This window comes from Halomonas kalidii (assembly GCF_030010475.1).
Classification (GTDB): domain Bacteria; phylum Pseudomonadota; class Gammaproteobacteria; order Pseudomonadales; family Halomonadaceae; genus Halomonas; species Halomonas heilongjiangensis.
The window spans coordinates 1-55,789 of the sequence record NZ_JASCQN010000002.1 but is presented as its reverse complement, the minus strand read 5'-3'; the positions used below and the strand labels follow the sequence as shown (position 1 = coordinate 55,789).

The window sequence follows — 55,789 nt, the reverse complement described above, 5'->3', positions numbered from 1 at the left end:
GACGACGCCTGGGAAGCCGCCATCCTTGGCCGTGCCCATACGCTGGCCAAGGTGATGGAGGTGAACGGTCCCGACGAGTTGCTGGACATCTGGGATGCCCGCCACAAGGACTTTCACACCGCCATCGTCGGCGGCTGCAATTCCCCCCATCTGCTGCAGGTACGCGAGACCCTGTTCAACCAGGTGGAGCGCTATCGGCATCTCTGGCTGCGCGAGACGGTCTTCTCCGACGAGGCCCTGGAGCGCAAGCGCCAGGAACACGCAGCACTGGTGGATGTCATCCTGGCCCGCGACGCCGATCGCGCCACCGTGATGATGCGCGAGCACCTGATGACCCCCGTCCCCATCATCACCGAAGTGATGCTCAGCCGAGGCCTGGCCTGAGCCGCCGGTTGACGCCACTCGTCCGCGAACGACCTCGATTGTCATACCCACGTCATCGCCGGGTATGAAACTGCTCCACAGGCAACGCCGAGGCAATCGGCGGTGTTAAACTCAGAACGACACCCGGTGCGCCATCGAGACGCGGCGCCTGCCGAAGGCCAGCCCCCGGAGGAACGACCCATGCCTCACCTGCTGCGATTTTCCCGTGATCTCGAGGCCCGCCTCGAACGCCTCAGCCAGCAGACCGGGCTGAGCAAGGCCGAACTGATCGAGCGCTGTGTCAGCGACGGCGTGGCGTCTCTCGAGACGCAGCTGCTGCTGGAGAGCGTCGGCACTGCCCGTCCCGAGCGCTCCATCGATCAGCTGTTGCGCGAGAGCGGCCTCGGTGCCTGAGCCCGCGCATCACACGACTCACGCGAAGACGGCGCGAAAGCGCCGGTAGTCGGCCAGCGCGCGTTCGCGGGCCACCGGCGCCAGGCGAACCTCCTGGCCCGGCAGGCACTGGGCCAGGCGGCTGGCGGCCAGTGGCGTCAACGCCCCCAGCCGCGGGTAGCCGCCGATGGTCTGGCGATCGTTGAGCAGCACGATGGGCTGGCCGTCGGGCGGCACCTGGACCGCCCCCAGGCCGATGCCCTCGGAGATCAGCGACTCGATGCGGCACTGGAGACGCGGACCGGTCAGGCGTACCCCCATGCGATCGGCGCGATCATCCACTCGCCAGACGGCATTGAAGGCATCGAACAGGCTGCGGCCGGTGAAGTCGCCGATCTGCGCGCCGGGCAGCAGCGCCAGCCGTGCGGCTTGCCGATAGTCGGGGCGCTCGGTCGTCGGTGCCGACCGCACGTCACCCCCTCGACCGCCGCCCTCCCCGACCCGCAGCAGGTCGCCCTCGGCCAGCGTGTGTCCCAGGCCATCATGTCCCCCCAGGCCCTCGCGCACCACGCCGGCCACACTACCCAGCACCGGCTCGGCCGAGAAGCCACCGGCCACCGCCAGATAGGCGCGCAGGCCATTGACCGGCTGCGTGAAGGTCAGGACCTGCCCCTCACGGATCGCCACCGACTGCCAGCCCGGTAGCGTTTCGCCGTCGAGGGTCGCCCCGAGGTCTGCCCCGGCGACCGCCAGTGTCAGCTCGCGCTCGGCGACCAGCTCGATCCCCCCGAAGGTGATCTCCAGCGCCGTGGTGCCCCAGGGGTTGCCGGCCAGGCGGTTGGCCCAGGCCCAGCCGTGCAGGTCGGCCGGCCCGCCCTGGGTCACCCCCAGGTGACGCACGCCGAAGCGGCCGGCATCCTGCAGCAGCGCCAGGGGGCCACTACGCCTGACGCGGAAGCCGGGAACGGCTCGCTGACTCATCGCCCGGCCTCCTCGCCCATCGGCGTCGTATCGCCCCCCTGGCCCTCGAAGGTCGCCCGGTCGACGGGCACGAAACGCACCCGGTCCCCCAGGCGCAACAGGCTGAAGCCCTCGCGCTCGCGGTCGAAGAGCCGGGCCGAGGTACGGCCGATCAGGTTCCAGCCGCCGGGCGTGACCGCCGGGTAGGCCGCGGTCTGCCGCCCCGCCACCGCCACGCTGCCCAGCGGCACCCGCTGGCGCGGCGTGTCGAGCCGCGGACACTCGAGCCGCTCGTCGAGCAGCCCCATGAAGGCGAAGCCGGGGGCGAAGCCCAGGGCGAAGACCCGGTAGAGCGGCTCGCTATGGCAGCCGATCACCTCCGCTACCGACATGCCGGCGCGCTCGGCCAGCCGGCCAAGCTCCGGTCCGACGCTCGAGTCGTACCAGGTGGGGAGTTCGCGGATCTCGCCGTCCATGGTGTCGGCATCCGGGGTGAGCCCGGCGAGCACCGCCTCGAGGCGACGGCGGGCCAGCTCGGGGTCGAGCCGGAGCGGATCGAAGACCACCAGCAGCGTGGTGTAAGACGGCACCAGATCGACCAGCGCCTCGCCGAAGGCCGCCTCGCAGTCCCGGCTCAGGGCGGTGAGCCAGGGCAGGTTGGCCTCGTCGATGGTCGCGAACAGCCGCACCATCCAGGCATCCAGGCCGGCGGCCTCGAGGCGAGGCAACCCCGCGGTGACCCGTCCGGTCATGACGCCTGCTCGAGCCGGTCCAGGGCTTCGCGGATCGCCTTCACCGCGGCGATCGACTCGGGATTGTCGCCATGCACGCAGAGGGTATCCGCCACCAGCACCAGCTCGCTGCCGTCGCTGGTCGTGATCGGCGACCCGGCAGCGATGCGCCGGGCCTGGTCGACGATCACCGCCGGGTCGTGGTGCACCGCCGCCGGCAAGCGGCGCGACACCAGCCGCCCCTCGCCGTCGTAGGCACGGTCGGCGAAGGCCTCGAACCACAGCGTCACGCCATGCTGCTCGGCCAGCTCGCGCATCGCCGTGGTGTCGCGGGTGGCCATCGCCATCAGCGGCAGCCGGGCGTCATAGGCAAGTATCGCCCTCATCACCGCCGTGAGGATCCCGGGGTCACGGGCCATGTCGTTGTAGAGCGCCCCGTGGGGCTTGACGTAGCCCACCTCGAGCCCCTCGGCCCGGGCGATGCCGGCCAGCGCCCCGAGCTGGTAGAGCACCAGGTTCTCGATCTCGTCGGCGGAGCAGGCCAGGGAGCGGCGTCCGAAGCCGACCAGGTCCGGGTAGGCCGGGTGCGCCCCCACGGTGACGTCGTGCTCCCTGGCCAGGCGAACCGTACGGCGCATCACGTCCGGATCGGAGGCGTGGAAGCCGCAGGCGACGTTGGCGAGATCCACGTGAGGCATCACCTCGTGGTCGAGTCCCATCACCCAGGAGCCGAAGCTCTCTCCCATGTCGGCGTTGAGCAGCAGTCGTGGCATGGCGATCTCCCGATGATTCATGCGTCGGCCGAATCTGTAAAAACGATTTGTCGATAATTTGACAATACATCATAAACATTTAGGATGGAAAACGTTGATGTAACGTTCACCCTGCATGCGTGCCCGAACGAAAAGGCCACTATGCTCAGGATGGACCCGAGCTGGCGGTGCCGCGAGGGCATTGCCTCTCATCAGCCGACAACAAGACCTCTTGAAGGAGACTCCATCATGACTGCCAGGACACCGCTGCTGGCCGGCCTGACCTCGGCCGCCGCCCTGGGCCTCGGCCTGACCACCCTGAGCGTCTCGGCCCAGGCCGCCACCGAATGGGACATGCCCACGCCCTACGGCGACCGCACCTTTCATACCGTGAACATCCGCGAGTTCGCCGACGACGTGCGAGAACGTACCGACGGCGAGCTCGATATCACCGTGCACGCCAACGGTTCGCTGATCGGGCACGCCGAGATCAAGAACTCGGTGCGCCGCGGCATCGTGCCCATCGGCGAGCTGATCATGTCGAGGCTGGCCAACGAGAACCCGATCTACGAGGTCGACTCGGTGCCCTACCTGGCCGCCAACTACGAGGAGGCCTGGGCGCTGTGGGAGGCCTCCCGCGAGATCATCGCCGAGGAACTCGCCCAGCAGGGGCTGCGCATCCTCTTCGCGGTACCCTGGCCGCCCCAGGGGATCTACACCCAGCAGGCCGTGGCAGGGCCGGATGACCTACGCAACCTCAACATGCGCGCCTACAACACCGCCAGCGAGCGGTTGGCCCAGCTGGTCGGTGCCGTACCCACCCAGGTCGAGGTCCCCGACATTCCCACCGCCTTCAGCACCGGCCGCGTCGATGCCATGGTCACCTCCCCGGCCACCGGCGCCGACACCAAGGCCTGGGACTACCTGAGCCACTTCAACCATGCCCAGCTGTGGATTCCCAAGAACATGGTGATCGTCAGCGAGCAGGCCTTCTCCCGCCTCGACGAGGCCACCCGGGAGACGGTGCTCGAGGCCGCCGCGGCCGCCGAGGAGCGCGGCTGGGAAATGAGCCGCCAGGAGACCGACGACGCCATCGCGGTACTGGAGGAGAACGGCATCGAGGTCAGCGAGCCGACCCCCGAACTCGCCGAGGCGCTCGCCGAGATCGGCGCGACCATGACCGAGGAGTGGGCCGAGAGCGCCGGTGACCAGGGAGCCGCGATCCTCGAGGCCTACGAGGCCGCGCGTCCCTGACCCGTCCCGACCGCCCCGGTGCCCGCCACCGGGGTGTTCTACAGCCCCTCGCACAGGGTAATCCGTCATGCGTTATCGCCTCCGTCCGCTCTACGACCTGGGCGGCTACCTGGCCGCCGCCTGCCTCTGCCTGATCTGCGCGCTGATTACCGCCCAGATCCTGGGGCGAATCATCGATCGCCTCGCCACCCAGGTGGGCGGCGATCGCATCGGCCTGGCGATTCCCGGCCTCTCGGAGATCTCAGGTTTCCTGCTGGTCGGCGCCACCTTCCTCGGGCTGGCCTACACCTTCGTCCACGGCGGCCATATCCGCGTGACCCTGCTGATCGGCCGGCTCCCGCCCGCCGCCCGGGTCTTCTTCGAGGCGTTCTGCCTGACCGTGGCGCTGGCACTCTGCCTCTACCTCGCCTGGAACCTCTACTGGCTGCTCGAGGACAGCATCGCCTTCAACGAGACCTCCTATGGCCTGCTGAGCATTCCGCTGTGGATTCCCCAGACGGCGATGCTCGCCGGCGTGGTGCTGTTCTGCCTGGCGCTGCTCGAGACCTGGCTCGCCACGCTGCATGCCGCCGTGACCCGGCCATCCGCCTTCACCATCGACGACAGCGGCCACGAGTGAGCCCCGGAGACCGACCATGCTCCTGATGATGACGATCCTCTTCGCGGTCCTGCTGCTGCTGCTCGGCAGCGGTGTCTGGGTGGCCTTCTCGCTGCTCGGGCTCGGCTGGCTGGGCCTCTCCCAGTTCACCTCGATCCCCACCGGCGACGTCATGGCCACGAACATCTGGGGCTCCAGCTACAGCTGGGAGCTCACCGCCCTGCCGATGTTCATCTGGATGGGCGAGATCCTCTTCCGCTCGAAACTCGCCGACGACATGTTCACCGGCCTGTCGCCCTGGATGCAGCGCATCCCCGGGCGACTGTTGCACACCAATGTGGTGGGCTGCGGGCTGTTCGCCGCGGTTTCCGGCTCCTCGGCGGCGACCTGCGCCACCATGGGCAGGATGACCATCCCCGAGCTCACCCGCCGCGGCTATGACGAACGCCTGGTCATCGGCACCCTGGCCGGCTCGGCCACGCTGGGGCTGCTGATCCCGCCCTCGATCATCCTGATCGTCTTCGGGGTGGCCACCGACCAGTCCATCGCCCGCCTGTTCGTGGCCGGCATCTTGCCCGGCCTGCTGCTGATCTCGCTGTTCGCCGCCTACCTGATGCTCTGGGCCTGGCGCTTTCCCGACCGCGTGCCACCCGCCGAAGCCGGCCTGCCGCTGAGCGAGAAGTTGCGCCGGGCGCGCCGGCTGATTCCCATGCTGGGCCTGATCATCGGGGTGATCGGCTCGATCTATACCGGCCTGGCCTCGCCCACCGAGGCTGCCGCCGTGGGCGTGGTGCTCTCGCTGCTGCTGGCCAAGGTCCAGGGCACCATGGGCCGCCTGGTATTCCGCGATGCCCTGCTCGGCGCGGTGCGGACCTCCTGCATGATCGCCTTCATCCTCGCCGGGGCGAGCTTCCTCACCGCCGCCATGGGCTTCACCGGCCTGCCACGGGAACTCGCGGCCTGGATCGCCACCCTGGGGCTCTCGCCGTGGATGCTGCTCGCGGCGCTCACGCTGTTCTTCGTGCTGCTGGGCTGCTTCCTCGACGGTATCTCGGTGGTGGTGCTGACCACCTCGATCATGCTGCCCATGGTGGAAGCCGCCGGCATCGACCTGATCTGGTTCGGCATCTACCTGGTGATCGTGGTCGAGATGTCGCAGATCACCCCGCCGGTGGGCTTCAACCTCTTCGTGCTGCAGGGCATGACCGGGCGCAACATCCTCAGCATCGCCTGGGCGGCCATGCCGTTCTTCTTCCTGATGATGCTCGGCGTGGTGCTGATCAGCCTCTTCCCCGGCATCGTCACCTGGCTACCGGAGGCCATGGGCAACCGGTGATGCGCAAGGAGTCCCAGATGACCAACCAGTACACGCCACGCGGGCCCATCGTCTCCTCGGAGCACCTGTCGCGCAGTGCCCAGGAGCTCTCGGAGTTCGAGTTCGGCCTGATCATCGCCGGCCACGCCTTCAACCGCTGGATGGTGCGCTGCATGACCGCCACCGGCTATCCCGAGCTCGGCTCGCTGGACGTGCTGGTGTTACACAGCGTCAATCATCGCGAGCGCGCCAAGCGCCAGGCCGACATCTGCCTGGTGCTCAACGTGGAGGACACCCATACGGTCACCTATGCGCTGAAGAAGCTCGGCCGCCTGGGCCTGGTGACCGGCGAGAAGCAGGGCAAGGAGACCTTCTTCCGCACCACCGCCCAGGGCCGCGAGGCGTGCGGCCGCTATGCCGAGATCCGTGAGGCCTGCCTGATCGACTCGCTCTCCTCCATGGGCATCGAGCGCGAGGAGATGAGCCGCCTGGCCGGGATGCTGCGCGCCCTGTCCGGGCTCTACGATCAGGCCGCTCGGTCCGCTGCGTCGCTGTGACTCAGGGCTCCCGGCCCGGGCCCGCCGCCGCCTCGGCCAGCACCGCGCGGGGGTCGCGGGGATAGAAGCGCTCCGGCTGATGCTCCACATGGGGGAAGAAGCGGGTGTCCTTGTAGGGCATCTTCATGAAGCCCGACACGCCGAGCCCCTCGATCAGGCCCACCGCGGCGAGGATGTCCTCGAGGCGGCGCCGGAACTCCGCCTCCCGGGAGGGATCGAGCAGCCGGTAATAGCTGTGGATCTTGAGGTGCTCGGGTAGCGCCTCGAAGATGATCATGCCGGTGTGATGGATGTCGTTGAGCGCCTCCAGCGAGGTGATGATCGCCTCGGGCAGCACCAGAAACTCCTCGGGATCGGGGCCGTCCTCGAAGTAACTGTGCAGCCGGCTGCGATCCTCGAGCTCGGGTACCGCGCTGACCTCGTAGGCCAGGCGCATCCCCGGTTCGATCGCGAAGGGACGCTCCGGCCCCTCGCGGTCCAGGTGCAGGGTGTCGCGGGCGTTGAACAGGCAGCTCTTGAAGATGCCCTGGCGGTAGATCGCCCGCGCCAGGTGCACCATGTTGTTCACCGCGGCGACGAAGGCCGGTTTGAGCGACGGGTCGTGGAGGTTGAGCGAGGTGTCGATATAGACGCCGTCGACCTCCCAGCGCACCGCCAGCCCACCCACCACCGGGTAGCGACCCAGCCGACTCACCGCGGCGAGAAAGGCCTTCTCGGTCTCGCCCATGCCCTGCATGAAGTTCTTGTAGTAGCGATCGAGCTGGACGTCGTTGACGTCGTTGAGCGTCTCGCGCCCACCCTCCTCGCGCAGGAACTCCTTGCGCGAGCTGTAGACCACGGTGTCGATCTCGCGGCTGGCCGGTCGCCCCCACACCGGGACCAGCGCGGTCGGCGGTGGCTCGGGCAGGTCGAGCATCACCAGCCGCGCGAGCCTGGGCATCTCGCGGATGAAGTGATCGCCGGCCTTCATGCGCACCCGCGGGTCCGGATCGAGCAAGCCATCGAGCATGCGGGCGAACTCCATGGGCAACCCCAGGGAGGTCGCGGGAATGGCCCGGTGGCCGAAGCGACAGGACTGCGCCGAGGCCAGGGCATAGAGGGTGCCGGCGGCCCCCTGCTCGTCGAAGCGCGGCGACGACAGGGCGCCGTTCAACTGCTCCTCGCCGATGAAATAGACGTCGCCCAGGCGGGCGTTGGTCTGCTGCAGGTTGTCCGACATCAGCTCCATGACGTTGGCCGCCACGAACTGCTGGTTGGCGTCGAGCTGGGCGAACACCGAGGAGCCCCAGTCGATCAGGGCGATGCTCTCGGTGGCGGCATCGAACACCAGGTTCGAGGGCTTGATGTCGCCATGCACCACCGGCTTGCCCGCCGGGCCCGACTCACGCCTGAGCCCGCGCAGGATATCCGCCAGCTGGTCGGCGATACGCACCACCAGACGCGGCGACAGGCGCCCTTCGCGCAGCGAGACCTCCTCGAGATTGAGGCCCGGGGCGCGCTGCATCACCAGGATCGACTGGTGGCGCACACGCTGGTAGGCGATCAGCTTCGGCACCCGAGGGTGGACGACCTGCTCCAGCATGAACGCCTCCTCCTCGAGGCGGTCCTGCAGGTGCTGGGGCAGGTTGACCCGGGTGAACTTGAACACGTACTCATCGCCCAGGGCCGTCACCCCGGCGAAGACGAAGCCATACGCGCCCTTGCCGATCAGCTCGATGTCCCGGTAGCCCAGCTGCTCGAGCTGGGCCTGACACAGCGCCACCCACTCCTTGAGCTTGCGGGCGTCGTCGTGGCTGAGCAGGTAGATCGACTGCTCTTCCGGGATATAGAACTGCTGCAGTGGCGCATGGGACATGTCGCTTCACCCCAGATGCAACAGCATCGTCTCCGGCGCTTCCAGGTATCCCTTCCAGGCGTTGCAGAACCGCGCGATGGTGCCGCCGTCGATGATGCGATGGTCGCCGGCCCAGGTGACCGTCATGATCGCCCGCCGGGTCACCTCGCCGTGGGCGTCGAAGCGTGGCAGCCACTGGCTCTTGCCGATGGCGACGATGGCCACCTCGGGCGCATTGATGATCGGCGCGGCGTAGGTGCCGCCCAGGGCACCGATGTTGGAGATGCTGATGGTCCCCCCCTTGAGGTCGGCCTGGGCCACCTTGCCTTCGCGGGCATCGCCGGTCAGGCGCTGGATCTCGCGGGCCACTTCGAGCAGGGTGCGCCGCTCCACGTCCTTGACGTTGGGTACGATCAACCCCGAGCGGCTGTCCACCGCCATGCCGATATTGACTGCAGGCAGGTAGTGGATCTCGCTGGCGTCGTCGTTCAGCCGCGCATTGAGGATGGGCTCCTCGCGCACCGCCAGCGCCATGGCCTTCATGAAGAAGGGCATCAGCGTCAGGCGCGTGTCTGCCGCTTCGGCCGCGGGCTTGAGTCGCTCGCGCAGCGCCAGCAGCTCGGTGACGTCGATCTCCTCGCCATACTGGAAATGGGGAATGGTCGTGGCCGCCTCGACCATGCGCCGCGCCATCACCGCGCGGACGCCGCGCAGCGGCTCGACACGGACCTCGCCGGCAACCGACGCCTCGCGGCCGCCCGGCGCGGTGACCTGCTGGCCGGGCTCGGCCGTCGCGTGCCCGCCCGGCGCGGGGACGCCCTCATCGAGCACGCGCAATACGTCCTCCTTGAGCACCCGACCGTCCTTGCCCGATCCCGGTACGGTTTCCAGCGCCAGGCCGTGCTCGCGCAGCAGGCGACGCACCGCGGGGCTGGCGGGAATGCGGCCATGGGGCCCGCGCCCGCCGGTGGCGACCGGTGGGGCAGACGCCGTCGGCGCGACACGCTCCGTCGGACGCCCGGTCGTCGCTGCCGGCCTGGCATCGGCCTCCCCGGCCTCCTCTGCCTGCGCCGGCACATAAGCGAACAGCGGCGCATGCACCTTGGCGATCTCGCCCTTGGGCACATGCAGCCGGCTGATGGTGCCCGCCTCGGGGGCGGTGATCTCCACCATGGCCTTGTCGGTCATCACATCGACCAGCGGCTGGTCCTCCTCGATGGCGTCGCCCTCGGCGACCCGCCACTCGACCACCTCGCACTCGACGATGCCCTCGCCGATATCGGGGAGGATGAAGTCCCTGGCGGCGGCCACCGCGGCAGACGACGGTTCCGCCCCGGCAGGCGCCGGCTTGCCCACGGCAGCGGTCTGCCGCTCGTCCCGGGGTGCCGCGGCTTCCGCCTCGCCTTCGCTCTCGTAGGCAAACAACGGCTCGTGCACCTTGGCGATCTCGCCCTTGGCTACGTAGAGCCGGGTGATCCGCCCCGCCTCCGGGGCGGTGATCTCCACCAGCGCCTTGTCGGTCATCACCTCGACCACAGGCTGGTCCTCCTCGATGGCGTCGCCCTCGGCGACCCGCCACTCGACCACTTCGCATTCCACGATACCTTCGCCGATATCGGGCAGCATGAAGTCACTCATCTCGCACTCTCCTGTCCTGGCTCTCGCCTGTCCGGATATCGGTCGTCAGTAGGCCAGGGTGGCCTTGATCGCCTCGAAGATCTTCAGATGATCCGGCATGTACTCCTTCTCCAGGGTCAGCGGGAAGGGGGTATCGAGGCCGGTCACCCGGGCAATCGGCGACTCCAGGTACAGGAAGCAGCGCTCCTGGATGGTGGCGGCGACCTCCCCCGCGAAGCCGCCAGTCAACGGCGCCTCGTGGGTGATCACCAGGCGGCCGGTCTTGAGCACCGACTCGACCACGGTGCCCTCGTCCCAGGGCAGGATGGAGCGCAGGTCGATCACCTCGCAGGAGATGCCCTCCTTCTCGGCGAGCTCGACGGCGCGGTCGATCACTTCCAGCTGGGCGCCCCAGCCGAGCACGGTGACATCGGCGCCCTCCTTGGTCACCTCGGCCTCGCCGATGGGCAACTGGTAGTCCTCCTCGGGTACCTCGCCGGTGGAGGCGCGGTAGAGCCGCTTGGGCTCGAAGAACAGTACCGGGTCGGGATCGCGGATCGCCGAGAGCAGCAGCCCCTTGGCCTGGTAGGGATTGCGCGGCACCACGATCTTGAGACCGGGTGTGTGGGCGAAGTAGGCCTCCGGCGACTGGGAGTGATAGTGGCCGCCGGAGATCCCGCCGCCATAGGGGGCACGGATGGTCAGGCCACCGACATTGAACAGGTCACCGGAGCGGTAGCGGAACTTGGCCGTCTCGTTGACGATCTGGTCGAAGGCCGGAAAGATGTAGTCGGCGAACTGGATCTCGGCCACCGGCACCGAGCCCTGGGCGGCGAGGCCGTTGGCAAAGCCGATGATGCCCTGCTCGACCAGCGGCGTATTGAAGCAGCGCGCGCGGCCGTACTTCTCCTGCAGATGACTGGTGGCACGGAAGACCCCGCCGAAGAAACCCACGTCCTCGCCGAAGCAGATCACCTTCTCGTCCTCGGCCATGGCGATGTCCAGGGCGTTGTTGATGGCCTGCAGCATGTTCATCTTCGGCATCTCATTCCCCTCCCTTCACGGCGGCGTCATCGCCGGCGACCACGTCGGGATCGAGTGACCGCGCGCCCCTCGGATAGGCGTCAGGGTACTTGCGGATATGGGTCTTCAGATGGTCGAGCTGACGCTGCAGCGCCGGGGTGACGTCCGCATAGACGTCGGTGACCAGGGTGTCGAGCGATGGCGGCGGTCGCTTCTCGGCACGCTTCATGGTCTCCAGCACCTCGCGGCGCAACCGTTCCTGCAGTTCCTTCTCCTCGTCCTCGCTCCACCAACCCTGGCCGACCAGCCAGTGCTGCATGCGCAGGATGGGATCCTTCTCGCGCCAGGCCTCCTCCTCCTTCTTCGAGCGGTAGCCCGAGGGGTCGTCCGACGAGGAGTGGGCCGCCAGGCGGTAGGTCATGGCCTCGATCAGCACCGGCTGGTTATCTTCCACGGCGATGCGACGGGCTTCCCGGGTGGCCTGGTAGACCGCCAGGATGTCGTTGCCGTCGACACGGATCACGTGCATGCGATAGCCGAAGGCCCGGGGCGCCACGCCGTCGGCGGCGAACTGCTCGACGGCGGGGGTGGAGATGGCGTAGCCGTTGTTGCGGCAGAAGAAGATCACCGGGACCTTGTGCACCGCCGCCATGTTGAGGGCGGCGTGGAAGTCGCCCTCCGAGGCCGCCCCCTCGCCGAAGAACACCGTGGTGCAGTGGCCGTCGCCGGCCAGCTTCTGGCCATAGGCATAGCCGGTGGCCTGGGGAATCTGGGTAGCCAGCGGGGAGGAGATGGTCATGTAGTGGAGCTTGCGCGACCCGTAGTGGATCGGCATCTGGCGCCCCTTGCCGTAGTCCAGCTCGTTGCCGAACAGCTGGTTCATGAACTCGTCGAAGGTGAAGCCGCGGTAGGCCAGGGCCCCCTGCTCGCGGTACTGGGCCATGATCATGTCGGCATCGTCGAGCGCCGCCGTGGCGCCGATCACCGCGGCCTCTTCCCCGGTGCACTGCATATAGAAGCTCAGGCGTCCCTGCCGCTGGGCGGCCATCATCCGCTCGTCGAGCACCCGGGTGAAGACCATCGCCCGGTAGATGCGCCGCGCCTTGTCGCGCTCGAGGTCGGGCGACTCGCCACCCTCGAACAGGGTGCCGTCCTGCTGCAACAGGCGGAAGGTGGGGATCGTGAACTCATCGCCGGCCAGGAAGTCCGGCGAATGGATGTCTTGTGTCGTTGTCATCGTCCTGGTCCTTGGGTAGTGGCAGGAGCTCGACTGCCCCTTGTGAGGGCAGTGTCAACTCTAATGTAGCCAGGCGCCAGAGGTTTGCTCCAGCGTACCGCCAACGCCTACTAGTTGACGTTAACGTAAAATGCCATCAAACGCATCCATCTTGCTAGCCCCGAGACGAAATACGAGTGAAAACACTACCGGAACCGAATTCACCGCCAACCCAGCAGCCGCTCGAAGGCGCTGTCGACGGTGAGTGCCAGCAGCCCGATCAGCAGCGCGCCCTGGACGATATAGGCGGTGTTGCCGTTGACGATGCCGGAGATGATGGGGTCACCGAGGTTGCTGGCCCCGACGGTGGCGCCGAGGGCGGCGGTGGCGATGTTGATGGTCACCGAGGTGCGCACCCCGGCCAGGATGACCGGTGCGGCCAGCGGCAACTCCACCTGCCGCAGTACCTGGCCCGGGCTCATGCCCATGCCGCGGGCCGCCTCGTGTACTGCCGGATCGATGCCCTGGAGCCCGGCCAGGCTGTTGCGCACGATGGGCAGCAGGCCGTAGAGCAGCAGGGCGACGATGATCGGCAGCGTACCGAAACCGAGCACCGGTACCGCCAGCGCCAGCACCGCCACCGGCGGAAGGGTCTGCCCCATGGAGGCGAACTGGGCCACCAGCGGCAGGAAATCCCGGCCGAACGGACGGGTCACCAGCACCGCCGCCCCGACGCCGGCCACAATCGCCAGCAGCGAGGCCACCCCCACCACCAGCAGGTGGCGGCCGAGCAGCGTCGGGAATCCGGCGCGCCGGTAGATCACCTCGCGCGAATCCGGCTCGAACCAGCGGAACACGGCCTCCAGCTCGGCCATGCCCAGGCTCGCCAGCAACAGCAGGCCGAGCCACACGAGGGGCAACCACCAGCGCCGCAGCCCCGCCGCGAGGCCCGGCGTCATCGCCGCCTCATTCATGGAGACGGGCCCCCACCAGGCGTCGCAGCGACAACTCCCCCACCGGCATGTCCTCGTTGTCGATCACGGTAAGCCGGTCGACGTGCTCGCGGAACATCACCGCCAGCGCCTGGCGCAGGGTGGCCTCGCGATGCACCCGGGCCCGGGCGATCAACCGTGGCGAGAGCGGCAGCATCCGCTCCTCGACCCGGGTCAGCGCCGCCTCCTTGAAACCGCGGTCGTCACCGCCCAGCAGCGAGGCGACGAAGTCGTCGGCGGGGTCGCGCAGCAGGTCGAGCGGCGCCCCCTGCTGGACGATGCGCCCGGCGTCCATCACCACCAGCCGATCGGCCAGCCGCAGCGCCTCGTCCATGTCGTGGGTGACGAAGACGATGGTCTTGTGCAGCCGCGACTGGAGGTCACGCAGCTCCTCCTGCAGCGTGTCCCGGGTGATGGGATCCAGCGCCCCGAAGGGTTCGTCCATCAGCAGGATATCGGGGTCGGCGGCCAATGCGCGGGCGACCCCGACGCGCTGGGCCTGGCCACCCGAGAGCTGATGAGGATACTTGTCGGCGAAGCTCGCCATCGGCAGCCCCAGCAGTGACATCAGCTCCTCGACCCGCGCCTGGATCCTGGCCCGGGGCCACTTCAGCAACCGCGGCACCAGGCCGATGTTGCGGGCCACCGTCCAGTGGGGAAAGAGGCCGGTGCTCTGGATGACATAGCCGATGCGCCGGCGCAGGGTCTGTTCGTCGAAGTTGCGCACCGGCTGGCCATCGAGGTGGATCTCGCCGGCGCTGTGTTCGATGAGGCGGTTGATCATGCGCAGGGTGGTCGACTTGCCGCAGCCGGAAGTGCCCACCAGGGCACAGAGTTCCCCCCGCTCGACGCGCAGCGAGATGCCGTCCACGGCGGTCTCGCTGCCGAAACGCTTGGTCACGTCGAACAGTTCGATCATCTCGCCCCTCCCGGGTGCAGTCGTTCGGTCAGGGCCCCCAGCAGCGCATCCGCCACCAGCGCCATGACGAGGATCGGCAGCGCCCCCAGCAGCACCAGGTCCATGGCCGCCTGGCCCAGCCCCTGGAAGATGAAGCCGCCCAGGCCACCGGCCCCGATCAGCGCCGCCACCGCGGTGAGGCCGATGGCCTGCACCGTGGTGATGCGCAGCCCCTCGAGGATCACCGGCAGCGCCAGGGGCAGGCGCACCTGCAGGAACACCTGGCGCCGGCTCATGCCCATGCCCCGGGCCGACTCGATCACCGCCGGGTCCACCCCCTCCAGCGCCACGAAGGTGTTGCGCACCATGGGCAGCAGGCTGTAGCCGATCAGGGCGAGCAACGCCGGCGCCCAGCCGATGCCGCGGACACCGAGGGCCGCCAGCCACTCGACGTTGGCCCCCAGCCAAGCCAGCGGCGCCAGCAGCAGCCCGAACAGCGCCAGACTGGGGATGGTCTGCAGGAAATTGAGCACGCCGAAGCCGGCCCGCTGCAGGCCGGCATGCCGACGCATGAGAAGCGCCAGCGCGACCCCGATCACCAGGCTCGCGCCCACCGCCGCCCCGACCAGGGCGAGGTGGTGCCACACCGCCGTGGCGAACTGGTCGCTACGCGCCCGATACTCCTGCAGCAGGGCCAGGGGCTCCAGCCAGGACACCAGGGCGAGCCACCAGGCCAGCAGCACCGGCACCAGCAGCGCCCAGCCGACGAGCCGCGACAGCACCAGCCGGGAGCGCAGCTCGATCAGGGCGAGCAGCAGCAGGAACAGCAGCACCCAGAAGGCCGGCCCCAGTCCCAGCCGCGCCTGGGGCAGCTCGGGATCGACCAGCCGCGTCACGGCGAGCCCCAGCCAGGCCGGCAGCGCCATCAGCAGCAGCACGATCAGTACCAGGGCGTATCGCAGCCGTGCCGGTGACGGATGCCAGGCCAGCACCGCCACCGCCAACGGCGGCAAGCAGGCGCCGAGAGTCCCCGCCCAGCCGATCACCTCATGGGCGCGAAAACCGGTCCCCGGCACGATGCGGTTGGGTGCCACGCTGACCGCCACCAGCCCCAGCCAGGCGGTCAGGGCAACCAGCATCAACAGCGGCAGCACCCGGTTGGGCCGCGGCGCGTCCCTGCGCATGTCGTCGCTCAATCGTCCAGGTCGTCGAGGAAGTCCGCCGCCACCTGGCGCGGATCGCGGCCATGGACCGCCACCTCACCGTTGAGCTGCTGCAGGGCCTCGAGATCGAGGGCCTCGAAGACCGGCGCCAGCAGCGACTCGATCTCCGGGTAGGCCGCAAGCACCTCCTCGCGCACCACCGGCGCGGGCTGATAGACCGGCTGCACGCCCAGGGTGTCCGCGAGCACCACCAGGTCCAGGGCCCCGAGGCCACCGTCGGTGCCGTAGGTCATGGCCGCGTTGACCCCGCTGGTCTGCTGGGCGGCGGCACGCATGGTGGCGGCGGTGTTGCCGCCGGAGAGCACCAGCAGCTGCGCCTCGGAGAGCTCGAAGCCGTAGGCCTGCTGGAAGGCGGGCAGCGCCTGCGCGGACTCGACGAACTCGGCGCTCGCCGCAAACTTGAACTCCCCGCCATCGGCCAGGTAGTCGGCCAGGTCCTCGAGGGTGGCGAGCGCGTGCTCCCGGGCCAGCTCGCCGCGCACGCTCATCGCCCAGGTGTTGTTGGCATTGGCCGGCGACAGCCACACCAGGCCGTTGTCGGCATCGCGCTCGCTCACGGTCGCGTAGGCGCGCTCGGCATCGTGCCAGACGTCGCTGTCGGTCATGTCGAAGAAGAAGGCCCCGTTCCCGGTGTACTCCGGGTAGAGGTCGATCTCGCCGGCCAGCAGCGCCTCGCGCACGATGCTGGTGCCCCCCAGCTGCAGGCGGTCCTGCACCTCGATGCCGCCGGCCTCGAGTCGCTGCAGGATCAGCTGACCGAGTACCGAGCCCTCGGTATCGATCTTCGAGGAGATCACCACCGGTTCATCGGCCTGGGCCATGGCAAGCGTCAGGAAGGTGCCGGCGGCCAGCGCCGCGAGTCCGTTCAGGGTGCGGTTCATGCGTACCACCCGTATGCTGGTGAATGTATCCGGAGTATAAGGCCTGTATAGCTTGGCTGTCAGACAGCGGACTCAACGTGGAAACCCCGATCATGACCCCGCCGCCCCTCGACCCGCTCGACCGCTGCCACGACCCATTGGTACGGGACCTGGCCTGGGTCCTGCTGGCACCGGACCTGCTCGACATGCCGTGGCCCGGCCGGCCGACCCGGGACGAGCTCGGGCTCGCCGACGACACGGCCCTGGCCGGCTGGCTCGATGCCCTGGAGGTGGACCCCGAGGCCCTGATGCGCCGTATCGGCGAATCCCTCAGGGGGCGCATGGGCCTCTACCACGAATGCCTCTGGCAGTTCCTGCTGGAAAGCGCCCCGGGTACCCGGCTGCTGGCCCACAACCTGCGCATCCACCGGGACAAGGTGACGCTGGGCGAGCTCGACCTGCTCTACCGTCACCGCGGGGACCCGACCCCGGTCCACCTGGAGGTGGCGATCAAGTTCTATCTCGGCCTGCCGGAGGGACCCGGCGCGCCCTCCGACCAGGCCCGCTGGATCGGCCCCGGCGGGGCCGACAGCCTGGCCACCAAGCGCGAGCACCTGCATCTGCATCAACTGCGCCTGACCGAGACCGTCGAGGCCAGGGAGGCCATCCGCGCGCTGATGCTGCCCGACATGTCCGGCACCCGCCGGGCTCCGGCGCTCCATCGCCGGCTGGCCATGCCCGGGGTGCTCTTCTATCCCTGGCACGCCTACCTGCCACCACCGCGGGAGGCCACCGTCGATCACCTGCGCGGCACCTGGCTGTTCTGGGGCGACTGGCGGCGCTTCCGCGACGGCCTGCCGCGCGACAGCCACGGCGCCTGGCTGCGCAAGCCCCACTGGCTCGCCCTGCCCCGCCCCGAGGCCCTGTTGCCCCTTCGTGACCTCGAGGCGCAGCTGGCGCAGCATTTCGCGCAAACCGGCCCGCCGGTGCAGATCGTTCTCGAACGAACGGCCGGCAGCCGGCAGCGCCTCTTCCTGGTCGACGACGGCTGGCCGCGGCAGATTCCCCTGCCCCCAAAGCCGCCGTGACCGATCGGCTCATCCGCTGGCGCCGTCGTCCGCCCCGAGCAGCCGTTCGAGCAGCGCCGACTGACGGGGGATCAGCCCGACCCGCAACCCGAGCGGCCGGTAGACGCGATTCATCACGGCGAGCGAGACGTTCCCCTTGTCACCCTCCATGTCCGACAGGGTGCGGCGACTGACGCCGACGAGGCGCGCGTAGTCCTCCTGGGAGAGTCCCAGCACCTCGCGGCGCAGGGTCCGAAGCAGCCGCCCTTCGCTGATCTCACCGGCGAACAGCTGCCGTGTCAGGGACACCAGCCTGGCTTCGCGCTCGTCCGGCGTATGTTCGCGACGCTTCATGCCAGCCCCCAACGCGCGAGCCGCTCATCCAGCGCTGGCAACCCGACGGCCGGCATGGTCAGGATACGCTCGGGCACTCCCCGGTCCCGCAGACGATCCCCGAGGCCCACGAGCCGTGCCGCCGTGGCCATGAGCTCATCCAGCATCCGCGCGGGGGACGCCAGGTCGGCCAGTGCCTCACTGATGGCATGCCAGTCGAACTCACCGCCCTCCTCGAAGGGCGAGCCCCAGCGCGTGGTTCTCGTCACGCCCTCCGGGTCGGCCTTCATGGGCGCGAAATCGAAGACGGGAGAGTGCCAGATCCCTTCGGGTCGCTTCAGCAAGGCCGCGTTGCGTCCGTGATTGTCCGAGTTGCCGAAGGCAACATTCAGCAGGTCGCGCTTGACCCATTCGATGACGAAGGCTTCCCTGTCGAAGGCCTCGTCGAGTTCCACCACGCGATACTGGGCTTCGAGCAGCTCGACCAGCCGCCGGATCACGGTGAAATGGTTCAGGTGGGTGCCCGGAGCGGCCCCGACCAGGGCATAGATGGATTCCAGTCCGCAGCGCACCAGGCCCCCCGGACGCATCTCGACGTCGAAGCGCGGCAACCACAGCGACGGGTAACGCTCGCCCTCGATCAGGCGCATGGCGGCAGTATCGATGGTGTCGACGCCGAGAGAGGCGAGTTCCTGATAGTAGTGATACTCGGCGCGCAGGATGTCACAGTCATCCTGGCTGCGGCGCGCCCGGGGAAACTTCACCAGGTAATGCGGATCGGGCTGCCGGGGATCGTCCTGCCAGGTGTCGATCCAGACCTGCTCGTCCTGCCCCAGGCGCAGCAGCAGCTTCGGGGCCTCGCCACCGGCGCCGGTGGCACCGCCACTGGCCGCCCCCATCTGCTGGGCATATTCGAGGAAGTCCGCATGCCGCTCGACGACATCGGCCAGAGCGAAGCGCCGTTGAGGCAATCGCGAACCGGCAGGCGCCGCCGGCACGGCTTCCTTGATACGCAGGTTGCCGACCGGGGCGATGGTGCCGTACCTCAGCAGCGCCATGTCCTGCTGGCCGACCGGCACGTCCTGGAGGCCGAGGTGCTCGACCCAGTAACGACGGCTGGCACCGGCCGGCATGATGTCCTCGAGAAAGCCGAACCAGCGTGGGGCCTGGTGCTTCATCATCAGCTCCACCGGCAGCGTCAGGCTGCAGGCATGCTCATCGTCGCGGAACATCCACGCCAGTGCATGATCCTGCAGGTAACCCAGCCGGACCCGGCCCCGGGTGCCCCGATCCGGTTCGGGGAACTCCAGCACGGCGGCATCCTGCCAGCGATGGGCGAGATAGAGTTGCAGCGTCAGTTGCATGGCCGGCCATTGATGTGAGTTATTCTGCTCATATTATAGCCTGCTCGACAAAATTGAGAAAAATAATTCCCCAAAAAAGCGCTTTCGACCATTTGTGAGCGAGATAATGCACATTGATGCCATGGCGGCCCTCCCCCGAGGAGGGCCGGAAGGCACGACGCCCGGCCCATCCTGTCGATGGAGCCGGGCGTCGTGCTCAACGCGACACGCTGCAGACGATCAGTCGACGGCCTTCTCGAACACCCAGGTCGTCCCCTCGCGGGAGTCCTTGAGGATGATGCCGAGGGAGGCCAGCTCGTCGCGAATGCCATCGGCCGTGGCGAAGTCCTTGGCCTTCTTGGCCTCGCCGCGGGCCGCGATCCTCGCCTCGATCTCGGCCTCGCTCAGCGGCAGTTCGCCGGCGCCGGACTGGAGGAAGGCCGCCGGGGCCTGCTGCAGCAGCCCGAGGATGCCGCCCAGGCGCACGAGCACACGGGCCAGCGTCGGCGCCTGCTCGGGCGCCTCCTTCCTGGCCCGGTTGAGCTCGCGGGCCAGGTCGAAGAGCACCGACAGCGCCTCGGCGGTATTGAAGTCGTCGTCCATGGCGGCGACGAAGCGCTCTTCGAAATCACCATAAACGGCTTTGGCGAGCGCCTGCTCCTGGCGAATGGATTGTTCATCCTTGCCATCCACCTCAACGCCATCCAGGGCATTGTAGAAACGCTCCAGCGACTTGCGGGCCTCCGACAACGACTCCGGCGCATAGTTGATCGGGCTGCGGTAGTGGCTCGCCACCAGCAGGTAGCGCACCACCTCCGGGTCGTGGACCTCGAGTACCTCGCGGATGGTGAAGAAGTTGCCCAGCGACTTGGACATCTTCTCCTGGTTCACCCGCACCGCCCCGGCGTGCATCCAGGTGTTGACGTAGGGCTTGCCGGTGGCTGCCTCGCTCTGGGCGATCTCGTTCTCGTGATGGGGGAAGGTCAGGTCCGGCCCGCCACCGTGGATGTCGAAGGTCTCGCCGAGGCAGCAGGTCGACATCGCCGAGCACTCGATGTGCCAGCCCGGACGCCCCTCGCCCCAGGGCGAGGGCCAGCTGGCCTCCCCCGGCTTGGCCGCCTTCCACAGCACGAAGTCGAGCGGGTCCTCCTTGTGCTCGTCGACCTCGACCCGGGCACCGGCGCGCATCTCGTCGAGATCGCGGTTGTTGAGCTTGCCGTAGCCCTCGAACCGGCGCACCCGGTAGTAGACGTCACCGTTGTCCGCCGCATAGGCGTACCCCTTGCCGATCAGCGTCTCGATCATGGCGACGATCTCGCCGATATGGCCGGTGGCACGGGGCTCGTGATCCGGGCGCAGCACGAAGAGCCGCGCCTCGTCCTCGTGCATGGCATCGATCATGCGCTCGGTGAGCGAATCGATCGGCTCGCCGTTCTCGTCGGCGCGCTTGAGGATCTTGTCGTCGATGTCGGTGATGTTGCGCACATAGGTGACATCGAAGCCGCGCCAGCGCAGGTAGCGGGTAATCACATCGAAGGCCACCATCACCCGGGCGTGCCCCAGGTGGCAGTAGTCGTAGACGGTCATGCCGCAGACGTACATGCGCACCTTGCCCGGCTCGATGGGCGTGAAGGCTTCCTTGCGACGCGTCAGCGTATTGTAGATCTGCATGTCACCCCTTCTTCTGGCCTTGCTCTTTCTTCTGGGCTTCTTGCTTCTGAACCTTGGCCCAGCTGTCCTTCAGCCCCACGGTGCGGTTGAACACCAGCTCGTCGCCCCGGCTAGCATGGCGGTCGGCGCAGAAGTAGCCGACCCGCTCGAACTGGAAGCGCGATTCGGGCCCGGCATCGGCCAGGCTCGGCTCACCGATCGCCCGGCACACCACCAGCGACTCGGGATTGAGGTGGTCGAGGAAATCGGCATCCTTGTCCTTGTCGGGCTGTTCGACCTGGAAGAGGTTGTCGTAGAGGCGCACCTCCATGGGCACGCCATGGGCGGCGCTGACCCAGTGGATCACGCCCTTCACCTTGCGGCCTTCGGGGTTCCTGCCCAGGGTGTCGAAGTCCACCGAGCAGTGAAGCTCCTCGATCTCGCCGGCCGCGTTCTTGATCACCTCGTCGCAGCGGATGACATAGCTGTTGCGCAGGCGCACCTCCTGGCCCGGCGCCAGGCGGAAGAACTTCTTCGGCGGCGCCTCCATGAAATCGTCCTGGTCGATGTAGACCTCGCGGGTGAAGGGCACCTTGCGTACCCCCATGTCCTCGCGGGCCGGGTGCCCGGGCACCTCATAGACCTCCTCGAAGTCCTCCGGCACGTTGGTCAGCACCACCTTGAGCGGCCGCAGCACGGCCATGGCCCGCGGGGCGTTCTCCTCGAGGTCGGCGCGGATGGCGTGGTAGAGCATGGCGATATCGACCAGGCCGCCGTCGGCGCGCGTCACGCCGATCATCTCGCAGAACCTGCGGATCGACGCCGGGGTATAACCGCGGCGGCGCATGCCGGAGATCGTCGGCAGGCGCGGGTCGTCCCAGCCGTCGATGATGCCCTCGTCCACCAGCAGCTTGAGCTTGCGCTTGGAGGTCAGGGTGTAGTTGAGGTTGAGCCGGGCGAACTCGATCTGGCGCGGGATCACCGGCACTGGCAGGTTGTCGAGGAACCACTCGTAGAGCGGGCGGTGGTCCTCGAACTCCAGGGTACAGATCGAGTGGGTCACGCCCTCGATGGCATCCGACTGGCCGTGGGTGAAGTCATAGGAGGGATAGATCTTCCACTTGTCGCCGGTCTGGTGATGGTGGGCATGGCGGATCCGGTAGAGGATCGGGTCGCGCAGGTTGATGTTCGGCGCGGCCATGTCGATCTTCGCCCGCAGCACCTTTTCGCCCTCGGCGAACTCGCCGACGCGCATGCGCTCGAGCAGGTCGAGGTTCTCGGCGGCGCTGCGCTCGCGGTAGGGGCTGGGGCGCCCCGGCTCGGTGAGGGTGCCGCGGTATTCACGGATCTCCTCGGGCGACAGGTCGTCGACATAGGCCTTGCCCTCGCGCACCAGGTGCTGGGCCCAGGCGTAGAGCTGGTCGAAGTAGTCGGAGGCGAAGCGCACCGGTCCGGCCCACTCGAACCCCAGCCAGGCGACGTCCTCCTTGATGGCATCGATGTAGGCCTGCTCCTCCTTCGCCGGGTTGGTGTCGTCGAAGCGCAGGTGACAGTCACCACCGAACTGCTCGGCGAGCCCGAAATTCAGGCAGATCGACTTGGCGTGGCCGATGTGCAGGAAGCCGTTGGGCTCCGGCGGGAAGCGGGTCACGATCTTGCCGGCGCGGCCGGCCTCGATCTCCTCGCGGATCTGGTGACGGATGAAGTTCGGCGCGCTGGTGGTATCGGTGGTCATGTTGAGAAGAACAGCCTCTGGTTAAAAGGTGCAGGCCTGGCGACGGATCAGCCCCGGGCGATGCTGCCATCGGCGACAGCCCCGGTCGTCTCGACGCTCGCTTCGCGCATCGAAGCAAAACCGGTATTATAGCGCCACGCCCATGGGCAACGCCAAGGCAACGCCCCTTTATCGTACAGGAACTTATCGATGATCATTCTGCAGACCAATTTCGGTGACATCACCATCGCCCTGAACCGCGAGAAGGCACCGAAGACCGCAGCCAATTTCGAGCAGTACGTGCGCGACGGGCACTACGACAACACCCTCTTCCACCGCGTGATCGACGGCTTCATGATCCAGGGCGGCGGCTTCGACACCGACTTCAACCAGAAGCCGACCCGTGACCCGATCGAGAACGAGGCCGACAACGGCCTGGTCAACGCCACCGGCACCCTGGCCATGGCGCGCACCCAGGACCCCCATTCGGCCACCGCCCAGTTCTTCATCAACGTGGGTGACAACGACTTCCTCAACCACAGCGGCAAATCCATCCAGGGCTGGGGCTACTGCGTGTTCGGTGAAGTGGTCGAGGGCATGGACGTGGTCGAGAAGATCAAGGCCGTGCCGACCACCCGCCGCGGCATGCACGCCGACGTGCCCGCCGACGACGTCATCATCCAACGCGCCTATTTCAAGGACGAGGCCGACGCCTGATCCTCGTCGCCGCCCCGCCCCGCGCCCGCCTTGCGCGGGCGTGCTGCGTTACGCCACGCGTCACCGAGCACCCTGCGAGACTCCCCCATGACCACCCTGCTGATATCCGACCTGCATCTGCACCCCGGTGCGCCCGAGATCACCGATGGTTTTCTCCGCTGGCTCGAGGAGCGCGCCACCGGCGTCGCGGCCCTCTACATCCTCGGCGACTTCTTCGAGGCCTGGATCGGCGATGACCTGCTCGACCTGGGCGATGCCGACCCCACCGGCAACGCCACCCTGGCGTCACGGGTGGCAAAGGCCCTGCACCGCCTGGCGGATGATGGTACCGCGATCCGCTTGATGCACGGCAACCGGGACTTCCTGCTCGGCGAACGTTTCGCGAGCGCTGCCGGGGCCTCCCTGCTGGCCGACCCCGCGGTGGTCGAGCTCGGCGGCGAGCGAGTGCTGCTGATGCACGGCGACAGCCTCTGTACCCGCGACGAGGCCTACATGGCCTTCCGGGCCCAGGCCCGCCACCCCCAGTGGCAACAGCAGATCCTGGCCATGCCGATCCAGGACCGCCTCACCCTGGCGCAGTCGCTGCGTCAGCAATCCGGCGAGGCGACCTCCAACAAGGCCGACGACATCATGGACGTCACCCCCGCGGAGGTGGAGAAGGTCATGGCCGAACACGGCGTCACCACCCTCATCCACGGCCATACCCACCGCCCCGCCGTTCACGAGCTCGAGATCGACGGCCGGCCCGCCCGACGCTTCGTGCTCGGCGACTGGCGCCCCGACCAGGGCTGGGAGATCGTGGTCGAGGACGGCGGCGAGCCCGAGCTGCGGGCGTTCGGTCTCTAGCACCCAGGATCCCCCCGAGGGACGGGCCACGACGCTTTTTTCGGCGAACGTGCCGCCCTCGTCGGGATATTCATGGGGTTCCACTCCCCAGCATCAGCCCCCGGTGCCGCACAGACATTCCCGAAGTGCGGCTTCCAGTGCCTCTGCCTCGGGCAGGCTGCCCGTCTCGCCGATCACCTCCAGCCGCGAATCCTGCCGCCAGGCGCTGGCGGTCAGGCTCACCGCGCCATCCGCGCGGTTGTAGAGCTTCCAGCCCGCCTCGCTATGCAGCACGCCCTTGACCCGCAACCCGCGAGGCAGCCTCCCCAGCAGCGCCGTGACCCGGTCGAGGTCGAAGACGTCGTCGGGGTGCCAGCGCCAGCCCAGGGTGGCATAACCGAGCGATTCGCCGACATTGCGCTGTGGCCGACCCGGTTCGGGGCGCACCGCGGCGAAGTCGTCGAGCATCAGCACGCCGCGCGCCGCATCGCGCAGCACGCGATGCGTGCTGCTGCCCTTCGCCGCGGATTCACCGCGGCGAGCTTCGCTCTCCAGCAGCAGCGCCACCGGCAAGTCGCCATGGGGTGCCTCGGCGACCCAGCGCCGCGGTGGCCAGTGCCGCACCGCCAGTTCACGGGCGGCCGCGAGCTGCTCCGTGGTTGACAGGTCGGTCATGGTCAGGGCCACGGCATCGGCCACCTCCAGCTGATCGCGGAACGTCTCGTGCTCCCGGGCCCGGGGATCGTCGAGCCGTCGCGGGTCGAGCACCACGATGATGTCGCGGACCTCCAGCACCCCCCGGAAGGCCTCGCCGCGGAGCACCTCGAGCAATCCGGCCGGGTGGCCGAGCCCCGACGGCTCGATGATCAGGCGATCGGGCCGATGACGATGCAGCAGGTTGACCAGTGTCGCCTGCATCACGAAGGCGAGCTGACAGCACAGGCACCCCCCGGGTAGCCCCTTGACCACCAGGTCCTCGCGTTCGGCGAACATCGCCTGGTCGATGCCTACCTGGCCAAACTCGTTGATCAACACCGCCCAACGCTCCTCGGCGGGTTTCCGCTCGATCAGCCGATGGATCAGGGTGCTCTTCCCGCTGCCGAGGAAGCCGGTGATCAGGTGGACGGGGAGATTGGCGATGATAGTCGACATGGGGCGAGTCCTGGCAGAACCGTGAATGTTACAAGATAACATTTGCATCTTCCCGGGTCACCGCCCGGGAGCCGGATCGCTCTCCTGGTAGCGCGGGGCAATACCCGAAGATAACGGTATAAGATCGAGACCGAAAAGGAGGGGCGCCGTAGCGCCCCTCCGCTGCCGCGCGATCGACGTCGCTCAGAGACGCTCGATATCGGCCTTGTCACGCAGGTCGTCGAGCAACCCCTGGATCGCCGCCTGGGCCCGCAGTCGCTCGGCCATGCGTGCCACGAAGTTTTCGACCTCGCCGTCGACCTCACCCGGCTCGACGCGATCGAGGGCGATGAGCACCACCCGGTCGCCGGCGACGGCATGGCCGAAGACCGGCTCCTCGCCCTCCGGCGCAGGCAGGCGGAAGGCCGCCTGCAACACGGCCTGGGGCAGGCCGTCGGCGGCCTCACGACTGACATTCTCGGCCCGCTGCCACTCGATCTCGGGCGCCTCCCCGGCGCGCAACTGCTCGACGCGCTCGGCGGCGAGTTCGATCAACGCCTCGCGCCGCAGGCGCGCTTCGACACTGGCGCGCACCCTGTCACGCACCTCGTCGAGCTCCAGCACGGCGGTCTCGCGGTGATCCGCCACCCGAAGCACCAGTCGGCGGTCCTCGTCGAGCTCGATCACCTCGCTGTTGTAACCCTCCTCGAGCACGTCGGCACTGAACGCCTCGGCCATCACGCCGGGCTCGGAGAGCACGCCATCGGCCCCGTCACGGGAAACCCAGTCGCTCTCGTGCAGCTCCAGGCCGATGTCGTCGGCCACGCTGCGCAGGTCATCGGCGGCGAAGCTCTCGTCGATCAGGCGCTGGACACGCTCGTTGAACTCCCCGGACACCCGGGACATCGCCACCTCGCGGCGCAGGTCGTCGCGCACCTGCTCGAAGGGCTCACGCTCCAGCGCCGTGGCCTGCAGCAGATGGAGACCATTGTCGGTCTCGACGATGTCGGAGACCTCTCCCTCGTCCAGGGCGAAGGCGGCATCCTCGAAGGCCTCGCCGAAGAAGCCACGGCTGATCACGCCGAGATCTCCGCCCTGCTCTGCCGAGACGGTATCCTCGGAGAGCTCTGCGGCCAGGTCGGCGAACGCCTCGCCGTCGGCCAGCCGCTCACGGGCCGCCTCGAGCTCGGCGACGGCTTCCTCGCGGGAACGCTCGCCATCGAAGGTCAGCATGATGTGCGAGATCCGGCGATCGACGTCATGACTGCGCTCCTGCCACAGCTCGCGCAGTGCCTCCTCCTCGACCTCTACCTCGTCGGCCAACTGCTGACGATCGATGACCACGTACTCCAGGCGCACCTGCTCGGGCCGCTGATAGTCCTCGGCATTGGCCTCGTAGTAGCGCTGCATCGCCTCCTCGGTGACCTCAAGGTCATCCTCGAGGTCGGCGGCGGTGAGGGCATGATGACGGAAGCTACGGGTCTGACGCTGCAGCTCCCCCAGCCTCTCCTGCTCGGAAGGCAGGGTGAAGTCGCTGAAGGCCAGCCCCTGCTGCAGCTGCTGGCGCTTCATGTCGACCCGCAGCTCCTCGCGAAAGGAGAGCGGCGTGTAGCCGGCGCTGGCGAGGCGATTGCGGAACAGCTCGCTGGAGAAGCGTCCCTCCTGGTCCTGGAACTCGGGCAGCGAGACGATCAACTGATCGAGCTGCTCCTCGGAGAGGTGCAGCCCGCCCTCCTCGGCATACTGGGTCAGCAACCGGTCGGTGATCAGCTGGTCGAGCATCTGATTGCGCAGGGCCCGCTCCTGCTCCGGCGGCACCTGGCCGCTGCGAATGGCACGCTGCACCTCCAGCTCGAGCTGCTGGCGGGTGACCGGCTCGCCGTTGACCTTGGCGATTTCGTCACCACCACCGCCGAACAGCCCCACCAGGGACTCCACGCCGAACAGCGCCATGGTCGCGACCACGGCGCCGATGATGATCTTGGCGCCCCAGCTCCTGGAGCGATCTCGAATACTTTGCAGCATGCAGGCCTCGGCTGATGATGTTGGCACGGACGCGCCACATTATACGCATCGCGGTGATGCTCGCGACCATCCGGGCACCGCCACGGCGGTGCCGCTGAAACGAAGACAGGCGCACCGCCGGGGCGATGCGCCTGTAGCAAGATCAACCGTCAGTGGTGCGGACGGCTCCGTCCACTCAGTTGACGGAATCCTTGAGTGCCTTGCCGGCCTTGAAGCTCGGCACCTTGGCAGCGCTGATTTCGATCGGCTGGCCGGTCTGCGGGTTGCGACCGGTGCGAGCGGCACGCTCCTTCACGGCGAAGGTACCAAAGCCCACCAGAGAGACGCTCTCGCCCTTCTTGAGGCTATCGGCCACGGTCTCGACCATGGCGTCCAGCGCACGTGAAGCGGCCGCCTTGGGAATATCGGCAGACGCAGCGATGGCTTCGATCAGCTCGGATTTGTTCACACTTCACCCCTTGACTGTTTCAGAAAATGACTCTAATCGACGCGACTTTCGGCTGGCTAACGCGATCAAAGCATGGCGCAATTTATAGCAATGCGATGAAACATCTGTCAAGCAACCTCACGCGACAAACCCCATCATATCGGGCTTTTGACTCCGATATGATGGACTTTTGATCGTTAATGCGTGCTGATCATCGAGTGCGATGAGGCTGAGTCGTCCGGCCGGGATTCCTCGCTTGATACATCCGGCTTCTCCGCCAGCGCCACCTCCATGACCTCGTCGATCCAGCGAACTGGCCTGATATCGAGTGCTTCCTTGATATTGTCCGGAACCTCCTTGAGGTCCCGGCGATTCTCTTCGGGCACAAGCACGATCTTTATACCACCGCGCCGCGCGGCCAGCAATTTCTCCTTGAGCCCGCCGATCGGCAGCACCTCGCCACGCAGGTTGACCTCGCCGGTCATCGCCACGTCGCAGCGCACCGGACGCCCGGTGTAGGCGGAGATCATGGCCGTGACCATGGCGATACCGGCACTGGGCCCGTCCTTCGGCGTCGCCCCCTCGGGAACGTGGATATGCAGGTCCTCCTTCTCGAAGCGCTCCGGGTCGATGCCCAGCGCCAGGGCCCGGGCCCGCACCACGGTGTGGGCCGCACTCACCGACTCCTTCATCACGTCACCCAGCGAGCCGGTCTTGTTGATGCGCCCCTTGCCCGGGGTGACCACCGACTCGATATAGAGCAGCTCACCGCCCACCGAGGTCCAGGCCAGACCGGTCACGCGCCCCACCTGGTCCTCCTGGTCGGCCAGGCCATAGCTGTAGCGGCGTACCCCGGCATAGGGTTCGATGTCCGCCGCAGCCAGCACCACCGGTGCCTGCGCCCCCTCCTTGCTCTCCTTCTCCAGGCGCTCGCGCAGCACCTTGCGGCACACCTTGGCGATCTGCCGCTCGAGTTCACGCACCCCGGCCTCGCGGCTGTAGTAGCGGATCAGCTCGAGCAGCGCCTCGTCGGAGAAGGCCAGCTCATCGTCCTTGAAGCCATTGGCCTTGAGCTGCTTGGGCACCAGGTAGCGCCGCGCGATGGCCAGCTTCTCGTCCTCGGTGTAGCCCGGCAGGCGGATCACCTCCATGCGGTCGAGCAGCGGCCCGGGGATGTTCATCGAGTTGGCGGTACAGATGAACAGGGTCTCGGAAAGGTCGTAGTCGAGTTCCAGGTAGTGGTCGCTGAAGGTATCGTTCTGCTCCGGGTCGAGCACCTCGAGCAGCGCCGATGCCGGGTCGCCACGATGGTCCATGCCAATCTTGTCGACCTCGTCGAGCAGGAACAGCGGATTCTTGACCCCGGCCTTGGCCATGCGCTGGATCATCTTGCCGGGCAGCGAGCCGATATAGGTGCGCCGGTGGCCGCGGATCTCGGACTCGTCGCGCACCCCACCGAGCGCGAGGCGCACGTACTTGCGATTGGTGGCCCGGGCGATGGACTGGCCGAGCGACGTCTTGCCGACCCCGGGCGGCCCCACCAGGCAGAGTACCGGCCCCTTGAGCTTCTTGACCCGCTTGTGCACGGCGAGGTACTCGAGGATGCGCGCCTTGACCTCGTCGAGGCCGTAGTGGTCCTCGTCGAGCACCTGCTGGGCGTGGACCAGGTCATGCCGGACTCGCGTGCGCTTCTTCCACGGCACCGCCACCAGCCAGTCCAGATAGGAGCGCACCACCGTCGCCTCGGCCGAGGACGGCGACATCATCTTCAGCTTGCCGAGCTCCTGGTTGGCCTTGTCGGCAGCCTCCTTGGGCATGCCGGACTCCTTGATCGCCTGCTCGTACTTGTCGGCCTCGTTGGGCATGTTCTCGAGCTCGCCCATCTCCTTCTGGATGGCCTTCATCTGCTCGTTGAGATAGTACTCGCGCTGGGACTTCTCCATCTGGTCCTTGACCCGCGAGCGGATGCGCTTCTCTACCTGCAGCAGGTCGATCTCGGACTCGATGAGCGCCATCAGGTGCTCGATGCGATCGCGCACCCGATCCATCTCCAGCAGCTGCTGCTTGTCGTCGATCTTAAGCGACAGGTGGGCACAGATGGTGTCGACCAGACGACTCGGATCCTCGATGCCGGAGAGCGAGTTGAGCACCTCGTTGGGCACCTTCTTCGACATCTTTACGTACTGCTCGAACTGGTTGAGCAACACCCGCACCAGGGCTTCCTGCTCCCGGGCGGTAAGCGGCTCGCTCTCGCGCAACACCACCTCGGCCCGGCTGTAGCCACCGTCGACCACCAGGATCTCGCCGACATCGGCACGGGACGTCCCCTCGATCAGCACCTTGACGGTACCATCGGGCAGCTTGAGCAGCTGCATGATCTCGGCCACGGTGCCGATGGAGAACAGATCCCCCCCGTCCGGATCATCCTTGCTGGCCTCGCGCTGGGCCACCAGCAGGACACGCTTGTCGGCGTCCATCGCCGCCTCGAGGGCCAGGATCGACTTCTCGCGGCCGACGAACAACGGAATGACCATCTGCGGGTAGACGACCACGTCCCGCAGCGGCAAAAGGGGCAGACTCAGGGTCTGTTCGGCGTTCTGCTGCATCGCAGACGTTCCTCAAACGAAATCGGGTGGATACGAACTCTATCGGATACTGGTATCGGATACTCGGGGAGTGGGGGCGACGGAACGGCTTTGCAAGGCGTCTTGCGCCCGGGCGCCGGAAAAAGGAAACGGGAGCCAATCCATCACCAGAGGTGCCGGACAGGCGCCCGGCAAGGGCGCCCCGCTCGGCACGTCACGGATGAATTCGCTCCCGCATCAGGCGCCGGGCAGCCCCGGGCCTAGCCGCCGGTACCGTCGCTCCGCGGCTCTTCCTGCTGTGAGTAGATCAGCAGCGGTTCGCTCTCGCCACTGATCACCGAGGCATCGATCACCACCTTGCTCACCCCCTCCAGCGAGGGGATCTCGTACATGGTATCGAGCAGCACCGACTCGAGGATCGAGCGCAGCCCGCGGGCGCCGGTCTTGCGCGCCATGGCCTTGCCGGCCACCGCACGCAGCGCATCGTCGCGGAACTCCAGCTCGACGCCCTCCATCTCGAACAGCCGACCGTACTGCTTGAGCAGTGAGTTCTTGGGCTCGGTGAGGATCTGGATCAGCGCATCCTCGGTAAGCTCGGTGAGGGTGGCGATGACCGGCAGACGACCGACGAACTCGGGGATCAGGCCGAACTTGACCAGGTCCTCGGGCTCCACGTCGGCCAGCAGGGCACCGACGCCCTTGGCCTCGTCCTTGCTCTTGACGGTGGCGTTGAAACCGATGCCCCCCTTCTCGGCACGATCGCGGATCACCTTGTCCAGGCCGGCGAAGGCACCGCCGACGATGAACAGGATGTTGCCGGTATCGACCTGCAGAAACTCCTGCTGCGGGTGCTTGCGCCCCCCCTGGGGCGGCACCGAGGCGGTGGTGCCCTCGATCAGTTTCAGCAGCGCCTGCTGCACCCCCTCGCCCGAGACGTCGCGGGTGATGGAGGGGTTGTCCGACTTCCGCGAGATCTTGTCGATCTCGTCGATGTAGACGATGCCACGCTGGGCCTTCTCCACATCGTAGTCGCACTTCTGCAACAGCTTCTGGATGATGTTCTCGACGTCCTCACCGACGTAGCCCGCCTCGGTGAGAGTGGTGGCGTCGGCGATGGTGAAGGGCACGTTGAGCAGCCGCGCCAGGGTCTCGGCCAGCAGGGTCTTGCCGCTGCCGGTGGGACCGATCAGCAGGATGTTCGACTTGCCGAGTTCGACGTCGTCGCCCTTCACGTCGGAACGCAGGCGCTTGTAGTGGTTGTAGACCGCCACCGACAGCACCATCTTGGCGCGGTCCTGGCCGATCACATAGTCGTCGAGGGTGTGACGAATCTCGCGGGGAACCGGCAGACGCTCCTCGTCGCTCTCGGCATCGGCATCGAGAACTTCCTCGCGAATGATGTCGTTGCACAGGTCGACACACTCATCGCAGATATAGACGGACGGGCCGGCAATCAGCTTGCGCACCTCGTTCTGGTTCTTGCCGCAGAACGAGCAGTAGAGCAGCTTGCCACCTTCGTCCTTGCCTTTGCCGTCGGCCATTCGCGTACCTCTTTCGCTTCGGCGACCATCTGTCGCCGTGTTCTCGACGGCGGCCAGTGGCCACCGTGAATCATGTCAATCGCGCGTGAATCGAGCGTGCGTGGATAGGTTTCACGCTATCAGGATGTCGGGCGCTTATCCAGCACGGCATCGATCAAGCCGTACTCGGCGGCCTGGGCACCGTTCATGAAGTTGTCGCGATCGGTATCCCGGGCAATGGTCTCGATGTCCTGGCCGGTGTGGTGCGCCAGGATCTGGTTGAGCTTGTCGCGGATACCGAGGATCTCGCGGGTGTGGATCTCGATGTCCGAGGCCTGCCCCTGGTAGCCGCCCAGCGGCTGGTGGATCATCATCCGCGAGTTGGGCAGGCAGAACCGCTTGCCCGCCGCGCCGCCGGCCAGCAGCAGCGCCCCCATGCTCGCCGCCTGACCGATACACACGGTGGAGACATCGGGCTTGACGAACTGCATGGTGTCGTAGATCGACATGCCCGAGGTGACCGAGCCGCCCGGCGAGTTGATGTAGAGGTGGATGTCCTTGTCCGGGTTCTCGGACTCAAGGAACAGCAGCTGCGCCACCACCAGGTTGGCCATGTAATCTTCCACCGGACCCACCAGGAAGATCACACGCTCCTTGAGCAGGCGGGAATAGATGTCATAAGCCCGCTCGCCGCGCGCGCTCTGCTCGACCACCATCGGCACCAGGCCGCCGGTGTTGCGGATATCGAACTCGTTGCTCATCAGTGTGATGTCCTTGCATCCGATGTATGGAAGCGTAACGCCCCGCCGGCCTCGCCGGCGGGGAAGGAGTACGTGAAGGAGGCGATCAGGCCTTGCTCTCCTCGCCGCTCTCCTCGCTCTCCTCGATCTCTTCGGCCTCGTCACTCTCGGCCTGCTGGGCAGCCGCCAGCACCTGCTGGTAGCTCATCGCCGCGTCCTTGACGGTAGCCTGCTCGAGCAGCTTGTCGACGGCCTTCTCTTCGAGGATAGCGGACTTGACCTGGGTCTTGAGCTGATCGTTGCCGAGATAGTACTCGACCACCTGCTCCGGCTCCTGGTACTGCTCGGCAAGCTCCTCGACCTTGGCCTTGAGCTCGTCGTCGGAGGCCTCGATCTCATGGGACTTGATCACCTCGGCCAGCAGCAGGCCGACCTGCACGCGGCTCTTCGCCTGTTCGGCGAACAGCTCGTTGGGCAGCTGGGAGACGTCGAAGTCCTCCCCCAGGCCGAACTGCTGGGCCGCCTGGCGCTTAAGGCCGTCGGTTTCCTGCTGCACCAGCGACTGGGGCACCGGGATGTCGTTGGCCTTCTTGAGCGCTTCGAGCACCTGCTGCTTGACGCGGTTGTCCACCGCCTGGCTCGCCTCGCGGGTCATGTTCCGGGTGACCTCGGCACGGAACCTCTCCAGGTCGCCGTCCTCGACGCCGAACTTCTTGACGAACTCGGCATCCACTTCGGGCAGGGCCTGGGCACTGACCTGGTGAACCTTGACCTTGAAGGTCGCTTCCTGGCCCGCCAGGTTCTCGGCCTGGTAGTCCTCGGGGAAGGTGACCTTGAGCTCCTTCTCCTCACCGGCGCTGGCGCCGACCAGCTGCTCCTCGAAACCGGGAATGAAGTTGCCGGAACCCAGCACCAGGCTGTGCCCCTCGGCGCTGCCGCCCTCGAAAGGCTCGTCGCCCAGGAAGCCCTGGAAGTCGATGGTCACCTGGTCGCCATCCTCGGCGGCACGCTCCACGGCTTCCCAGGCGGCGTTCTGCTTGCGCAGGGTCTCGACCATCTCGTCGACATCCGCCTCGGTCACCTCGACCACCGGGCGCTCCACCTCGGTGCCCTCGATGGAGGCCAGCTCTATTTCTGGGTAGACCTCCAGAGTGGCGGTGAATTCCAGATCCTTGCCCGATTCGTTGACGGTGGCCTCGATCTGCGGGAAGCCGGCAGGGTTGAGGTTCTCTTCGGTGATGGCACGCACGTAGCGCTCGCGCATCACTTCGCCCACCACCTCGTCGCGCACGTCGCGGCCGTAGCGCTGGCGAATCACCGACATCGGCACCCTGCCCTTGCGGAACCCGTCCATGCGAACGTTCTTGGCGGCGTCCTTGAGACGGGCGGCGACGGCCTCGTCGACCTCGGCTGCCGGCACCTGCACGATGATGCGGCGTTCGATCTGGGAGGTCGTATCGACGGAAACTTGCATGAATAGTCCTCTACCGACTGGGGGCGTTCTGATGAAAGCGTGAATAGGGTCAAGGGAGAGATTCTAAGAATCCCACCCGGCACTGGCAAGCACCATACCCGCCAAATGGGGGCACCGGGGGCGCGTTGCAAGGCATGCCGGCGAAAAAGATCGGAGTGCAAGGGCGCCACCGGCAGCGACTCGAAAGACCCAGAGACGGAAAACAGAAAAATCGGAGTGCCGAAGGGCAGCCCGTGCGCAGGATGAATCAGAGAATGGTGTGCGGATAGCAATAGAAAAGACGAGGAGCCGGGACCTGTCAAGGGATGGGGTGGATGATGGGGATCGAACCCACGACCACCGGAGCCACAATCCGGGGCTCTACCACTGAGCTACATCCACCACTGCCTTGACTGCCTGTACCGCAACCGCCCGTGTCGCAATGGGGTGGATGATGGGGATCGAACCCACGACCACCGGAGCCACAATCCGGGGCTCTACCACTGAGCTACATCCACCATTTCGACACTCGCTCGACCGAGACTCGCCGCCACCGCAGGTGGCGCGCCCAGCAGGACTCGAACCTGCAACCTACGGCTTAGAAGGCCGTTGCTCTATCCGGTTGAGCTATAGGCGCATTCTACGTTCCGGACCTCGTGACCGCAACCCCTGATTGAAAAATAAGCCCGTTCAATCAACAAGTTGTGGTCGGGGTGGAGGGATTCGAACCCCCGACATCCTGCTCCCAAAGCAGGCGCGCTACCAGACTGCGCTACACCCCGCCAGCGATCAAGCGGCCCTGGCGCCGCCGCAGGGGCCTCGCCAAGCGCTGCGTATTCTACGGAACTTTCCCCCCGGGTCAAGTACGAACGGCGTCACGACGGGCCCCGACGCTTTGCCTCGGCGGCCCGTCATGCGAAAATCGTCTGCCTTTCGCCCGCGTGGACGCTGCGAGCGCCCGCGCCGCCCACCACTCACCACCAGGGGAAGTTCGATGACAGCCCAACTGATCGATGGCAAGGCCATTGCCGCCCGAGTCCGCCAGCAGGTCGCCCGCCAGGTGCAGGTGCGCCATGACGCCGGCGCTCGCACTCCCGGCCTGGCCGTGGTGCTGGTGGGCGAGGACCCCGCTTCCGCCGTCTACGTGCGCCACAAGCAGAATGCCTGTGTGGAGGCGGGAATCGAATCCTTCCGCTACCAGCTCCCCACCGAGACCTCCCAGGAGGAGCTCGAGGGGCTGGTCGACCGCCTCAACGCCGACCCCCGTGTCGACGGCATCCTGGTCCAGCTGCCCTTGCCCGAGCACCTGGATGCCCGGCCGATCCTCGAGCACATCCTGCCCCACAAGGACGTCGACGGCTTCCACCCCTACAACCTGGGCCGACTGGCCCAGCGCCTGCCGATGCTGCGGCCCTGCACCCCCAAGGGGGTGATGACCCTGCTTCAGGAGAGCGGCCTCAAGGTGCGCGGCCTGGACGCCACCGTGGTCGGCGCCTCCAACATCGTCGGTCGCCCCATGGGGCTCGAGCTGATGCTCGCCGGCTGCACCACCACCGTCTGCCACCGCTTCACCCGCAACCTCGAGGAGCATGTCCGCCGCGCCGAGCTGCTGGTGGTGGCGGTGGGCAGGCCGGGACTGGTCAAGGGCGAATGGGTCAGGGACGGCGCCATCGTCATCGACGTCGGCATCAACCGCGAGGAGGATGGCCGCCTGGTGGGTGACGTGGAGTTCGAGCCAGCGGCCGAGCGCGCCAGCTGGATCACCCCGGTGCCCGGCGGCGTCGGCCCCATGACGGTGGCCTCGCTGCTCGAGAACACCCTGGTCGCGGCGGAGCTGCACGACGCCATGGCGGTCGGACACCAGCCGGCCTGACCGGCCGATACATGCACACCGGCGCGCACTCCGCTAGAATGCGCGCCCGACTCCCCGAGACGCCCACCCACCGCAACGCGAGGCCCGTCGATGAGCGACAAGATGAACGTGGAAAGCTTCAACCTGGATCACACCAAGGTGAAGGCCCCCTATGTGCGCCTGGCCGACATCAAGACCGGCCTGAACGGCGACCGCATCCACAAGTACGACATGCGCATCTGCCAGCCCAACCGGGAGCACATGGAGATGCCGGCGCTGCACTCCCTGGAGCACCTGATGGCGGAGCTGTCGCGCAACCACTCCGATCGCATCGTCGACATCAGCCCCATGGGCTGCCAGACCGGCTTTTACGTGGCGCTGATCAACCATGACGACTACGACGACGTGCTGACCCTGCTGCAGAAGACCCTCGAGGACGTGCTGGTGGCCGACGCGGTGCCGGCCTGCAACGAGATGCAGTGTGGCTGGGCCGCCAGCCACAGCCTGGAGGGCGCCAAGGCCATCGCCCGCGGCTTCCTCGACAAGCGCCACGAGTGGACGGAAGTGTTCGCATGAAACGGATCGGCATCATCGGCGCCATGGCCCAGGAGGTCGAGCACCTCGCCTCCCTGCTGGACGAGCCACGCACCCGGGCTCATGTCGGCTGTACCTTCCACCTGGGGCGCCTGCACGGGGTCGAGGTGGTGATCCTGCAATCCGGGATCGGCAAGGTGAACGCCGCCATCGGCACCACCCTGCTGCTCGATGTCTACCGGCCCGAGGCGATCATCAATACCGGCTCGGCCGGCGGCTTCGGCGAGGGCCTCGAGATCGGCGATATCGTGGTCTCCAGCGAGGTGCGCCACCACGACGTCGACGCCGTGGTGTTCGGCTACGAGCACGGCCAGGTACCGCAGATGCCCGCCGCCTACCTGCCGGACGAACGACTGGTCAGGGTCGCGCGGCAGTGCGTCGAGGCCCTCGGCGAGGTGCGTGTGGTCGAGGGGCTGATCGCCACCGGGGATGTGTTCATGGCCTGCCCCGACCTGGTATCGAAGACCCGCTCGCGCTTCCCCACCATGCTCGCCGCCGAGATGGAGGCCGCGGCCATCGCCCAGACCTGCCACCTCTATGGCTGCCCCTTCGTGGTGATCCGCGCGCTCTCCGATATCGCCGGCGGCGGCGACAACCACCTCTCCTTCGAGCAGTTTCTCGAGAAGGCCGCCGCGCACTCGGCGCGCATGGTCGAGGCCATGGTCGAGCGGCTGGCCAGCCCGGTCGCCCAGGCGAGCCCGCAGCCGGTCGCCGACAAGGTATAGCCGGCGGGAGGCCCTAGGGGCGGCCTCGACGCTTCATTCCTTCAGCTTCCACTCCAGGGTCTCGCCGGCCATCAGCGGCACGATGCGCTGGCCGCCGGCATAGGGCAGCGTCTCGGGCAGCGTCCAGGGCTCACGGACCAGGGTCACGCGGTCGGCATTGCGGGCCACGCCGTAGAAGTCCGGGCCGAAGTGGCTGGCGAAACCCTCGAGGCGCTCCAGGGCACCTCCCTGCTCGAAGGCGGTGGCATAGAGCTCGATGGCCGCCGGGGCGGTATAGGCCCCGGCACAGCCGCAGGCGCTCTCCTTGTCGCCCCGGGCATGGGGGGCGCTGTCGGTGCCCAGGAAGAACTTGGGGCTGCCCGAGACGGCCGCCGCCAGCAACGCCTCGCGATGGCGTTCGCGCTTGAGGATCGGCAGGCAGTAGTAGTGCGGGCGGATGCCACCCACCAGCATGTGGTTGCGATTGAACAGCAGGTGGTGGGCGGTGATGGTGGCCCCCACGTTGGCCGGGGCGGCAGCGACGAACTCGGCGGCATCGGCCGTGGTGATGTGCTCGAACACCACCCGGAGGTCCGGATGACGCTCCAGCAGCGGCTTCATGACCCGCTCGATGAACACCGCCTCGCGATCGAAGATGTCGATCTCGGCGCTGGTCACCTCGCCGTGCACCAGCAACGGCACGCCCAGGCGCGCCATGGCGGCAACGGCCGCGTCGCAGTGGGCCAGGTCGGTGACGCCGGAGTCGGAGTTGGTGGTGGCCCCGGCGGGATAGAGCTTCACCGCCTGCACCAGGCCGCTGGCGGCGGCCCGCTCGATCTCCTCGGCCGGGGTGTTGTCGGTGAGGTAGAGCGTCATCAACGGCTCGAAGCGGCTGCCCTCGGGCAGGGCCGCCAGGATCCGTTCGCGATAGGCCCTGGCCTGCTCGGTGGTGGTCACCGGCGGCTTGAGGTTGGGCATGATGATGGCACGCCCCATCTGACGGGCGGTAGCGGCCACCACGGCGGCGAGCGCCTCGTCGTCGCGCAGGTGCAGGTGCCAGTCGTCGGGGCGGGTCAGGGTGATCGAGTTCACGGCGCGTCCTGTATCGGCAAGTGGATCGTCGGTCGCGCCAGTATACCGCAAGGGGGAAGCGGCCGGGCGCCACGGGTCGCGACGCCCCCCTTCACCGCCGGGAAAATTGCCGTATCATGCCGGCAGATCCATCGAAGGAGACAACATGCCGAAGGTGCGTCACTACGCCGATCTGGTCGCCGTCCTGGCCGGAGTCATGTGGCTGGCGGTGTTCTGGTCGATCAGCATTTCCGCCCGCATCGGCAGCATCGAACCCACCCTGGCCGCGCTGCTGGGACTCGGCAGCATGATCCTGGTGAGCTTCGTGCACCGCCCCTTCCGGGTCCTGCTGCGCCGTTACCACGTGCGCAAGCGGCGTACCGAGATGTGGATGCACATCCTCGCCCTGCCGCTCACCCTGGCCTTCCTTATCGCCATCGTCATCGAGACCCTGTTCACCCCGCTCGGCGGCATCCAGAAGATGCTGCTGTTCAACGTCCTCGCCACCGCCGGCTGGGGTGTCTTCGTGTTGACCCTGTTCACCAAGTGGCTGATCCATCACTTCAACGGACGCCGCCAGGGCAGCGCCTGATTCAGAAGCGGTCGACGCGGAACGGCGCCATGTCGATCGCCGTCGGCTCACCGTCGATCATCTCGGCCAGCAGTCGACCGGTCGCCGGCCCCAGGGTGAAGCCCTGGTGGCCATGGCCGAAGGCGAGCCAGAGCCCCTGGCGGTCGGGGACCGGGCCGATCACCGGCTTCATGTCCGGCGTGCAGGGTCGCGCGCCCTTCCAGGGCTCGGGATCCAGCCGCTCACCCAGCGGGAAGAAGCGCCGCGCCACCTGCTCCGCCGCGGCCAGTTGGCCATGGTGTGGCGGGGCCTCGCGGCGAGCCAGTTCGGCGCCGGTGGTCAGCCGAATGCCCGCACGCATCGGCGCCAGCAGGTAGCCCACCTCGGCATCCATGACCCAGTTGCCGAGTCGCGCCTCGCCCTTGGCGGCGTAGTGCATGTGATAGCCGCGCTTGACGAACAGCGGAACCGCAATGCCCTGCCGGGATAGCCAGTCACCGGACCAGGGCCCCATGGCCAGCACCAGCTCACCGGCCTCCAGCGCTCCCTGGTCGGTGGTCACCCGCCAGCCCTGACCCGCCCGGGAGATATCGCTCACCTCGGCACGCATCAGCCGCCCCCCGGCGGCCTCCATCGAGGTGGCATAGGCCTGCACCAGGGCCCCGGGGTCGGCCACCGTCCAGGAGTCCAGCCAGTGGATGGCGCCGGCAAGACCGTCGGTGAGATGTGGCTCCAGCGCCTGCAGGGCGTCGGCATCCAGCAGGCGGTGGTTGACCCCGAACCGCGCGGCCGCCTCCTCGGCCTCGCGCCGTTCGGCGTCGAGCCCCTCGACCGTGCGATAGACCTCGAGCCACCCCTCCTTGCGTACCAGCGCCTCGGCACCGGCGGCCTCGATCATCGGTGCATGGGTGTCGAGGGCAAGCGAGATCAGCGAGGCGTATTCGGGCACGATGCTGTCGTAGCGCCGCGGGGAGGAGTGCTGCCAGTAATGCAGCAGCGGACCCGCCGCCCGCATCACGCCGCCGAGACGGTAGCGGATGTCCACCGCCCGGTTCGGCAGCACCCGTGCCAGGGTGCCGAGGTCGCGGGGAAAGGGATAGGGCTTGACCGCCTCGCGCTGGATGATCCCGGCATTGCCGAAGGAGGTCTCCCGCCCCGGCTCGCGGCGATCCACCAGCACCACCGAATGGCCGCGCCGGGCCAGATGCCAGGCAATCGAGACGCCGATCATGCCGGCCCCCAGTACGATGATCTCGCGAGACATCTGCCTCTCCCTGTCGTTGGACACGCTGTCGTGCGCCATGCAAAGGGCTCCGCCACCCGGCGGAGCCCGATACACCCATTCTAAGCTTTGTCTGAAAAGTCGGCGAGCGATGGCCAGACAAGGCAAAAATCGACGAAAAGACGGAGTTTACGCAGTGTAAATGAGTACTTTGAGCCGATTTTTAACGCCGGATGGGCGAGCGCAGGCAGTTTTCAGACAAAGCGTAGCAAGGAGACGACGCCGATGAAGCCGACCCAGGTCAAGCGACCGAGTGCCTGGCCGCTACCCCTCCTGCGCCCTGAGCTTGGTGCGGATGAAATCCGAGTGACTGACGTGCAGCAGGTCGGCCAGGCGGCGGATGCGGTGCTCCTCCAGGGCATCCTGGTCGCCGTCGGCATGGGCCAGCAGCCACATCATGTGGACCAGCGCGCAGCGCTGCTCATAGGCGTAATGCTGCTTGATCAGGCTGACGAACTGGTAGTGATCCACCGAGGTCTCGACCTCCTCTCGAGCCAGCATCATCAGCTCCTCCACCGCGGCATCCCCCAGGGCCAGGTGACGCTTGAGCAACTCGCGCATCGCCTCGAGTTCCCTCTCGTCGGTGTGGTAGTCGGCTCGCGCCACCTCGCAGAGCAGGGCCGCCACGGCCAGCTCCAGGGTGGGGGCCGGGCCGCTGCCGCTCTCGGGTTCGGCGAGGGCCTGCTGGAAGAAACGCTGAATACTCGCGAGCATATCGGGCTCCCTGCAATGTCATGATGCTCTGACCCATGGCGGCGGCGGGCGTTCACGGCCCACCAGCCACGTCATCGTCGACGACACCTACCGGGGGGCCCGGGCCCTGCAGCCCGAGGACGTCGCCGCACTGCCGCCCCACCGGAACATCACCCGCCGGGAGGTCGATTGCGGGGGACCGATTGCTGACGCATCCTGACGAGACAACGTACGAGGAGTGCCCCCCATGACGACTCCGGAGACACGCCGACTCCCGCTGGCCGACCTGAAGGTACTGGAGCTCGGCCAGCTCATCGCCGGCCCCTTCGCGACCAAGCTGCTCGGCGAATTCGGCGCCGACGTGATCAAGATCGAACCCCCCGGCACCGGCGACCCCCTTCGCAAATGGCGAATGCTCGAGGACGGCACCTCGCTCTGGTGGCACGTGCAGACCCGCAACAAGCGCTCGGTCTCCCTCGACCTGCGCTCGACCGAGGGCCAGGACCTGGTGCGCCGGCTCGCCGCCGAGGCCGACGTCCTGGTGGAGAACTTCCGCCCCGGCACCCTGGAAGGCTGGGGGCTCGGCTATGACACGCTGTCCGCCATCAACCCGACGCTGATCATGGTGCGCATCTCCGGCTACGGCCAGACCGGCCCCTACCGCGACAAGCCCGGCTTCGGCGTCATCGGCGAGGCCATGGGTGGGCTGCGCTATCTCACCGGCCAGCCAGGCGAGCCCTCGGTACGGGTCGGTGTCAGCATCGGCGACTCCCTCTCGGCGCTCTATGCGGTGATCGGCACCCTGCTCGCCCTGCAGGAGCGCCACCGCAGCGGCCTGGGCCAGGAGATCGACGTGGCCCTCTACGAGTCGGTGTTCGCCATGATGGAGAGCCTGCTGCCGGAGTACGACGCCAGCGGCGAGGTCCGCCAGCCCAGCGGCAGCGCCCTGCCCGGCATCACCCCCTCCAACGCCTACCGCTGCCGCGACGGCGACTACGTGCTGATCGCCGGCAACGGCGACAGCATCTTCAAGCGCCTGATGGCGGTGATCGACAGCCCCGACCTGGCCGAAGCGCCGGCGCTCGCCCATAACGACGGCCGGGCCCGCCAGGCCGGGATGATCGACGCCGCCATCGAGGCCTGGACACGGGAACGCGGGCGCGACGCGATCCTCGCGGCGCTCGATGCCGCCCGGGTGCCCGCCGGCTACCCCTATACCGCCGCCGACATCGCCGCCGACCCCCACTACCTGGCCCGGGAGATGATCCAGACCTTCGTCCGCCCCGACGGCCGCCCGCTCAAGGTGCCGGGCGTGCTGCCGCGGCTCGGTGCCACCCCCGGCCGGCTCGGCAACGGCGGCCCGGCCCTGGGCCAGCACACCGAGGAGGTGCTCGACGAACTCGGCATCGACGACGCCACCCGCGCCAAGCTGCGCAGCGCCGGGATCATCTGACCCCGGAGACCAGGAGAGCCACATCCCGCAACGTCGAGCAGACGAGCGCGCCTAAGCCCATTTTGGGGTCAGACCCCTCAGCAAACTTTGGGGCCTGCCCCCGCAGGATCAGGAGCCTGAATCAGCAATGGACACACTACTCGCAGAGATCGCCGCCGTCGTCGGTGCCGCCAACGTGCTCACCGGCGCCGACGTCGCCGCCAGGTGCGTCGACTGGATGAGCGGCGCCCCCTGCCGCGCCGGGGCCATCGTCCGCCCGGCCGACACCGGGGAACTCGCCGCGACGATGCGGTTGTGCCACGCCGCCCGGCAGCCGGTGGTCACCCACGGTGGCCTGACCGGGCTGGTGCACGGCGCCGAGGCCACTCCGGACGAGATCGCCATTTCGCTGGAGCGCATGACCGCCATCGAGGCCGTCGACCCCGTCGGGGGCAGCCTCACCGTGCAGGCCGGTGCCCCGCTGCAGAAGGTCCAGGAGGCCGCCGAGGCGGTCGACCGGCAGTTCGCCCTCGACCTCGGCGCCCGCGGCAGCTGCACCATCGGCGGCAACATCGCCACCAACGCCGGCGGCATCCGGGTGATCCGCTACGGCATGATGCGCCAGCAGGTGCTGGGCCTCGAGGCGGTGCTCGCCGACGGCAGCGTGATCAGCTCGATGAACCGGATGCTCAAGAACAACGCCGGCTTCGACCTCAAGCAGCTGTTCATCGGCAGCGAGGGGACGCTGGGCATCGTCACCCGGGCGGTGCTGCGCCTGCAGCCGCCGACCCCGGACGTCCGGACCGCCCTGGTCGCCTGCCCCTCGTTCGCGGCCCTGACCGGCCTGCTCGCGCATATGGGCCAGGCGCTGGGCGGCAGCCTGGCGGCCTTCGAGGTGATGTGGCAGAGCCACTACCGGCTGCTCACCGAGGAGAGCGGCCGTCACACGCCGCCGCTGGTCACCGATGCTCCCTTCTACGTGATCCTGGAGTCGCTGGGCACCGACCCGCAGAGCCACGCCGGGCAGTTCTCGACGGCGCTCGAGACGGCGCTCGAACGCGAACTGATCGCCGATGCCGTGCTCGCCCACTCCGATGCCCAGCGCCGGGGCCTCTGGGCCATTCGCGAGGACATCGAGGGGCTGATCGAGGCGTTGGCCCCGTTGTTCACCTTCGACGTCAGCCTGCCGATCCCCGAGATGGCCGCCTACGTCGACACCCTGGAGCGAGCCCTGGCCCGCGACCGGCCGGGCGCCAGCATGGTCACCTTCGGCCACCTGGGCGACGGCAACCTGCACATTTCCATCGGCGCCGGCAGTGCCGACGCCGACACGCGCCGCGCCGTGGAGCAGCTGGTCTATGCGCCGCTGGCCCCCCTCGGCGGCTCGATCTCCGCCGAGCACGGCATCGGCCTGGAGAAGCGCGCCTACCTGGGCCTGTCGCGCAGCGCCGAGGAGATCGCCCTGATGCATGCCCTGAAACAGGCCCTCGACCCCCACGGGCTGCTCAACCGTTACAAGGTGCTGGCTCCCGAGGCCGATCCGGCACCTGCCACGGAGACTCGGCCATGACCATCGTGATTCTTGATACCGTATGGGGATGGACCCATCCGACCCGACCATGACCCAAAACCGGGAGACCCCATGCCCCGCTACCCCGACCACCTGCTAGGTGACGGCCCGACCAATCCCTTCCCGGGCGTGCGCGTGCTCGAACGCCGCCTGGGACGCGAGATTCCCCACCAGCTAGGCTCCAACGAGGGCCTCGACATGCCCCACCGTGCCCTGCGCGCCCACTTCGGCGATGCCATGGTCGAGCACGTCTACAGCTACGGCGACGCCGAGGCCCTGGGCATCCGCCGGCGCCTGGCCGACCAGCAGGGCATCCCCCTCGAGGCGCTGCTGGTCGATGCCGGGGCCGACAGCCTGATCGCCCTGACGCTGCGCGCCGTGGCCGAACCCGGCCTCACCGTGGTCGGCACCGCTGGCACCTACCCCACCTTCGGGTACTTCGCCCGCGGCCAGGGCTGCCGGCTGGTGGAAGTGCCCTACGACGAGGGACCGGGCCGCCTCGCCCCGGACCTCGAGGCCCTGGCGCGGGCCGCCCACGCGCACGACGCCCGGCTCGTCTACCTGGCCAACCCCGACAACCCCAGCGGCCACCTGCACGACGACGACGCCGTGCGTAGCCTGCGCGCCGAGCTGCCCGACGACTGTTGGCTGCTGCTCGACGAGGCCTATCATGATTTCCGCGACGACGCCGACACCCCCTTCGCCCGCGAGGCGCTCCCCGGCGTGATTCGCCTGCGCACCCTCTCCAAGGCCCATGGCCTGGCCGGCCTGCGGGTCGGCTACGCCATCGCCGAACCGCAGACGCTGGCGGTGATGATGAAGGTGCGCATCCACTACGCGGTCTCGACGCTCTCCCAGGCCGCCGCCGAGGTGGTGCTCGACCACCCCGCGGAGAGCCGGGCCCATGTCGCCGCCGTGCTCGAACGCCGCGCGCGCCTGGCGGCGCACTTCCGCGCCCTGGGCGCCGACGTCCTGCCCAGCGCCACCAACTTCATCGGCCTGCGGCTGCCCGACGCCGAGCTCGCCGGACGCGTCCATGGCGAGCTGCTCGACGCCGGGCGCCTGATCGCCCGCCCCGCCGACCCGGCGCTGGGGCATGTGCTGCGCATCACCGCCGTCGAGGACGCCCTGGTCCCCGGTCGGCTGGCGATCCTCGAGAAGGCCCTCGCGACGCGCTGACCCCCGCTCCCTCCCCTTGTTTGTCACCCCACGGGCGGCCCTCGAGGCCGCCCGCTTCCTCTCCCCGCCCTCCCGGCCACCGGTTGGCAGGGCCCGGAAACTGATCCATACTCGAATTGATCATCTGGCAGGTATCCTGTCATACCATATGACCGAATAAATCGAGCCGAGCCAGTCGGGTGAACCGCACCGGACGACGCCCTGGCCAGGCGCCCACAACAGCAACAACCAACACCGACAACCAGGGACCGGATATGCGACTGCGAGACAAGACCGCCCTGATCACCGCCGCCGCCCAGGGCATCGGCCGCGCCACCGCCCTGCGTTTCGCCGCGGAGGGCGCCCGGGTGATCGCCACCGACATCGACCCGGACAGGCTACGCGAGCTGGACGCCACGCCGGGGCTCGAGACCCGCCGCCTCGACGTCCTCGATCCCGGGGCGATCGCCGCCCTGGCCGACGCGCTGCCGGCCCCGGACATCCTCTTCAACTGCGCCGGCTTCGTCGCCAACGGCACCCTGCTCGAGTGCGAGGAGGCCGACTGGGAGCGCTCCCTGGCCCTCAACGTCACCGCCATGTACCGCACCATCCGCGCCCTGCTACCCGGCATGCTCGCCCGCGGCGGCGGCAGCATCATCAACATGGCCTCGGTGGCCTCGAGCCTGAAGGGCGTCCCCAACCGCTTCGCCTACGGCACCTCCAAGGCCGCGGTGATCGGCCTGACCAAGTCGGTGGCCGCCGACTTCGTCGGCCAGGGCATCCGCTGCAACGCCATCTGCCCGGGCACCGTGGACTCCCCCTCGCTGCGCCAGCGCATCCGCGACCAGGCCGCACGGGAGCAGCGCTCGGAAGCGGAGGTCCATGACGCCTTCATCGCCCGCCAGCCGCTGGGACGGCTCGGCACCCCCGAGGAGATCGCCGCCCTGGCCGCCTACCTGGCGTCGGACGAATCGGGCTATACCACCGGCACGGTGCAGATCATCGACGGCGGCTGGCTCAACTGAGCGCCCCCGCACGACATCCCCGCAACGACCCAAGGAACCCACACATGAAACTGCTGCGCTTCGGCCCCAGGGGCCACGAGAAACCCGGGCTGCTCGACGCCGACGGCGTGATCCGCGACCTCTCGGCCCATGTCCCCGACATCGACGGCCCCCACCTGGGTCGCGAGCGCCTGGCGGTGCTGGCCGGAATCGACCCGGAGCGGCTGCCCGCGGTACCCGCCGACACCCGGCTCGGCCCCTGCGTGGGGCGGGTCGGCAAGTTCATCTGCATCGGGCTGAACTACTCCGACCACGCCGCCGAAACCGGCGCCGAGGTGCCTGCCGAGCCGGTGGTCTTCAACAAGTGGACCAGCGCCATCTGTGGTCCCGACGACGACGTCATCATCCCCCGCGGCTCGCGGAAGACCGACTGGGAAGTGGAGCTCGGCGTGGTGATCGGCAAGGCCGGACGCCACATCGACGAGGCCGACGCCCTGGACCATGTGGCCGGCTACTGCGTGGTCAACGACGTCTCCGAGCGGGAGTTCCAGCTCGAGCGCAGCGGCACCTGGGACAAGGGCAAGGGCTGCGACACCTTCGGCCCCCTGGGGCCCTGGCTGGTCACGCCCGACGAGATCGCCGACCCCCACGATCTGGCCATGTGGCTCGAGGTCGACGGCCACCGCTACCAGGACGGCAGCACCCGCACCATGGTCTACCGCGTGCCCTTCCTGATCAGCTACCTGAGCCGCTTCATGAGCCTGCAGCCGGGCGACGTCATCTCCACCGGCACCCCACCCGGCGTCGGCATGGGCCAGCAGCCCCCGGTCTACCTGCGGCCCGGCCAGCTCATGCGCCTGGGCATCGAGGGGCTCGGCGAGCAGAGCCAGTCGGTGGTCGCCGACGAGCCGGCCTGAACCGCTCTCTTTCGATCCCCTGCCAGGAGCCGGACGATGACCCACCCCATTGCCAGCGATGCCGGGCGACTCGCGACCCTGCGGGTGCATGCCGCCGACAACGTCCGCGTGGCGCTCAAGGACCTGCCCGGGGGCTCGGTGGTCGAGGACGGCGGCTGCCAGGTTCGCCTGGTCGGTCCCGTCCGCCACAAGCACAAGTTCGCCCTCGGCCCGCTGGCCGAGGGCGACAGCGTGATCATGTACGGCGTCACCGTCGGCCGGGCGACCCGGCCCATCGCCGCAGGCGAGGCCATCACCACCGAGAATACCGAGCACAGCACCGCCACCACCCGGCCCCAGGCGCGGCGCGGCCACTGGCAGGCACCCGACGTCGACGCCTTCGCCGGCGCCACCTTCGACGGCTATCACCGCCCGGACGGGCGGGTCGGCACCGCCAACGTCTGGCTGGTGGTGCCGCTGGTGTTCTGCGAGAACCGCAACATCGAGGTACTGCGCCAGAGCGTCGCCGACGCCCTGGGCGAGGACCCCTACCGCGACTACAAGCGCCTGGCCCGCGAGCTGCTGCACGGCGCACCGGTGGCCGAGGAGGCCACCCCACCCCGCGAACGGCTCTTCCCCAACGTCGACGGCGTGCGTTTTCTCACCCACACCCTGGGCTGCGGCGGCACCGACGACGACGCCCGGGCCCTCTGCCGGCTGCTCGCCGGCTACGTCTGCCACCCCAATGTCGCCGGCGCCACGGTGCTGAGCCTGGGCTGCCAGAAGGCCCAGATCGAGATGCTCGAGGCCGCGGTGGCCGAACGCGACCCCCAGGGGCTGCGCCCGGTGCACTACCTCGAGCAACAGGCCAGCGCCAGCGAGGAGGCGCTGATCCGCGAGGCGCTGACCACCATCTTCGACGGCCTGGCGCTGGCCAACCGGGTCGAGCGCGCCCCGGCCCCCCTCGCCGAGCTCTCGATCGGCGTGGAGTGCGGCGGCTCCGACGGCTTCTCGGGGCTGTCGGCGAACCCGCTGGTCGGTGCGGTGGTCGATCGCCTGGTGGCGCTGGGCGGCAGTGGCATCCTCAGCGAGTTCCCGGAGCTGTGCGGCGTGGAGCACGAGCTGATCGCCCGCTGTCGCGACGACCGGGTCGCCGCGCGCTTCGAGGCGCTGATGGGCGCCTACCAGCAGCATGCCGCCCGGGTCGGCGCCGACTTCTCCATGAACCCCTCGCCGGGCAACATCCGCGACGGCCTGATCACCGACGCCATGAAGTCCGCCGGCGCCGCCAAGAAGGGCGGCGACAGCCCGGTGGTCGACGTGCTCGACTACACCGAGCCCCAGGTGCGCCGTGGCCTCAACCTGCTCTGCACCCCGGGCAACGACGTGGAATCGACCACGGCGCTCGCCGGCTCCGGCGCCAACCTGATCCTGTTCACCACCGGCCTCGGCACCCCCACCGGCAACCCGGTCACCCCGGTGCTGAAGATCTCGAGCAACAGCGAGCTGGCGGCGCGCATGGCCGATGTCATCGACTTCGATGCCGGCCCGATCATCCGCGGCGAGGCGACCATCGACGAGCTCGCCGGGCACCTGCTGCAGCAGTGCATCGACACCGCCTCCGGGCGCTACCGGCCCAGGGCGGTCGCCCTGGCCCAGTACGACTTCATCCCCTGGAAGCGCGGCGTCTCGCTCTGAACGCCCCGGATGAGCTCCCCAGAATCTGCCGGGGCGCCTGCGGCGCCAATCTCCTACCCGACGGTGCAATTACCACCCTGTAGGAGCCCAGCTCCGCTGGGCGATGGCGGCGCGAAGCGGCGCGGGGCGGTCGTCTGCGGCGTCGGCGGTCACCGCCGAGGCACCTACGGCGCCAATCGCGCAGAAAATCTGCGCTCCTACAGGTGGCGATGGCGGCGCGAAGCGGCGTGGGGCGATCAACCGAAACGTCATCGGAATCCGGCTCCGACACCTACCCGCGGCTCACTCGGCGTCGGCCAGGCGCTTCTTGAGCTGCATATAGGTGCCGTAGTGGCGGTCGAGATGGCGGCGCATGGCGGCTTCGGCGGCGTCGGGGTCACGGGACTCGATGGCCTCGACGATCTCGACATGAGCCGCCAGCGCGGCCTTGTCCTCGTCCTTCTGCTGCAGCACCTGGGCGCGGCGGTCGTCGAGCCACTCGGAGAGCGCGACGTGGATGGCGTCGAAGATGGGGTTCTTCCCGATGCTCGCCAGCACCCCGTGGAAGTCGTTGTCGGAGCGCTTGAAACGCGCCTCGTCGCCGAGGGCATCGCGGTTGTCCTGCAGGGCGGCGCGCAGGCGCGCCAGGTCCTCGTCGTCGGCATGGCGGGCGGCATAGCGCGCCAGCGAGATCTCGAACAGCGCCCGGGCCTCCTGGAAGTACTGCTGTCCGTCGGGCTTCGAGAGCAGTTGCCGGGTCACGCCCGACAGCCTCGCCATCACCGACTCGGCGGTCGGCCGGATGACCCGCGCCCGGGTGCCGCTGTTGATGGCGACGAGCCCCAGCTGCTGGAGGTGGAAGAGCGCTTCGCGTACCGCGGGGCGGCCGACCCCGAACTGTTCCATCAGCTCGCGCTCGGAAGGCAACTGGTCGTTCTCGCTGAGCCTTCCCTCGAGGATTTCCGCCTCGAGCTGTTCGGACACCTGTTCGGACAGCGTCTTGCGCTCCACCCGATATCTGGTCATGCACCCTTCTCCTGACTGGTCGAAACGGGGTCGTGAACCTCACCCCCCTCGCTACCGCCATGTTACCGCATTTTCGCCCGACAACCGCGTCAGCCCAGGCGCTTCAGCGGCTCGATGCCGGTTGCCTCGGCCAGGGCGGCATAGGCCGTCTGATTGGCGCTGTCCAGGGGGATGCCCTCGGCATCGCGCCGGGCCTGGCAGCGCCACTCGCGATCGCCGGGGGCCAGCACCTCGGCGCCACTGCCAGCCGGCTGGGCACGCAGGTCGGCCAGGTAGTCGCCCAGGCAAGACGCGAAGGTCGAGCGCTCGACGAAGGCCGCCGGATTCAACGCCAGGAAGAAGTGACCGACCCCGCGCGGGGTCGCCAAGTCCGGCCCGCCCATGGGCAGCAGGCGGAAGCCATTGAGCATGCCGGAGAGCGTCGAGCTCAGCACCTCGACCATGCCAGCGAGCCCCGCGCCCTTGAAGCCGAAGTCGCTGCCCCCGAGCGGCAGCAGGGCGGCGACTTCGGCCGGCGTCCGCGTCACCCGGCCCTCGGCGTCGGCGGCGACCTGGTCGGGCAGCTCGTGCCCGATGGCGCCGTACTGCCGCACCCGGTTCCAGGGAATCGAACTGGTCGCCATGTCGAGCAGGTAAGGCGACTGCCCGGCCACCGGTGCGGCGAAGGCGATGGGGTTGGTGCCGTGGAAGGGTGCCCTGCCCTGGTGGAGCAGCACGAAGGGGTCCGAATTGCACACCGCCAGCCCGATCAGTCCGCGCTCGGCGGCGGACAGGGCGTAGCAGCCCGCGGCACCGAAATGGGAGGAATTGCCGACCGCCACCGCCCCCACCCCGACCTCCTCGGCCATCGTCGCCGCCTGGTCCATGGCCGTGTAGCCGGCCAGGTGGCCGAAGCCGTCGCCGGCATCCAGGTAACCGGTGGCCGGCAGGTGCCGGGTGAAGCGCATCCTCGGCGCCCCCCGGATACGGCCGCCCTCGAGCGCCTGGAGATAGTGCGGCAGCAGGCGCAGGCCGTGGCTGTCGGTACCCATCCGCGAGGCGGTGACCAGGGCACGGGTGACGGCGTCGGCCGATGCCTCGTCGGCACCGGCCCGGCGCAGCAGCGCGAGCATGAAGCGTTCGAGGTCGTCGACCGCCACGCGAAAGTCCTGCGGGCGAGCGTCTCTCCGGGTGTCGTTCATCGGGCGGATACCCTCCTCATCGGGCTCAGCGGTAGACTAGGGTCGGCAGCCACATGGACAGCGACGGAATGAAGGTGACCAGCAGCAGCGCGATCACCAGCGGGATCAGGAACGGGAAAGTGCCGCGCATGCACTTCTCGAACGAGATGCCCGATACCCTCGACAGCACGTAGAGCACCATCCCCACCGGCGGGGTCAACAGGCCGATCATCAGGTTGAGCACCATGATCACCCCGAAGTGCACCGGATCGACACCGACGGCCACGGCCAGCGGCAGCAGCACCGGCACCAGGATGGTGATCGCGGCGATGGTCTCCATGAAGCAGCCGACGACGATCAGCACCAGGTTGACGAACAGCAGGACGGCGACCTGGCTGTCCGCGAAGGGCCCCAGCAGCGCCACCACATGCTGGGTGACCTGGTTGCTGGTCAGGATCCAGGCGAAGATCGAAGCCCCGGCCACGATGAACAGGATCACCGCCGTGGTCTCGATGGTCTCCATGCTGACCCGGAGCAGGCGCCGCCAGGTCAGGGAGCGATACACGACCGTGCCCAGGAACAGGGCATAGATGACCGCGGCAATCGCGGCCTCGGTCGGCGTGAAGGCGCCGGTGATGATGCCACCGACGATGATCACCGGGGTCAGCAGCGAGAGCAGCGCTCGCTTGGTGGCCTGGCCCAGGAAGCCTACCGAGAAGCGTGCATCACGCGCATAGCCACGGCGTCGCGCCAGCAGCGTGATCATCAGCATCAGCACCGCCCCCATCAGCAGGCCCGGAATCAGCCCGGCGGCGAACAGTTGTCCGACCGAGGCCGAGGCCATGACCCCATAGATCACCATCGGCAGGCTCGGCGGGATGATCGGTCCGATCGTGGAAGACGCCGCCGTGATCCCTACCGCGAACTCCTGATCATAGCCGGCATCCCGCATGGCCTTGATCTCGATCGTACCGAGGCCGCCGGCATCGGCCACCGCGGCGCCCGACATCCCGGAGAAGACGATACTCGCGCCGACGTTGACGTGCCCCAGGCCGCCCCGCATCCAGCCCATCAGCGCCTTGGCGAAGTCGAAGATCCGGGTCGTGATACCGCCATTGTTCATCAGGTTGCCGGCCAGGATGAAGAAGGGAATCGCCAGCAGGGGGAAGCTGTCGACACCGTTGATCATGCGGTGTGCGACCACCACGTCCGGCACCTGACCACTCAGGTAGACATACATCAGGCACGAGCCCGCCAGGCCGATCGCGATCGGCACGCCGATCAGCAGCATGGTGAACAGGCTCGCGAACAGGAAAGCGAGGTAGTGCCCCTGAACGGCCAGGAACAGGCAGAGTGCGACGGCGAGGCCGGCAATGACCGGCGGGACCAGGAGGCCTCGTCGCCCGGTGAGTGAGGTGACCGGCATGGACGTTCTCCCGTGGCGTCTTGTCATTCGTCGTCTGCGTCGAAGATCAGCTCGCTGGTTCCCTCACGCCAATGGCGGACGGCGACCTGGAGGGCACGTACCAACATCATCAGGAAGCCGACGAACACCAGGTAGTAGAGATAGCTCTTGGGAATGTCGACCGAGACCATCATCGCATTGGTCCGGTCGGCCAGCTGGTAGGTGATCCAGCATCCCCCCACGAGAAAGACGACCCTCACCGCGTCGACGATCATCGACATGGTGAGGCCAATCCGGCCGGGCAGGTAGCGATAGAAGAATTCCACGGCGATATGCGAGTTCTTCCTGACGGCCATCGCACTCCCCAGGAAGCCCACCATGATCAGGAAATAGCGTGCCATTTCCTCGGTCCAGGCGATGGAGTCCCCCAGCACATAGCGACTGAAGAACTGCAGGAACACGATGCCCAGCAGTAGCCAGAACAGCACCAGGGTCAGGTAGTCTTCGACGGCATACGCCTTGAAATCGAATCGATCCTGCTCTTCGGCCTCGATCGAACCAAGTTCCTGCTCGGGGGGCAAACGGTCATCGGTCATGCCGAGCTCCTTGTCACCGTGCCTCGCCGCTCTCGACGAGGCACGGCATGACGGACATCAAGCCACGATCACTGACCGATCGCCTGCACCCGGTCATAGGTTCCCTGATCCCAGGTGGCCGCCTCGCCATTGTGGTGCGGCAGCACCGCCTCGCGGAACGGTTCGGTCTCCACCTCGTTCACCGTGGTGCCCTGTTCCTCGAACCAGGCCACGAGATCGGCTTCCTGCTGCAGGATGTCTTCGGTGATCCGCTCACCGGCTTCCATGTACACCTCACGGAAGATCTCGCGATCCTCCTCGGAGAGCTGATTCCACAGCGGCCCACCGGCGATGGTAATCAACGAGTCGGTGATATGGCCGGTGAGGTTGATATGGTCCTGCACCTCGTGGAAGGCCTTGGCGCGGATGGTCGGCAGCGGGTTCTCCTGGGCGTCCACCACCCCCTGCTGCAGGGCCAGGTAGACCTCGGCGAAGGCGATGGGCGTCGGATTGGCCCCGGTGGCTTCCGGGAACATCATGTACATCGGCGCGTTGGGCACCCGGATCTTGAGGCCCTGCATGTCCTCGGGGCTATCGATCGGCCGGTTGGACGTGGTGTGACGGCGGCCATAGTAGTTCATCGCCAGCGGCACGTTGCCGGTGGCGTCCTCATAGCCCTGGGCGATCTCCTGGAACAGCTCGCTGTCGGCATAGGCCTGCCAGTGATCGAAGTCGCGGAACATGTAGGGCGCCCCGGCAATGCCGATGGGCCCATAGGAGCGGCCGGCGAACTGGTTGCCGGTATAGATCAGATCCACGGTCCCCAGGCTCAGGCCTTCATTGATATCCGCTTCCTTGCCCAGCGAAGAGGCAGGATGCACCTCGATCGTGTAACGCCCGTCGGTACGCGCCTCGATCTCGTCGGCGGCCCACAGCGCCCACTCATGATAGGGCTCGGACGTTTCATAGACGTGGGCAAAGGTAAGACTCTGCTGCGCCTGGGCCATTCCGGCGATGCCGATGCCCGAGGCCAGCAGCGTCATGGAGACCCAGCGGGTCGGCGTGAGTTGGCGTGGATGAGTCATCTTGTTGTTCTCCTGAGACTGGTTGTTCTCCTGAGACTGAGAGTCTTGCTGTATACGTATCATACCAACACAGTGAAACCTAGCCGCTCTCTCGCGGCCACGCAACTCTGCCGAGCTCATCCGTCCAGGGGGCGAGGGGCGGCGGTGTCGTTGCCTTCGCCTTGCAATGATGCCAGTGCCGATGGCATACCTCTCATACACAAATGCCAAGCGAGACGATGACAGGGCGGCCCGCTGTCCGCCGCGCCTCCGGAGGAACAGATGAGACACCCCAGCGATCTGGTCGACACCCTGCAACGGCAACTCGGCGAGCGTGGCGTGCTGCGCGCCCCCGCCGACCTGGCCCGCTATACCAGCGACTGGGCCGACGACCGGCTGGGCATGCCGCTGGCCGTGGCGCGCCCCGCCTCCACCGCGGAGGTCGCCGAGGTGGTCCGCCTGTGCCACGAACACGGCGTGTGCATGGTGCCCCAGGGAGGGCATACCGGCCTGGTGGCCGGCGCCCTGCCCGACGCCGACGGTGGCGAGCTGGTGATCAGCCTCGAGCGCCTGAACCGCATCCGCGAGATCGACCCGATCAACTTCACCATGACCGTCGATGCCGGCTGCGTGCTGGATACCGTCAAGCAGGCCGCCGCCGAACACGACTGCGACTTCCCCCTCTCGCTCGGCGCCCAGGGCAGCTGCCAGATCGGCGGCAACATCGCCACCAACGCCGGCGGCCTCAACGTGCTGCGCCACGGCATGATGCGCCAGTTGGTGCTGGGTCTCGAGGTGGTGCTCGCCGACGGCCGGGTATGGAACGGCCTGCACGCCCTGCACAAGGACAACCGCGGCTATGCCCTCGCCCAGTTGCTGCTCGGCAGCGAGGGCACCCTGGGCATCGTCACCGCCGCGGTGCTCAAGCTCAGCCCCCTGCCCGACCGGTCACGCACCGCGCTGCTCGGGCTGCCGTCGGTGGAGGCGGTGGTCGCCCTGTATGGCCTGGCCAGGCGGGGCTGCAGCGACCTGCTCACCGCCTTCGAGCTGATCCCGCGGCCGTGCATCGAGCTGGCCATAGAAGCCACGCCGTCGCTGCGCGACCCCCTGGACGCCCCCCACCCCTGGTACGTGCTCATGGAAGTGGCCGCCTGCGGCCCGGTGGACCTCGGCGAGATGGTCGAACAGTTGCTGGCACAGGGCATGGAACGCGACTTGATCCTCGACGGCGTGCTCGCCGGCAGCGAGGCCCAGTCACGGCAGCTGTGGCAGTTCCGCGAGAGCATGCTGGAGGGCCAACGCCGACGCGGCGAGCACCTGCGCACCGACATCTCGGTGCCGATCTCGGCGATCCCCGCCTTCGTCGAGGCGGCGAGCCGGGCGGTCATGGCCGCCTCGCCGCGGTGCGAGATCATCGCCTACGGCCATGTGGGCGACGGCAACCTGCACTTCAACATCCTGCCGCCCGCGGACATGGCCGAGGCCGACAAGCGCCCTCACCTGCACGACCTCGAGGAGCGGGTCTTCACCGTGCTCGACGACTTCGACGGCAGCCTCAGCGCCGAGCACGGCATCGGCCGCACCAAGCAGGCCGCCTACCTGGCCCGACTCTCGCCGCTGGAACGGGAGCTCGCCGAGGGCATCAAGGCCCTGTTCGACCCCAAGGGGTTGATGAACCCCGGACGGATCCTGCCGCCCCGCTGAAGCCGCGGGGCGGCAGGAGAACCTCCTCCGGCGCTGGCACGGGGCAGATGCCCCCGCAAGGCCGTTATTGCCACCTGTGGGAGCGCAGATCCTCTGCGCGATTGGCGCCGTCAGGCGCCCCGGCGGTGGCCGGCAACGCTGCAGACGACCGCCCCGCGCCGCTTCGCGACGCCATCGCCCAGCGGAGCTGGGCTCCTACAGGGGGGCTGGTTCCTGCGCTGTAGGAGCTTGGCTC

General features: G+C 67.9%; 51 protein-coding genes and 4 tRNA genes (1 of these 55 cut by a window edge). 20 read left to right on the top strand and 35 right to left on the bottom strand.

The window, feature by feature from the left end; translation table 11 throughout:
* Together csiR and QLQ85_RS00275 are read left to right on the top strand one after the other, a co-directional pair.
* Nucleotides 1-384, top strand: the 3' portion of a protein-coding gene (gene csiR / locus QLQ85_RS00280) for a DNA-binding transcriptional regulator CsiR (RefSeq protein WP_282737188.1). 303 nt of this gene lie to the left of the window's left edge; 384 of the gene's 687 nt are visible here — the last part of the coding sequence; the start codon falls outside the window, past its left edge; it ends in the stop codon at nucleotides 382-384.
* Between the two features lie 180 nt (nucleotides 385-564).
* Nucleotides 565-777 carry a hypothetical protein gene (locus QLQ85_RS00275; RefSeq protein WP_282737187.1) on the top strand — a complete coding sequence of 71 codons (213 nt, stop codon included), beginning with the start codon at nucleotides 565-567 and terminating at the stop codon, nucleotides 775-777.
* Nucleotides 778-795: 18 nt separating this feature from the next.
* Here QLQ85_RS00275 and QLQ85_RS00270 read toward each other — a convergent pair whose 3' ends face one another.
* Genes QLQ85_RS00270 through QLQ85_RS00260 form a run of 3 tightly spaced genes read right to left on the bottom strand, consistent with a single transcriptional unit; the run spans nucleotide 796 to nucleotide 3,220 of the window.
* Nucleotides 796-1,737: a 5-oxoprolinase subunit C family protein gene (locus tag QLQ85_RS00270; RefSeq protein WP_282737186.1), complete on the bottom strand. Its 942-nt coding sequence runs from the start codon at nucleotides 1,735-1,737 to the stop codon at nucleotides 796-798.
* On the bottom strand, nucleotides 1,734-2,468 hold the full coding sequence (gene pxpB / locus QLQ85_RS00265; protein WP_282737185.1) for a 5-oxoprolinase subunit PxpB: 735 nt from the start codon (nucleotides 2,466-2,468) through the stop codon (nucleotides 1,734-1,736). Before pxpB ends, QLQ85_RS00270 begins: the two co-directional genes overlap by 4 nt.
* Nucleotides 2,465-3,220 carry a 5-oxoprolinase subunit PxpA gene (locus QLQ85_RS00260; RefSeq protein WP_282737184.1) on the bottom strand — a complete coding sequence of 252 codons (756 nt, stop codon included), beginning with the start codon at nucleotides 3,218-3,220 and terminating at the stop codon, nucleotides 2,465-2,467. Before QLQ85_RS00260 ends, pxpB begins: the two co-directional genes overlap by 4 nt.
* A 228-nt stretch (nucleotides 3,221-3,448) precedes the next feature.
* Between QLQ85_RS00260 and QLQ85_RS00255 the strand changes: the two genes are divergently transcribed.
* The 4 genes from QLQ85_RS00255 (at nucleotide 3,449) to QLQ85_RS00240 (ending at nucleotide 6,923) form a co-directional block, all read left to right on the top strand.
* Nucleotides 3,449-4,453 carry a TRAP transporter substrate-binding protein gene (locus tag QLQ85_RS00255; RefSeq protein ID WP_282737183.1) on the top strand — a complete coding sequence of 335 codons (1,005 nt, stop codon included), beginning with the start codon at nucleotides 3,449-3,451 and terminating at the stop codon, nucleotides 4,451-4,453.
* Between the two features lie 67 nt (nucleotides 4,454-4,520).
* Entirely contained in the window at nucleotides 4,521-5,072 is a 552-nt protein-coding gene (locus tag QLQ85_RS00250; protein WP_282737182.1) for a TRAP transporter small permease, read from the top strand.
* A gap of 16 nt (nucleotides 5,073-5,088) precedes the next feature.
* Complete coding sequence (locus QLQ85_RS00245; protein WP_282737181.1) at nucleotides 5,089-6,387, top strand: TRAP transporter large permease; 1,299 nt, start codon at nucleotides 5,089-5,091, stop codon at nucleotides 6,385-6,387.
* A 17-nt stretch (nucleotides 6,388-6,404) separates the two neighbouring features.
* Complete coding sequence (locus QLQ85_RS00240) at nucleotides 6,405-6,923, top strand: winged helix DNA-binding protein (RefSeq protein WP_282737180.1); 519 nt, start codon at nucleotides 6,405-6,407, stop codon at nucleotides 6,921-6,923.
* 1 nt (nucleotide 6,924) lies between these two features.
* Here QLQ85_RS00240 and QLQ85_RS00235 read toward each other — a convergent pair whose 3' ends face one another.
* The 8 genes from QLQ85_RS00235 to osmF all read right to left on the bottom strand — a co-directional run bounded on the left by QLQ85_RS00235 (nucleotide 6,925) and on the right by osmF (nucleotide 16,607).
* The gene (locus QLQ85_RS00235; protein ID WP_282737179.1) at nucleotides 6,925-8,778 is read right to left on the bottom strand and encodes a protein kinase domain-containing protein; all 1,854 of its coding nucleotides are present in this window, start codon (nucleotides 8,776-8,778) and stop codon (nucleotides 6,925-6,927) included.
* 6 nt (nucleotides 8,779-8,784) lie between these two features.
* Entirely contained in the window at nucleotides 8,785-10,395 is a 1,611-nt protein-coding gene (locus tag QLQ85_RS00230) for a dihydrolipoyllysine-residue acetyltransferase (RefSeq protein ID WP_282737178.1), read from the bottom strand.
* Nucleotides 10,396-10,440: 45 nt separating this feature from the next.
* Nucleotides 10,441-11,418 carry an alpha-ketoacid dehydrogenase subunit beta gene (locus QLQ85_RS00225; RefSeq protein WP_282721881.1) on the bottom strand — a complete coding sequence of 326 codons (978 nt, stop codon included), beginning with the start codon at nucleotides 11,416-11,418 and terminating at the stop codon, nucleotides 10,441-10,443.
* A 1-nt stretch (nucleotide 11,419) separates the two neighbouring features.
* On the bottom strand, nucleotides 11,420-12,634 hold the full coding sequence (locus tag QLQ85_RS00220; RefSeq protein WP_282737177.1) for a thiamine pyrophosphate-dependent dehydrogenase E1 component subunit alpha: 1,215 nt from the start codon (nucleotides 12,632-12,634) through the stop codon (nucleotides 11,420-11,422).
* A 200-nt stretch (nucleotides 12,635-12,834) separates the two neighbouring features.
* Nucleotides 12,835-13,572: an ABC transporter permease gene (locus QLQ85_RS00215; RefSeq protein ID WP_282737176.1), complete on the bottom strand. Its 738-nt coding sequence runs from the start codon at nucleotides 13,570-13,572 to the stop codon at nucleotides 12,835-12,837.
* A gap of 7 nt (nucleotides 13,573-13,579) precedes the next feature.
* The gene (locus QLQ85_RS00210) at nucleotides 13,580-14,524 is read right to left on the bottom strand and encodes an ABC transporter ATP-binding protein (RefSeq protein ID WP_282737175.1); all 945 of its coding nucleotides are present in this window, start codon (nucleotides 14,522-14,524) and stop codon (nucleotides 13,580-13,582) included.
* Nucleotides 14,521-15,687 (bottom strand): ABC transporter permease, encoded by a 1,167-nt coding sequence (locus tag QLQ85_RS00205; RefSeq protein ID WP_282737174.1) that lies wholly within the window; start codon nucleotides 15,685-15,687, stop codon nucleotides 14,521-14,523. Before QLQ85_RS00205 ends, QLQ85_RS00210 begins: the two co-directional genes overlap by 4 nt.
* An 8-nt stretch (nucleotides 15,688-15,695) precedes the next feature.
* Nucleotides 15,696-16,607, bottom strand: a complete 912-nt coding sequence (gene osmF / locus QLQ85_RS00200; RefSeq protein WP_282737173.1) for a glycine betaine ABC transporter substrate-binding protein OsmF — start codon at nucleotides 16,605-16,607, stop codon at nucleotides 15,696-15,698.
* Between the two features lie 92 nt (nucleotides 16,608-16,699).
* On the opposite strand from osmF, the gene QLQ85_RS00195 reads away from it, so the two are divergent.
* Complete coding sequence (locus tag QLQ85_RS00195; RefSeq protein ID WP_282737172.1) at nucleotides 16,700-17,674, top strand: DUF1853 family protein; 975 nt, start codon at nucleotides 16,700-16,702, stop codon at nucleotides 17,672-17,674.
* Nucleotides 17,675-17,683: 9 nt separating this feature from the next.
* Here QLQ85_RS00195 and QLQ85_RS00190 read toward each other — a convergent pair whose 3' ends face one another.
* From QLQ85_RS00190 to QLQ85_RS00170, 5 genes are all read right to left on the bottom strand, one after another.
* On the bottom strand, nucleotides 17,684-18,007 hold the full coding sequence (locus QLQ85_RS00190; protein ID WP_282737171.1) for a helix-turn-helix transcriptional regulator: 324 nt from the start codon (nucleotides 18,005-18,007) through the stop codon (nucleotides 17,684-17,686).
* Complete coding sequence (locus QLQ85_RS00185) at nucleotides 18,004-19,350, bottom strand: type II toxin-antitoxin system HipA family toxin (RefSeq protein ID WP_282737170.1); 1,347 nt, start codon at nucleotides 19,348-19,350, stop codon at nucleotides 18,004-18,006. The genes QLQ85_RS00190 and QLQ85_RS00185 overlap by 4 nt, the downstream gene beginning before the upstream one ends.
* Before the next feature lie 219 nt (nucleotides 19,351-19,569).
* Complete coding sequence (gene cysS / locus QLQ85_RS00180) at nucleotides 19,570-21,000, bottom strand: cysteine--tRNA ligase (RefSeq protein ID WP_282737169.1); 1,431 nt, start codon at nucleotides 20,998-21,000, stop codon at nucleotides 19,570-19,572.
* A gap of 1 nt (nucleotide 21,001) precedes the next feature.
* Nucleotides 21,002-22,714, bottom strand: a complete 1,713-nt coding sequence (locus QLQ85_RS00175) for a glutamine--tRNA ligase/YqeY domain fusion protein (protein ID WP_282737168.1) — start codon at nucleotides 22,712-22,714, stop codon at nucleotides 21,002-21,004.
* A 47-nt stretch (nucleotides 22,715-22,761) separates the two neighbouring features.
* Nucleotides 22,762-22,911 (bottom strand): hypothetical protein, encoded by a 150-nt coding sequence (locus tag QLQ85_RS00170; RefSeq protein ID WP_282737167.1) that lies wholly within the window; start codon nucleotides 22,909-22,911, stop codon nucleotides 22,762-22,764.
* Between QLQ85_RS00170 and QLQ85_RS00165 the strand changes: the two genes are divergently transcribed.
* Nucleotides 22,904-23,410 (top strand): peptidylprolyl isomerase, encoded by a 507-nt coding sequence (locus tag QLQ85_RS00165; RefSeq protein ID WP_102627951.1) that lies wholly within the window; start codon nucleotides 22,904-22,906, stop codon nucleotides 23,408-23,410. The genes QLQ85_RS00170 and QLQ85_RS00165 overlap by 8 nt on opposite strands.
* A gap of 87 nt (nucleotides 23,411-23,497) precedes the next feature.
* Complete coding sequence (locus QLQ85_RS00160) at nucleotides 23,498-24,256, top strand: UDP-2,3-diacylglucosamine diphosphatase (RefSeq protein WP_282737166.1); 759 nt, start codon at nucleotides 23,498-23,500, stop codon at nucleotides 24,254-24,256.
* A gap of 93 nt (nucleotides 24,257-24,349) precedes the next feature.
* On the opposite strand, the gene QLQ85_RS00155 is transcribed toward QLQ85_RS00160, so the two are convergent.
* From QLQ85_RS00155 to QLQ85_RS00105, 11 genes are all read right to left on the bottom strand, one after another.
* A complete protein-coding gene (locus tag QLQ85_RS00155) occupies nucleotides 24,350-25,387 on the bottom strand; it encodes a CobW family GTP-binding protein (RefSeq protein ID WP_282737165.1) in 1,038 nt (345 codons plus the stop codon).
* Nucleotides 25,388-25,570: 183 nt separating this feature from the next.
* Entirely contained in the window at nucleotides 25,571-27,391 is a 1,821-nt protein-coding gene (locus QLQ85_RS00150; protein ID WP_282737164.1) for a SurA N-terminal domain-containing protein, read from the bottom strand.
* 175 nt (nucleotides 27,392-27,566) lie between these two features.
* Entirely contained in the window at nucleotides 27,567-27,839 is a 273-nt protein-coding gene (locus QLQ85_RS00145; protein WP_102627955.1) for an HU family DNA-binding protein, read from the bottom strand.
* Between the two features lie 176 nt (nucleotides 27,840-28,015).
* Complete coding sequence (gene lon / locus QLQ85_RS00140) at nucleotides 28,016-30,424, bottom strand: endopeptidase La (protein WP_282737163.1); 2,409 nt, start codon at nucleotides 30,422-30,424, stop codon at nucleotides 28,016-28,018.
* Nucleotides 30,425-30,663: 239 nt separating this feature from the next.
* Nucleotides 30,664-31,944 (bottom strand): ATP-dependent Clp protease ATP-binding subunit ClpX, encoded by a 1,281-nt coding sequence (gene clpX / locus QLQ85_RS00135; protein ID WP_282737162.1) that lies wholly within the window; start codon nucleotides 31,942-31,944, stop codon nucleotides 30,664-30,666.
* Nucleotides 31,945-32,063: 119 nt separating this feature from the next.
* Nucleotides 32,064-32,684, bottom strand: coding sequence for an ATP-dependent Clp endopeptidase proteolytic subunit ClpP (clpP, locus tag QLQ85_RS00130; RefSeq protein WP_282737161.1), 621 nt, complete (start codon nucleotides 32,682-32,684; stop codon nucleotides 32,064-32,066).
* Nucleotides 32,685-32,769: 85 nt separating this feature from the next.
* Nucleotides 32,770-34,137, bottom strand: coding sequence for a trigger factor (gene tig, locus QLQ85_RS00125; protein WP_282737160.1), 1,368 nt, complete (start codon nucleotides 34,135-34,137; stop codon nucleotides 32,770-32,772).
* 306 nt (nucleotides 34,138-34,443) lie between these two features.
* Nucleotides 34,444-34,518 (bottom strand) — tRNA-His (locus QLQ85_RS00120).
* Between the two features lie 41 nt (nucleotides 34,519-34,559).
* Nucleotides 34,560-34,634, bottom strand: a tRNA-His gene (locus QLQ85_RS00115).
* 42 nt (nucleotides 34,635-34,676) lie between these two features.
* Nucleotides 34,677-34,753: transfer RNA gene (locus QLQ85_RS00110), tRNA-Arg, on the bottom strand.
* Between the two features lie 68 nt (nucleotides 34,754-34,821).
* Nucleotides 34,822-34,898, bottom strand: a tRNA-Pro gene (locus QLQ85_RS00105).
* A gap of 212 nt (nucleotides 34,899-35,110) precedes the next feature.
* Here QLQ85_RS00105 and folD point away from each other — a divergent pair.
* The 3 genes from folD (at nucleotide 35,111) to mtnN (ending at nucleotide 37,287) form a co-directional block, all read left to right on the top strand.
* Complete coding sequence (gene folD, locus QLQ85_RS00100) at nucleotides 35,111-35,989, top strand: bifunctional methylenetetrahydrofolate dehydrogenase/methenyltetrahydrofolate cyclohydrolase FolD (RefSeq protein ID WP_282737159.1); 879 nt, start codon at nucleotides 35,111-35,113, stop codon at nucleotides 35,987-35,989.
* A 90-nt stretch (nucleotides 35,990-36,079) separates the two neighbouring features.
* On the top strand, nucleotides 36,080-36,544 hold the full coding sequence (locus QLQ85_RS00095; protein ID WP_282721864.1) for an S-ribosylhomocysteine lyase: 465 nt from the start codon (nucleotides 36,080-36,082) through the stop codon (nucleotides 36,542-36,544).
* Nucleotides 36,541-37,287, top strand: coding sequence for a 5'-methylthioadenosine/S-adenosylhomocysteine nucleosidase (gene mtnN, locus QLQ85_RS00090; protein WP_282737158.1), 747 nt, complete (start codon nucleotides 36,541-36,543; stop codon nucleotides 37,285-37,287). Before QLQ85_RS00095 ends, mtnN begins: the two co-directional genes overlap by 4 nt.
* A 33-nt stretch (nucleotides 37,288-37,320) precedes the next feature.
* Here mtnN and pyrC read toward each other — a convergent pair whose 3' ends face one another.
* Nucleotides 37,321-38,358: a dihydroorotase gene (pyrC, locus tag QLQ85_RS00085; protein WP_282737157.1), complete on the bottom strand. Its 1,038-nt coding sequence runs from the start codon at nucleotides 38,356-38,358 to the stop codon at nucleotides 37,321-37,323.
* 145 nt (nucleotides 38,359-38,503) lie between these two features.
* On the opposite strand from pyrC, the gene QLQ85_RS00080 reads away from it, so the two are divergent.
* Nucleotides 38,504-38,929 (top strand): hypothetical protein, encoded by a 426-nt coding sequence (locus tag QLQ85_RS00080; protein WP_282721861.1) that lies wholly within the window; start codon nucleotides 38,504-38,506, stop codon nucleotides 38,927-38,929.
* Between the two features lies 1 nt (nucleotide 38,930).
* On the opposite strand, the gene QLQ85_RS00075 is transcribed toward QLQ85_RS00080, so the two are convergent.
* Complete coding sequence (locus QLQ85_RS00075; protein ID WP_282737156.1) at nucleotides 38,931-40,172, bottom strand: NAD(P)/FAD-dependent oxidoreductase; 1,242 nt, start codon at nucleotides 40,170-40,172, stop codon at nucleotides 38,931-38,933.
* Nucleotides 40,173-40,454: 282 nt separating this feature from the next.
* Nucleotides 40,455-40,904 carry a tellurite resistance TerB family protein gene (locus QLQ85_RS00070; RefSeq protein ID WP_282737155.1) on the bottom strand — a complete coding sequence of 150 codons (450 nt, stop codon included), beginning with the start codon at nucleotides 40,902-40,904 and terminating at the stop codon, nucleotides 40,455-40,457.
* A gap of 226 nt (nucleotides 40,905-41,130) precedes the next feature.
* Between QLQ85_RS00070 and QLQ85_RS00065 the strand changes: the two genes are divergently transcribed.
* From QLQ85_RS00065 to QLQ85_RS00040, 6 genes are all read left to right on the top strand, one after another.
* The gene (locus QLQ85_RS00065) at nucleotides 41,131-42,336 is read left to right on the top strand and encodes a CaiB/BaiF CoA transferase family protein (RefSeq protein ID WP_282737154.1); all 1,206 of its coding nucleotides are present in this window, start codon (nucleotides 41,131-41,133) and stop codon (nucleotides 42,334-42,336) included.
* 127 nt (nucleotides 42,337-42,463) lie between these two features.
* Nucleotides 42,464-43,885 (top strand): FAD-binding oxidoreductase, encoded by a 1,422-nt coding sequence (locus QLQ85_RS00060; protein WP_282737153.1) that lies wholly within the window; start codon nucleotides 42,464-42,466, stop codon nucleotides 43,883-43,885.
* 72 nt (nucleotides 43,886-43,957) lie between these two features.
* Complete coding sequence (locus tag QLQ85_RS00055) at nucleotides 43,958-45,064, top strand: pyridoxal phosphate-dependent aminotransferase (protein ID WP_282737152.1); 1,107 nt, start codon at nucleotides 43,958-43,960, stop codon at nucleotides 45,062-45,064.
* 254 nt (nucleotides 45,065-45,318) lie between these two features.
* On the top strand, nucleotides 45,319-46,068 hold the full coding sequence (locus QLQ85_RS00050) for an SDR family oxidoreductase (protein WP_282737151.1): 750 nt from the start codon (nucleotides 45,319-45,321) through the stop codon (nucleotides 46,066-46,068).
* Between the two features lie 44 nt (nucleotides 46,069-46,112).
* On the top strand, nucleotides 46,113-46,964 hold the full coding sequence (locus tag QLQ85_RS00045; protein WP_282737150.1) for a fumarylacetoacetate hydrolase family protein: 852 nt from the start codon (nucleotides 46,113-46,115) through the stop codon (nucleotides 46,962-46,964).
* A gap of 36 nt (nucleotides 46,965-47,000) precedes the next feature.
* Nucleotides 47,001-48,641 (top strand): UxaA family hydrolase, encoded by a 1,641-nt coding sequence (locus QLQ85_RS00040; RefSeq protein WP_282737149.1) that lies wholly within the window; start codon nucleotides 47,001-47,003, stop codon nucleotides 48,639-48,641.
* Nucleotides 48,642-48,923: 282 nt separating this feature from the next.
* On the opposite strand, the gene nanR is transcribed toward QLQ85_RS00040, so the two are convergent.
* The 5 genes from nanR to QLQ85_RS00015 all read right to left on the bottom strand — a co-directional run bounded on the left by nanR (nucleotide 48,924) and on the right by QLQ85_RS00015 (nucleotide 53,871).
* Nucleotides 48,924-49,646: a transcriptional regulator NanR gene (nanR, locus tag QLQ85_RS00035; RefSeq protein ID WP_282737148.1), complete on the bottom strand. Its 723-nt coding sequence runs from the start codon at nucleotides 49,644-49,646 to the stop codon at nucleotides 48,924-48,926.
* An 89-nt stretch (nucleotides 49,647-49,735) separates the two neighbouring features.
* Nucleotides 49,736-50,827, bottom strand: coding sequence for an Ldh family oxidoreductase (locus QLQ85_RS00030; protein WP_282737147.1), 1,092 nt, complete (start codon nucleotides 50,825-50,827; stop codon nucleotides 49,736-49,738).
* Between the two features lie 25 nt (nucleotides 50,828-50,852).
* On the bottom strand, nucleotides 50,853-52,232 hold the full coding sequence (locus QLQ85_RS00025) for a TRAP transporter large permease (protein ID WP_282737146.1): 1,380 nt from the start codon (nucleotides 52,230-52,232) through the stop codon (nucleotides 50,853-50,855).
* Between the two features lie 23 nt (nucleotides 52,233-52,255).
* Entirely contained in the window at nucleotides 52,256-52,807 is a 552-nt protein-coding gene (locus QLQ85_RS00020; protein ID WP_282737145.1) for a TRAP transporter small permease, read from the bottom strand.
* Between the two features lie 68 nt (nucleotides 52,808-52,875).
* Nucleotides 52,876-53,871 carry a sialic acid TRAP transporter substrate-binding protein SiaP gene (locus QLQ85_RS00015; RefSeq protein ID WP_282737144.1) on the bottom strand — a complete coding sequence of 332 codons (996 nt, stop codon included), beginning with the start codon at nucleotides 53,869-53,871 and terminating at the stop codon, nucleotides 52,876-52,878.
* Between the two features lie 261 nt (nucleotides 53,872-54,132).
* Between QLQ85_RS00015 and QLQ85_RS00010 the strand changes: the two genes are divergently transcribed.
* A complete protein-coding gene (locus QLQ85_RS00010) occupies nucleotides 54,133-55,554 on the top strand; it encodes an FAD-binding oxidoreductase (RefSeq protein WP_282737143.1) in 1,422 nt (473 codons plus the stop codon).
* The last annotated feature ends 235 nt before the right edge of the window (nucleotides 55,555-55,789 follow it).

Coding starts and splice junctions, on each gene's coding strand:
- QLQ85_RS00045 (WP_282737150.1), top strand. CDS start 46,113: ATGAAACTGCTGCGCTTCGGCCCCAGGGGCCACGAGAAACCCGGGCTG.
- QLQ85_RS00235 (WP_282737179.1), bottom strand. CDS start 8,778: ATGTCCCATGCGCCACTGCAGCAGTTCTATATCCCGGAAGAGCAGTCG.
- QLQ85_RS00165 (WP_102627951.1), top strand. CDS start 22,904: ATGATCATTCTGCAGACCAATTTCGGTGACATCACCATCGCCCTGAAC.
- QLQ85_RS00245 (WP_282737181.1), top strand. CDS start 5,089: ATGCTCCTGATGATGACGATCCTCTTCGCGGTCCTGCTGCTGCTGCTC.
- QLQ85_RS00190 (WP_282737171.1), bottom strand. CDS start 18,007: ATGAAGCGTCGCGAACATACGCCGGACGAGCGCGAAGCCAGGCTGGTG.
- QLQ85_RS00015 (WP_282737144.1), bottom strand. CDS start 53,871: ATGACTCATCCACGCCAACTCACGCCGACCCGCTGGGTCTCCATGACG.
- QLQ85_RS00020 (WP_282737145.1), bottom strand. CDS start 52,807: ATGACCGATGACCGTTTGCCCCCCGAGCAGGAACTTGGTTCGATCGAG.
- QLQ85_RS00075 (WP_282737156.1), bottom strand. CDS start 40,172: ATGTCTCGCGAGATCATCGTACTGGGGGCCGGCATGATCGGCGTCTCG.
- QLQ85_RS00215 (WP_282737176.1), bottom strand. CDS start 13,572: ATGACGCCGGGCCTCGCGGCGGGGCTGCGGCGCTGGTGGTTGCCCCTC.
- QLQ85_RS00230 (WP_282737178.1), bottom strand. CDS start 10,395: ATGAGTGACTTCATGCTGCCCGATATCGGCGAAGGTATCGTGGAATGC.
- QLQ85_RS00275 (WP_282737187.1), top strand. CDS start 565: ATGCCTCACCTGCTGCGATTTTCCCGTGATCTCGAGGCCCGCCTCGAA.
- QLQ85_RS00055 (WP_282737152.1), top strand. CDS start 43,958: ATGCCCCGCTACCCCGACCACCTGCTAGGTGACGGCCCGACCAATCCC.
- nanR (WP_282737148.1), bottom strand. CDS start 49,646: ATGACCAGATATCGGGTGGAGCGCAAGACGCTGTCCGAACAGGTGTCC.
- QLQ85_RS00030 (WP_282737147.1), bottom strand. CDS start 50,827: ATGAACGACACCCGGAGAGACGCTCGCCCGCAGGACTTTCGCGTGGCG.
- QLQ85_RS00175 (WP_282737168.1), bottom strand. CDS start 22,714: ATGACCACCGATACCACCAGCGCGCCGAACTTCATCCGTCACCAGATC.
- osmF (WP_282737173.1), bottom strand. CDS start 16,607: ATGAACCGCACCCTGAACGGACTCGCGGCGCTGGCCGCCGGCACCTTC.
- QLQ85_RS00160 (WP_282737166.1), top strand. CDS start 23,498: ATGACCACCCTGCTGATATCCGACCTGCATCTGCACCCCGGTGCGCCC.
- QLQ85_RS00185 (WP_282737170.1), bottom strand. CDS start 19,350: ATGCAACTGACGCTGCAACTCTATCTCGCCCATCGCTGGCAGGATGCC.
- QLQ85_RS00255 (WP_282737183.1), top strand. CDS start 3,449: ATGACTGCCAGGACACCGCTGCTGGCCGGCCTGACCTCGGCCGCCGCC.
- folD (WP_282737159.1), top strand. CDS start 35,111: ATGACAGCCCAACTGATCGATGGCAAGGCCATTGCCGCCCGAGTCCGC.
- QLQ85_RS00220 (WP_282737177.1), bottom strand. CDS start 12,634: ATGACAACGACACAAGACATCCATTCGCCGGACTTCCTGGCCGGCGAT.
- QLQ85_RS00095 (WP_282721864.1), top strand. CDS start 36,080: ATGAGCGACAAGATGAACGTGGAAAGCTTCAACCTGGATCACACCAAG.
- QLQ85_RS00070 (WP_282737155.1), bottom strand. CDS start 40,904: ATGCTCGCGAGTATTCAGCGTTTCTTCCAGCAGGCCCTCGCCGAACCC.
- QLQ85_RS00060 (WP_282737153.1), top strand. CDS start 42,464: ATGGACACACTACTCGCAGAGATCGCCGCCGTCGTCGGTGCCGCCAAC.
- QLQ85_RS00240 (WP_282737180.1), top strand. CDS start 6,405: ATGACCAACCAGTACACGCCACGCGGGCCCATCGTCTCCTCGGAGCAC.
- QLQ85_RS00260 (WP_282737184.1), bottom strand. CDS start 3,220: ATGCCACGACTGCTGCTCAACGCCGACATGGGAGAGAGCTTCGGCTCC.
- mtnN (WP_282737158.1), top strand. CDS start 36,541: ATGAAACGGATCGGCATCATCGGCGCCATGGCCCAGGAGGTCGAGCAC.
- QLQ85_RS00025 (WP_282737146.1), bottom strand. CDS start 52,232: ATGCCGGTCACCTCACTCACCGGGCGACGAGGCCTCCTGGTCCCGCCG.
- clpP (WP_282737161.1), bottom strand. CDS start 32,684: ATGAGCAACGAGTTCGATATCCGCAACACCGGCGGCCTGGTGCCGATG.
- QLQ85_RS00170 (WP_282737167.1), bottom strand. CDS start 22,911: ATGATCATCGATAAGTTCCTGTACGATAAAGGGGCGTTGCCTTGGCGT.
- QLQ85_RS00040 (WP_282737149.1), top strand. CDS start 47,001: ATGACCCACCCCATTGCCAGCGATGCCGGGCGACTCGCGACCCTGCGG.
- cysS (WP_282737169.1), bottom strand. CDS start 21,000: ATGCAGATCTACAATACGCTGACGCGTCGCAAGGAAGCCTTCACGCCC.
- QLQ85_RS00205 (WP_282737174.1), bottom strand. CDS start 15,687: ATGCGCAGGGACGCGCCGCGGCCCAACCGGGTGCTGCCGCTGTTGATG.
- QLQ85_RS00050 (WP_282737151.1), top strand. CDS start 45,319: ATGCGACTGCGAGACAAGACCGCCCTGATCACCGCCGCCGCCCAGGGC.
- QLQ85_RS00150 (WP_282737164.1), bottom strand. CDS start 27,391: ATGCTGCAAAGTATTCGAGATCGCTCCAGGAGCTGGGGCGCCAAGATC.
- QLQ85_RS00250 (WP_282737182.1), top strand. CDS start 4,521: ATGCGTTATCGCCTCCGTCCGCTCTACGACCTGGGCGGCTACCTGGCC.
- lon (WP_282737163.1), bottom strand. CDS start 30,424: ATGCAGCAGAACGCCGAACAGACCCTGAGTCTGCCCCTTTTGCCGCTG.
- QLQ85_RS00080 (WP_282721861.1), top strand. CDS start 38,504: ATGCCGAAGGTGCGTCACTACGCCGATCTGGTCGCCGTCCTGGCCGGA.
- QLQ85_RS00155 (WP_282737165.1), bottom strand. CDS start 25,387: ATGTCGACTATCATCGCCAATCTCCCCGTCCACCTGATCACCGGCTTC.
- clpX (WP_282737162.1), bottom strand. CDS start 31,944: ATGGCCGACGGCAAAGGCAAGGACGAAGGTGGCAAGCTGCTCTACTGC.
- pxpB (WP_282737185.1), bottom strand. CDS start 2,468: ATGACCGGACGGGTCACCGCGGGGTTGCCTCGCCTCGAGGCCGCCGGC.
- QLQ85_RS00065 (WP_282737154.1), top strand. CDS start 41,131: ATGACGACTCCGGAGACACGCCGACTCCCGCTGGCCGACCTGAAGGTA.
- QLQ85_RS00210 (WP_282737175.1), bottom strand. CDS start 14,524: ATGATCGAACTGTTCGACGTGACCAAGCGTTTCGGCAGCGAGACCGCC.
- tig (WP_282737160.1), bottom strand. CDS start 34,137: ATGCAAGTTTCCGTCGATACGACCTCCCAGATCGAACGCCGCATCATC.
- QLQ85_RS00195 (WP_282737172.1), top strand. CDS start 16,700: ATGACCCCGCCGCCCCTCGACCCGCTCGACCGCTGCCACGACCCATTG.
- QLQ85_RS00225 (WP_282721881.1), bottom strand. CDS start 11,418: ATGCCGAAGATGAACATGCTGCAGGCCATCAACAACGCCCTGGACATC.
- QLQ85_RS00270 (WP_282737186.1), bottom strand. CDS start 1,737: ATGAGTCAGCGAGCCGTTCCCGGCTTCCGCGTCAGGCGTAGTGGCCCC.
- QLQ85_RS00010 (WP_282737143.1), top strand. CDS start 54,133: ATGAGACACCCCAGCGATCTGGTCGACACCCTGCAACGGCAACTCGGC.